The 57671-nt window shown below is 21.6% G+C and carries 51 protein-coding genes, 1 tRNA gene and 1 other RNA gene (2 of these 53 cut by a window edge); 18 read left to right on the top strand and 35 right to left on the bottom strand.

Going from position 1 to position 57671, the window contains the following annotated elements:
• Both BUCICURT3053_RS00520 and ndhC read right to left on the bottom strand, forming a co-directional pair.
• On the bottom strand, positions 1 to 77 hold the beginning of the coding sequence (locus BUCICURT3053_RS00520; protein ID WP_154061079.1) for a NuoB/complex I 20 kDa subunit family protein. The gene continues 601 nt to the left of window position 1, outside the view; only the first 77 of its 678 coding nucleotides appear in the window; its start codon is at positions 75 to 77; the stop codon falls past the left edge of the window.
• Positions 78 to 168: 91 nt separating this feature from the next.
• Entirely contained in the window at positions 169 to 540 is a 372-nt protein-coding gene (ndhC, locus tag BUCICURT3053_RS00515) for an NADH-quinone oxidoreductase subunit A (RefSeq protein ID WP_154061078.1), read from the bottom strand.
• A gap of 401 nt (positions 541 to 941) precedes the next feature.
• Between ndhC and dnaK the strand changes: the two genes are divergently transcribed.
• Together dnaK and dnaJ are read left to right on the top strand one after the other, a co-directional pair.
• A complete protein-coding gene (gene dnaK, locus BUCICURT3053_RS00510; protein ID WP_154061077.1) occupies positions 942 to 2858 on the top strand; it encodes a molecular chaperone DnaK in 1917 nt (638 codons plus the stop codon).
• A 120-nt stretch (positions 2859 to 2978) separates the two neighbouring features.
• Complete coding sequence (dnaJ, locus tag BUCICURT3053_RS00505) at positions 2979 to 4118, top strand: molecular chaperone DnaJ (protein WP_154061076.1); 1140 nt, start codon at positions 2979 to 2981, stop codon at positions 4116 to 4118.
• An 83-nt stretch (positions 4119 to 4201) separates the two neighbouring features.
• Here the strand turns inward: dnaJ and rpsT are convergent, their stop codons facing one another.
• Complete coding sequence (gene rpsT / locus BUCICURT3053_RS00500) at positions 4202 to 4462, bottom strand: 30S ribosomal protein S20 (protein WP_154061075.1); 261 nt, start codon at positions 4460 to 4462, stop codon at positions 4202 to 4204.
• Between the two features lie 391 nt (positions 4463 to 4853).
• Here rpsT and ileS point away from each other — a divergent pair, with 391 nt between their 5' ends.
• The 4 genes from ileS (at position 4854) to carB (ending at position 13268) form a co-directional block, all read left to right on the top strand.
• A complete protein-coding gene (ileS, locus tag BUCICURT3053_RS00495; RefSeq protein ID WP_154061074.1) occupies positions 4854 to 7691 on the top strand; it encodes an isoleucine--tRNA ligase in 2838 nt (945 codons plus the stop codon).
• A gap of 311 nt (positions 7692 to 8002) precedes the next feature.
• Complete coding sequence (dapB, locus tag BUCICURT3053_RS00490; protein WP_154061073.1) at positions 8003 to 8851, top strand: 4-hydroxy-tetrahydrodipicolinate reductase; 849 nt, start codon at positions 8003 to 8005, stop codon at positions 8849 to 8851.
• A gap of 66 nt (positions 8852 to 8917) precedes the next feature.
• On the top strand, positions 8918 to 10051 hold the full coding sequence (gene carA, locus BUCICURT3053_RS00485) for a glutamine-hydrolyzing carbamoyl-phosphate synthase small subunit (RefSeq protein ID WP_154061072.1): 1134 nt from the start codon (positions 8918 to 8920) through the stop codon (positions 10049 to 10051).
• Positions 10035 to 13268: a carbamoyl-phosphate synthase large subunit gene (gene carB, locus BUCICURT3053_RS00480; protein WP_154061071.1), complete on the top strand. Its 3234-nt coding sequence runs from the start codon at positions 10035 to 10037 to the stop codon at positions 13266 to 13268. Before carA ends, carB begins: the two co-directional genes overlap by 17 nt.
• A 144-nt stretch (positions 13269 to 13412) precedes the next feature.
• Here carB and rsmA read toward each other — a convergent pair whose 3' ends face one another.
• The 3 genes from rsmA to nfo form a co-directional block, all read right to left on the bottom strand.
• Entirely contained in the window at positions 13413 to 14228 is an 816-nt protein-coding gene (gene rsmA, locus BUCICURT3053_RS00475) for a 16S rRNA (adenine(1518)-N(6)/adenine(1519)-N(6))-dimethyltransferase RsmA (protein WP_154061070.1), read from the bottom strand.
• Between the two features lie 361 nt (positions 14229 to 14589).
• Positions 14590 to 14886 carry a 50S ribosomal protein L25 gene (gene rplY, locus BUCICURT3053_RS00470; protein ID WP_154061069.1) on the bottom strand — a complete coding sequence of 99 codons (297 nt, stop codon included), beginning with the start codon at positions 14884 to 14886 and terminating at the stop codon, positions 14590 to 14592.
• 137 nt (positions 14887 to 15023) lie between these two features.
• Positions 15024 to 15893 carry a deoxyribonuclease IV gene (gene nfo / locus BUCICURT3053_RS00465; RefSeq protein ID WP_154061345.1) on the bottom strand — a complete coding sequence of 290 codons (870 nt, stop codon included), beginning with the start codon at positions 15891 to 15893 and terminating at the stop codon, positions 15024 to 15026.
• Between the two features lie 305 nt (positions 15894 to 16198).
• Here nfo and BUCICURT3053_RS00460 point away from each other — a divergent pair, with 305 nt between their 5' ends.
• Both BUCICURT3053_RS00460 and glyS read left to right on the top strand, forming a co-directional pair.
• Positions 16199 to 17080, top strand: a complete 882-nt coding sequence (locus BUCICURT3053_RS00460) for a glycine--tRNA ligase subunit alpha (protein ID WP_154061068.1) — start codon at positions 16199 to 16201, stop codon at positions 17078 to 17080.
• Positions 17081 to 17083: 3 nt separating this feature from the next.
• Positions 17084 to 19165 (top strand): glycine--tRNA ligase subunit beta, encoded by a 2082-nt coding sequence (glyS, locus tag BUCICURT3053_RS00455; protein WP_154061067.1) that lies wholly within the window; start codon positions 17084 to 17086, stop codon positions 19163 to 19165.
• A 387-nt stretch (positions 19166 to 19552) separates the two neighbouring features.
• On the opposite strand, the gene BUCICURT3053_RS00450 is transcribed toward glyS, so the two are convergent.
• The 8 genes from BUCICURT3053_RS00450 to BUCICURT3053_RS00415 all read right to left on the bottom strand — a co-directional run bounded on the left by BUCICURT3053_RS00450 (position 19553) and on the right by BUCICURT3053_RS00415 (position 27681).
• Positions 19553 to 19867, bottom strand: coding sequence for an integration host factor subunit alpha (locus BUCICURT3053_RS00450; protein WP_154061066.1), 315 nt, complete (start codon positions 19865 to 19867; stop codon positions 19553 to 19555).
• A gap of 4 nt (positions 19868 to 19871) precedes the next feature.
• The gene (gene pheT, locus BUCICURT3053_RS00445; RefSeq protein ID WP_154061065.1) at positions 19872 to 22265 is read right to left on the bottom strand and encodes a phenylalanine--tRNA ligase subunit beta; all 2394 of its coding nucleotides are present in this window, start codon (positions 22263 to 22265) and stop codon (positions 19872 to 19874) included.
• A 15-nt stretch (positions 22266 to 22280) separates the two neighbouring features.
• On the bottom strand, positions 22281 to 23285 hold the full coding sequence (gene pheS / locus BUCICURT3053_RS00440) for a phenylalanine--tRNA ligase subunit alpha (protein WP_420021832.1): 1005 nt from the start codon (positions 23283 to 23285) through the stop codon (positions 22281 to 22283).
• Positions 23286 to 23401: 116 nt separating this feature from the next.
• Positions 23402 to 23761, bottom strand: coding sequence for a 50S ribosomal protein L20 (gene rplT / locus BUCICURT3053_RS00435; protein WP_154061064.1), 360 nt, complete (start codon positions 23759 to 23761; stop codon positions 23402 to 23404).
• A 51-nt stretch (positions 23762 to 23812) separates the two neighbouring features.
• Entirely contained in the window at positions 23813 to 24010 is a 198-nt protein-coding gene (gene rpmI, locus BUCICURT3053_RS00430) for a 50S ribosomal protein L35 (RefSeq protein WP_154061063.1), read from the bottom strand.
• A 64-nt stretch (positions 24011 to 24074) separates the two neighbouring features.
• Complete coding sequence (infC, locus tag BUCICURT3053_RS00425) at positions 24075 to 24611, bottom strand: translation initiation factor IF-3 (protein WP_154061062.1); 537 nt, start codon at positions 24609 to 24611, stop codon at positions 24075 to 24077.
• A gap of 3 nt (positions 24612 to 24614) precedes the next feature.
• Positions 24615 to 26549, bottom strand: coding sequence for a threonine--tRNA ligase (thrS, locus tag BUCICURT3053_RS00420; protein ID WP_154061061.1), 1935 nt, complete (start codon positions 26547 to 26549; stop codon positions 24615 to 24617).
• A gap of 82 nt (positions 26550 to 26631) precedes the next feature.
• Positions 26632 to 27681 (bottom strand): 3-deoxy-7-phosphoheptulonate synthase, encoded by a 1050-nt coding sequence (locus tag BUCICURT3053_RS00415; protein WP_154061060.1) that lies wholly within the window; start codon positions 27679 to 27681, stop codon positions 26632 to 26634.
• 750 nt (positions 27682 to 28431) lie between these two features.
• On the opposite strand from BUCICURT3053_RS00415, the gene BUCICURT3053_RS00410 reads away from it, so the two are divergent.
• Entirely contained in the window at positions 28432 to 28776 is a 345-nt protein-coding gene (locus BUCICURT3053_RS00410) for a HesB/IscA family protein (protein WP_154061059.1), read from the top strand.
• 45 nt (positions 28777 to 28821) lie between these two features.
• On the opposite strand, the gene tyrS is transcribed toward BUCICURT3053_RS00410, so the two are convergent.
• Positions 28822 to 30111: a tyrosine--tRNA ligase gene (gene tyrS / locus BUCICURT3053_RS00405; protein WP_154061058.1), complete on the bottom strand. Its 1290-nt coding sequence runs from the start codon at positions 30109 to 30111 to the stop codon at positions 28822 to 28824.
• 189 nt (positions 30112 to 30300) lie between these two features.
• On the opposite strand from tyrS, the gene BUCICURT3053_RS00400 reads away from it, so the two are divergent.
• Positions 30301 to 30373 (top strand) — tRNA-Val (locus BUCICURT3053_RS00400).
• A gap of 25 nt (positions 30374 to 30398) precedes the next feature.
• A complete protein-coding gene (gene tilS / locus BUCICURT3053_RS00395; protein ID WP_154061057.1) occupies positions 30399 to 31721 on the top strand; it encodes a tRNA lysidine(34) synthetase TilS in 1323 nt (440 codons plus the stop codon).
• Positions 31722 to 31731: 10 nt separating this feature from the next.
• On the opposite strand, the gene metG is transcribed toward tilS, so the two are convergent.
• The 11 genes from metG to smrB form a co-directional block, all read right to left on the bottom strand.
• Positions 31732 to 33366, bottom strand: coding sequence for a methionine--tRNA ligase (metG, locus tag BUCICURT3053_RS00390; protein ID WP_154061056.1), 1635 nt, complete (start codon positions 33364 to 33366; stop codon positions 31732 to 31734).
• Positions 33367 to 33581: 215 nt separating this feature from the next.
• Positions 33582 to 34991 (bottom strand): decarboxylating NADP(+)-dependent phosphogluconate dehydrogenase, encoded by a 1410-nt coding sequence (gnd, locus tag BUCICURT3053_RS00385; protein ID WP_154061055.1) that lies wholly within the window; start codon positions 34989 to 34991, stop codon positions 33582 to 33584.
• Positions 34992 to 35083: 92 nt separating this feature from the next.
• Positions 35084 to 35698 (bottom strand): bifunctional phosphoribosyl-AMP cyclohydrolase/phosphoribosyl-ATP diphosphatase HisIE, encoded by a 615-nt coding sequence (gene hisIE, locus BUCICURT3053_RS00380; protein ID WP_154061054.1) that lies wholly within the window; start codon positions 35696 to 35698, stop codon positions 35084 to 35086.
• A complete protein-coding gene (gene hisF, locus BUCICURT3053_RS00375; protein ID WP_154061053.1) occupies positions 35692 to 36468 on the bottom strand; it encodes an imidazole glycerol phosphate synthase subunit HisF in 777 nt (258 codons plus the stop codon). The genes hisIE and hisF overlap by 7 nt, the downstream gene beginning before the upstream one ends.
• Entirely contained in the window at positions 36450 to 37187 is a 738-nt protein-coding gene (locus tag BUCICURT3053_RS00370) for a 1-(5-phosphoribosyl)-5-[(5-phosphoribosylamino)methylideneamino] imidazole-4-carboxamide isomerase (RefSeq protein WP_154061052.1), read from the bottom strand. Before BUCICURT3053_RS00370 ends, hisF begins: the two co-directional genes overlap by 19 nt.
• Positions 37188 to 37191: 4 nt before the next feature.
• Positions 37192 to 37782: an imidazole glycerol phosphate synthase subunit HisH gene (gene hisH / locus BUCICURT3053_RS00365; RefSeq protein WP_154061051.1), complete on the bottom strand. Its 591-nt coding sequence runs from the start codon at positions 37780 to 37782 to the stop codon at positions 37192 to 37194.
• The gene (gene hisB, locus BUCICURT3053_RS00360) at positions 37782 to 38849 is read right to left on the bottom strand and encodes a bifunctional histidinol-phosphatase/imidazoleglycerol-phosphate dehydratase HisB (RefSeq protein WP_154061050.1); all 1068 of its coding nucleotides are present in this window, start codon (positions 38847 to 38849) and stop codon (positions 37782 to 37784) included. Before hisB ends, hisH begins: the two co-directional genes overlap by 1 nt.
• Position 38850: 1 nt before the next feature.
• Complete coding sequence (gene hisC, locus BUCICURT3053_RS00355) at positions 38851 to 39915, bottom strand: histidinol-phosphate transaminase (RefSeq protein ID WP_154061049.1); 1065 nt, start codon at positions 39913 to 39915, stop codon at positions 38851 to 38853.
• 1 nt (position 39916) lies between these two features.
• The gene (gene hisD / locus BUCICURT3053_RS00350) at positions 39917 to 41245 is read right to left on the bottom strand and encodes a histidinol dehydrogenase (protein ID WP_154061048.1); all 1329 of its coding nucleotides are present in this window, start codon (positions 41243 to 41245) and stop codon (positions 39917 to 39919) included.
• A 7-nt stretch (positions 41246 to 41252) separates the two neighbouring features.
• Positions 41253 to 42152: an ATP phosphoribosyltransferase gene (gene hisG, locus BUCICURT3053_RS00345; RefSeq protein WP_154061047.1), complete on the bottom strand. Its 900-nt coding sequence runs from the start codon at positions 42150 to 42152 to the stop codon at positions 41253 to 41255.
• 449 nt (positions 42153 to 42601) lie between these two features.
• Positions 42602 to 43141, bottom strand: a complete 540-nt coding sequence (gene smrB / locus BUCICURT3053_RS00340) for an endonuclease SmrB (RefSeq protein ID WP_154061046.1) — start codon at positions 43139 to 43141, stop codon at positions 42602 to 42604.
• A gap of 300 nt (positions 43142 to 43441) precedes the next feature.
• Here smrB and aroC point away from each other — a divergent pair, with 300 nt between their 5' ends.
• Both aroC and dapA read left to right on the top strand, forming a co-directional pair.
• Entirely contained in the window at positions 43442 to 44503 is a 1062-nt protein-coding gene (gene aroC / locus BUCICURT3053_RS00335; protein ID WP_154061045.1) for a chorismate synthase, read from the top strand.
• Positions 44504 to 44782: 279 nt separating this feature from the next.
• Positions 44783 to 45667, top strand: coding sequence for a 4-hydroxy-tetrahydrodipicolinate synthase (gene dapA / locus BUCICURT3053_RS00330; protein ID WP_154061044.1), 885 nt, complete (start codon positions 44783 to 44785; stop codon positions 45665 to 45667).
• Between the two features lie 220 nt (positions 45668 to 45887).
• On the opposite strand, the gene dapE is transcribed toward dapA, so the two are convergent.
• The 5 genes from dapE to BUCICURT3053_RS00310 all read right to left on the bottom strand — a co-directional run bounded on the left by dapE (position 45888) and on the right by BUCICURT3053_RS00310 (position 51555).
• Positions 45888 to 47018: a succinyl-diaminopimelate desuccinylase gene (gene dapE, locus BUCICURT3053_RS00325; protein ID WP_154061043.1), complete on the bottom strand. Its 1131-nt coding sequence runs from the start codon at positions 47016 to 47018 to the stop codon at positions 45888 to 45890.
• A gap of 112 nt (positions 47019 to 47130) precedes the next feature.
• On the bottom strand, positions 47131 to 49125 hold the full coding sequence (tkt, locus tag BUCICURT3053_RS00320; RefSeq protein WP_154061042.1) for a transketolase: 1995 nt from the start codon (positions 49123 to 49125) through the stop codon (positions 47131 to 47133).
• Between the two features lie 117 nt (positions 49126 to 49242).
• The gene (locus BUCICURT3053_RS02085) at positions 49243 to 49389 is read right to left on the bottom strand and encodes a hypothetical protein (protein WP_232037236.1); all 147 of its coding nucleotides are present in this window, start codon (positions 49387 to 49389) and stop codon (positions 49243 to 49245) included.
• 403 nt (positions 49390 to 49792) lie between these two features.
• Positions 49793 to 49981 (bottom strand): hypothetical protein, encoded by a 189-nt coding sequence (locus BUCICURT3053_RS02080; protein ID WP_232037259.1) that lies wholly within the window; start codon positions 49979 to 49981, stop codon positions 49793 to 49795.
• 359 nt (positions 49982 to 50340) lie between these two features.
• Positions 50341 to 51555, bottom strand: coding sequence for a beta-ketoacyl synthase N-terminal-like domain-containing protein (locus BUCICURT3053_RS00310; RefSeq protein WP_154061343.1), 1215 nt, complete (start codon positions 51553 to 51555; stop codon positions 50341 to 50343).
• A 345-nt stretch (positions 51556 to 51900) separates the two neighbouring features.
• On the opposite strand from BUCICURT3053_RS00310, the gene rsmI reads away from it, so the two are divergent.
• Positions 51901 to 52731 carry a 16S rRNA (cytidine(1402)-2'-O)-methyltransferase gene (gene rsmI, locus BUCICURT3053_RS00305; protein ID WP_154061041.1) on the top strand — a complete coding sequence of 277 codons (831 nt, stop codon included), beginning with the start codon at positions 51901 to 51903 and terminating at the stop codon, positions 52729 to 52731.
• Positions 52720 to 53098, top strand: an RNA gene (gene rnpB, locus BUCICURT3053_RS00300) — RNase P RNA component class A. The genes rsmI and rnpB overlap by 12 nt, the downstream gene beginning before the upstream one ends.
• A gap of 42 nt (positions 53099 to 53140) precedes the next feature.
• On the opposite strand, the gene BUCICURT3053_RS00295 is transcribed toward rnpB, so the two are convergent.
• Positions 53141 to 54487 carry a metallopeptidase TldD-related protein gene (locus BUCICURT3053_RS00295; RefSeq protein ID WP_154061040.1) on the bottom strand — a complete coding sequence of 449 codons (1347 nt, stop codon included), beginning with the start codon at positions 54485 to 54487 and terminating at the stop codon, positions 53141 to 53143.
• A gap of 260 nt (positions 54488 to 54747) precedes the next feature.
• Here BUCICURT3053_RS00295 and ppa point away from each other — a divergent pair, with 260 nt between their 5' ends.
• The 3 genes from ppa to rpmG all read left to right on the top strand — a co-directional run bounded on the left by ppa (position 54748) and on the right by rpmG (position 55783).
• The gene (ppa, locus tag BUCICURT3053_RS00290) at positions 54748 to 55299 is read left to right on the top strand and encodes an inorganic diphosphatase (RefSeq protein WP_154061039.1); all 552 of its coding nucleotides are present in this window, start codon (positions 54748 to 54750) and stop codon (positions 55297 to 55299) included.
• An 82-nt stretch (positions 55300 to 55381) separates the two neighbouring features.
• Positions 55382 to 55603 (top strand): 50S ribosomal protein L28, encoded by a 222-nt coding sequence (gene rpmB / locus BUCICURT3053_RS00285; RefSeq protein WP_154029120.1) that lies wholly within the window; start codon positions 55382 to 55384, stop codon positions 55601 to 55603.
• A gap of 12 nt (positions 55604 to 55615) precedes the next feature.
• A complete protein-coding gene (gene rpmG, locus BUCICURT3053_RS00280; protein ID WP_154061038.1) occupies positions 55616 to 55783 on the top strand; it encodes a 50S ribosomal protein L33 in 168 nt (55 codons plus the stop codon).
• 162 nt (positions 55784 to 55945) lie between these two features.
• Here rpmG and BUCICURT3053_RS00275 read toward each other — a convergent pair whose 3' ends face one another.
• The 3 genes from BUCICURT3053_RS00275 to fliP all read right to left on the bottom strand — a co-directional run.
• Entirely contained in the window at positions 55946 to 56674 is a 729-nt protein-coding gene (locus BUCICURT3053_RS00275; RefSeq protein WP_172598435.1) for a flagellar biosynthetic protein FliR, read from the bottom strand.
• A gap of 65 nt (positions 56675 to 56739) precedes the next feature.
• Complete coding sequence (locus BUCICURT3053_RS00270) at positions 56740 to 57006, bottom strand: flagellar biosynthetic protein FliQ (RefSeq protein ID WP_154029117.1); 267 nt, start codon at positions 57004 to 57006, stop codon at positions 56740 to 56742.
• Between the two features lie 36 nt (positions 57007 to 57042).
• Positions 57043 to 57671, bottom strand: partial view of a flagellar type III secretion system pore protein FliP gene (gene fliP, locus BUCICURT3053_RS00265; RefSeq protein ID WP_154061036.1) — the 3' portion only. It continues 103 nt past the right edge of the window; 629 of the gene's 732 nt are visible here — the last part of the coding sequence; the start codon falls outside the window, past its right edge; it ends in the stop codon at positions 57043 to 57045.

Raw genomic sequence — 57671 nt, 5'->3', positions numbered from 1 at the left:
ACTGATTCTTTAGTATTTAACGGATATTTTTCAAAAATATTATTATTTGTATTTGCGCGCGTTAAAGTATATTTCATTATTAATATCCTTAAATAATTAAAAATATTATTAAAATTTATTTAAAAAATTTTTATATATTATTTTATTAATAAAAATATATATATTCAATTATTTTGATATTATCCATTCTAATATATTATTTTTAAATAAAAAATATAGTGTTAAAAATAAAGAAAAAATAAAAAAACAAATACTAACAAAACCTATCCAACCAGATTCTCGTACACAAATAGACCAAATATATAAATATAATGCTTCTACATCAAAAATAACAAAAAAAATAGCAATTAATGAAAATTTAATAGGTATTTTTAATCTAGCATCACCAAGTGAAATAACACCAGATTCAAATGGACGAGGTATATTATAAAAATATGATTTACCTCCAAGTAAATAACCTGCTATCAACATAAAAAAACATACAAAAAAACTAAAAAGTATAAAAACTAAAAAACATAAAGATTGATAATTCATGTTCATAAATATTCAAAACTCATAAAAAGTTAATTTAACATTATAATATATAATTAATAAAAAATACTTTATATAAATAAAATAGAATATCATATATAAATATTTCATATAGATAAATATAATTAATTATAACATTTTGTAAACAAAAAAGTTATAATTTTCCTCTAAGTGATATAGTAATTAAAAAATTAATTATATTTTATATATAAATAATTAATATTTTTTTAAAATAAAAAATTATATTTTTTTTTTACCCTTGATGCTGAATAAACTGACCCCATTTAATTAATATTATCTATTTTATAAAATTTTTAATATTTTTTTAAAATATCATTTATTTAATTTAAAAAAGTATTTCAGGATTCAAATAAAATTTATCAACAATAATATATTCAAGGAATATAATAATGGGAAGAATAATTGGAATAGATTTAGGAACTACTAATTCTTGTGTAGCTATCATGGATAATAATAAAGCAAAAGTATTAGAAAATTCAGAAGGAGAACGTACAACTCCTTCTGTTATTGCTTATACTAAAGAAAACGAAATATTAGTCGGTCAGCCAGCAAAAAGACAATCAATAACAAACCCAAAAAATACACTTTTTGCTATAAAAAGACTTATGGGAAGAAAATTTCAAGACGAAGAAGTACAACGCGATATAAAGATTATGCCTTATGATATTATACAATCAAAAAATGGAGATGCTTGGTTAAAAATAAAAAAAGAAAATATTGCTCCACCGCAAATTTCTGCAGAAATTCTTAAAAAAATGAAAAAAACAGCTGAAGATTATTTAGGAGAAAAAGTTACTGAAGCTGTTATTACAGTACCAGCATATTTTAATGATGCTCAAAGACAAGCAACAAAAGATGCCGGAAAAATAGCAGGATTGCAAGTTAAAAGAATTATTAATGAACCAACTGCAGCTGCTTTAGCATATGGACTAGATAAAGGAAAGGGAAATAGAACAATAGCAGTTTATGATTTAGGTGGAGGAACATTTGATATTTCCATCATAGAAATAGATGATGTTGATAAAGAAAAAACATTTGAAGTATTGTCAACAAATGGAGACACACATTTAGGTGGAGAAGATTTTGATAATCGATTAATACATTTTCTAGTATCAGAATTTCAAAAAGAACAAGGTATTGATTTAAAAAATGATCCTTTAGCAATGCAAAGATTAAAAGAAGCCGCTGAAAAAGCAAAAATAGAATTATCCTCAGCTCAACAAACTGATGTAAATTTACCATATATTACAGCAAACTCTACAGGACCTAAACATTTAAATATTAAAGTAACACGAGCAAAATTAGAATCTTTAGTTGAAGATTTAATTATTAGATCTATAAAACCTCTAGAAATTGCATTAAAAGATGCTAAATTAAAAATATCAGATATTAATGATATCATTTTAGTAGGTGGTCAAACTCGTATGCCACTTGTACAAAAAAAAGTAGCAGATTTTTTTGGAAAAAAACCAAGAAAAGATGTAAATCCTGATGAAGCTGTAGCTATTGGAGCTGCTGTTCAAGGGGGAGTACTATCTGGAACAGTAAAAGATGTATTATTACTAGATGTAACACCGCTATCATTAGGAATTGAAACAATGGGCGGAGTTATGACTCCTTTAATCAATAAAAATACTACTATACCAACTAAACATAGTCAAACTTTTTCTACAGCAGAAGATAATCAATCTGCAGTAACTATACACATATTACAGGGAGAAAGAAAAAGAGCATTAGATAATAAATCACTCGGACAATTTAATTTAGATGGAATTCAACCAGCACCTAGAGGTATTCCACAAATAGAAGTTACTTTTGATATTGATGCAGATGGTATTTTGCATGTTTCAGCAAAAGATAAAACAACAGGAAAAGAACAAAAAATTACTATACAATCTTCATCAGGGTTAAATGAAAACGAAATTAAAAAAATGATTTCAGAAGCACAAGAAAACTCTGAAAAAGATTTACAATTTGAAGAATTAGTAAAAGTTCGAAATCAAGGCGATCAAATTTCTCATAATACAAAAAAACAAATAAGCGAATGTAAAGAAAAAATTGATCAAAATACTAAAACTGATATTGAAAAATCTCTACAAGAACTAGATTTATCTTTAAAAGGGGAAGATAAAGAAGAAATTGATAAAAATATACAAAAAGTATTACAGTTTAATTTAAAACTAACAGAATTATTAAAAAAAAGTAATGAAGAAAAAAATTACAAAAAACAAGAAAATACAGAAAAAAATAATGATGATGTAGTAGATGCAGAATTTGAAGAAATTAAAGAAAAAAATAAAAAATAAAATAAAAATATCTATTTCTTGAAATAATAATTTTAATTATTTAATCTATTTTTTAAATAAAAGGGTGTAGAAATTAAATCTACACCCATTTTTATATATCAATTCAGGATAAAGAATATTATGACACAACAAGATTACTATAAAGTTTTAAATATTTCTAATACAGCTAATGAAAGAGATATAAAAAGAGCTTATAAAAGACTTGCTGTAAAATACCACCCGGACAGAAATCCAGGAAATAAACTTGCAGAAGAAAAATTTAAAGAAATCAAAAAAGCTTATGAAATTTTAAGTGATTCAAAAAAAAGAAGTGCATATGATCAATATGGACATGCAGCATTTGAACAAAATAATAATTCAGATAATTTTCATAGTAGTTTTACTAGCTCTACATCTGATTTAAATGATATATTTGGTGATGTTTTTGGTGATATTTTTGGAAATCAACGAAAAAATAAACAAGAAAAAGGATCAGATTTACAATATAATATTAATCTTTCTCTAGAAGAAGCAGTTCAAGGAGTCACGAAAAAAATAAAAATTCCAACATTAGAAGAATGTAAATCATGTTCTGGGACAGGTTCTGCGTATGGATCTAAACCAAGTACTTGTACTCATTGTAATGGACACGGGCAAATACAAATGCGAAAAGGATTTTTTAGTGTACAACAAACATGCCCAAATTGTAATGGAGAAGGAACTATCATAAAAAATTTATGTAAAATATGTTATGGACAAGGAAGAATAAAAAAATCTAAAAGTTTATCTATTAAAATTCCATCAGGTGTTGATACCAATGATCGTATTCGTTTAAATAATGAAGGAGAAGCAGGAAAAAACGGAGCAAAATCTGGAGATTTATATATACAAATTACAGTAAAAAAACATCCTATTTTTAATAGAGAAGAAAATAACTTATATTGCGAAATACCTATAAATTTTGTTATAGCAGCTTTAGGAGGGGAAATAGAAGTACCAACCTTAAAAGGAAGAGTAAACCTTAAAATACCCTCTGAAACACAATCAGGTAAATTATTTAGAATACGAGGAAAAGGAATAAAATCAGTTAGAAAAGGATATCCTGGAGATTTATTTTGTAAAATAAAAGTAGAAACACCTGTAAATTTAAATTCATTTCAAAAAAATCTATTAACACAACTAGGAAAAAGTTTTGGTGATTTTAAAGGAAAAAATCATAGCCCTCAATCCAAAAGATTTTTTGATAGTGTAAAAAGATTTTTTGATAACCTTACACAATAAATATAAAAATAAGAGGGTATTGCTGTCTATAAATAAAAATAGAAGCAATACTTGTTAAGTTAAACAAATTTACAATATAACAATTACATACATTTAATGTTTTTTATCAATACTGATTTATGTCTAGCTGCTTTATTAATATGTAAAATACCTTTTGAACAATATCTATCAATATAAGATTGCAAAATACGAAAAGCTTGATAAGCTTTATTTTTATCTTTTATTTTAATAAAAAAATACACTTTTTTAATAAATGTTTTAATAGTTGATCGTTTACTAATATTCAATTTTCTACGTTTTTCAGATATAATTGAGTATTTTTTAGATGATTTTATATTTGCCAAAATAATTATAACTCCCAAATCAAAAATAAAAAAAATTATTTTTTAAATTTATTTAAAATATCTTATAAAAAATACTTTTTTTTATAAAAAATTAAATTATTCATGTTAATATTAAAAAATATATACTATAGGTAATAGTATCAACAATTAAAGAAAAAATATACTATATATTATATTTTTAGAGTAAATAGTATAAAAATAATTTATTTATTTAAAAAATTATTTGAATTTAAAATTATTAAATAATTTATTAATTATTACTAATTAAAATTTTAATATATACTAATTTTTATAAAAATTTTATCTATAATATAAACACATTAATTAATAATTAATATATATTTTTCCGTTTTTTTTATAAATGTATATAGTATTTTACTAAGAGTAATACATGAAAAACATTAAAAAATCTTTAAATTTACCGAAAACAACGTTTCCCATGAAAGCTAATTTAGCTATTAAAGAAGTTGAAATATTAAAAAAATGGAAAAAAGATAAACTCTATAAACATTTATCTGTAAAAAATAAAAAAAATAAATATTTTTTTTTACATGACGGACCTCCATATGCTAACGGAGATATTCATATTGGTCATGCAGTTAATAAAATCTTAAAAGATATAATTTTAAAATTTAAACGTATGTCAGGATTTTTTGCTCCATATATACCATGTTGGGACTGTCACGGATTACCTATTGAACAAAAAGTAGAAAAAATATTTGCTGAAAAAATAACTACTACTAATGTACAGCGATTTAGAGAATTATGTCATAAATACGTATTACAACAAGTTCAACAACAAAAAAAAGATTTTATTAGACTAGGAATACTGGCTGATTGGAAAAATGCAAGTCTTACTATAGACTATAAAAATCAAGCAAATACAATAAATATATTAACTAAAATTGTAAAAAAAGGATATGTATATCGAGATCTTAAACCTATCCACTGGTGTTTCAAATGTCAATCATCTTTAGCTGAAGCAGAAATAGAACATAAAATAAAAAATTCAATATCTATCTATATTTTATTTAAAATAAAAGATCATAACTTATTTGAAGAATTTTTTAAAAAAAAAATACAAAAAGAAAAAAAATTTCTTTTTAAAATTTCAGTTATCATTTTTACTACTACTCCTTGGACCTTACCTACCTGCCAAGCAATTGCTGTAAATCCAAATTTATATTATCAAATAATACAAATAGAAAAAAAATATTATATTTGTGAAAAAAAGTTAACAAAAAAAATAATAAATAAAATTAAAATAAAAAAATGGAAAGTTATTGGACTTATAAAAGGAAGAAAATTAGAAAATTTAGAATGTTTACATCCATTTTTTAACATCTATATTCCTATTATTTTATCTACACATATATCTGATACATTAGGTACAGGAGCTGTACATATGTCACCAGATCATGGTTATGAAGATTTTATAGCCTGTCAAAAATATAAAATTAAACCATTACAAATAGTGAATTCATATGGTTTTTATAAAATCCCTACTTTTAAAAAACTAAATAATATACATATTTTTAATAAAGAAAATATAATTCTTCAGTTATTAAAAAACAATAAAAAAATATTTTTTTCTGAAATAATTAATCATAGTTACCCTCATTGCTGGCGTCATAATAAACCAGTTATTTTTAGAACAACCCCACAATGGTTTATTAATACATCTGATAGATTATTAAAAAATACAATATTAAAAGAGATTAAAAAAGTTTTGTGGATACCTTTATGGGGAAAAAATAAAATGAAAAAAATGTTTAAAAATAGACCTGATTGGTGTATTTCAAGACAAAGGACATGGGGAGTTCCTATTCCATTTTTTATACATAAAAATACAGGCAAGTTACATCCAGATACTATTTTAATAATGAAAAAAGTAGAAAAAAAAATTAAAAAATACGGTTCTCAAGTATGGTGGAAAACAAAAAAGACAAAATGGTTAAAAAAAGATGCAAATATGTACAAAAAAATTAATGATGTTCTTGATGTATGGTTTGAATCAGGATCTAATCATCAACTTAAGATATATAAACATAATTTAATTAATAGATTTAATTATATAGCTGATTTATATTTAGAAGGATCAGATCAACACCGAGGTTGGTTTATGTCATCATTAATTACATCAGTAATAACAAAAAAATATGCTCCTTACTTGTCAGTTATTACTCATGGTTTTGTTATCAATAAACATGGACAAAAAATGTCAAAATCTTTAGAAAAAAATATCAAACCACAAGACATTATTCAAAAATGGGGGGCGGATATATTAAGATTATGGGTAGCATATACAAATTATACAAATGATATATCAATTTCTAATAAAACATTAGAACAAATATCAAATCATTATAGAAGAATTAGAAATACAATACGATTTTTATTTTCTAATATTTTTGATTTTAAAAGTAAAACACATATTATAAAAAATAAAAAAATGTTATTATTAGATCAATGGATATTAAGAATAACATATAAATATCAAAAAAAAATCATCAAAAATTATTCTAATTATAACTTTCATAAAGTTGTACAAATAATTATTAATTTTTGTTCTACAGAATTAGGATCCTGCTATTTAGAACTTATTAAAGATAGACAATATACTATGCATAAAAATAGTGTAGAAAGAAGAAGCAGTCAAACAACAATATTCTATATTTTACAATCTCTCATACGATGGATATCTCCTATATTATCCTTTACTGCAGAAGAATCATGGAGTCAATTAAAAGATAAAAAAGAATCATCGATTTTTACAAATACATGGTTTAAAAAAACAAAACTTCTTCCAGAAAATATTACTTATAATTCAATGTTTTGGAAAAAAATATTTACTATTAGAAATGAAGTAAATAAATTTATTGAAAAAGAAAAAAAAAATAAATATATAAATAATTCATTAGAAATACAATTACTATTGTATATAGATAAAAAACTATTTAAATTATTATTATCCTTAAACACTGAATTAAAATTCATTTTTTTAGTTTCTGAAACTCAATTACATAGATATTCTTCTGCTCCAAAATTAGCTTATTGTAGTCAAAATATTAAAAATTTAAAAATTATTATAAAAAAAAGCAATAAAATGAAATGTCCAAGATGTTGGAATTATTCAAAAAAAAATACATTAATTAATAATAATATACACTTTTGTTATAGATGTATTTCTAATATAAATCAAAAAGAAAAAAAACATATTTTTTTATAAAAAAAACAAATATATATTTTATTAATATTTTTTATATAATAAATAATTTATATAAAAGTATATTTTAAAATATATGCACATCTATTAAAAATTATTAATATAAAATTTACAAGAATATAATACTTGTTATTATAATAATTTAAAAATCATAAAACAAAAATCATTATATACATTAAAAAAATATTTATATAATCAGTATATAAAAATAAAAATTTATATTTATAAAAATATTTTTTTAAATTAAATTTTTATTTATATTCAATTTTTATATTACTGATTCTATCAAGTAATAAAATTATAAGGATTTAAAAATGAAGAAAAAAATAATTAATATAGCAATATCTGGAGCACTAGGCAGAATGGGGAAAATTCTAACAAAAGAAATCAAAAAAAAAAAAAATATTAAATTAACTCATTTATTAATTCAAAATAAAGAAAAAATTCTTATTCAAGATAAAAATCAAAATAATCATTTAAATAAAAAAAAATTATTTACTACCTTAGAAGATTTAATTAAAGAAGAAAAAAAAAAAAAATTTGATTTACTAATTGATTTTAGTACACCAAAAGCTACATTAAAAATGATAGAGTATTGTGTAAAAAATAAAAAAAAAATAATTATAGGAACAACCGGTTTTAATACAATTCAAATTAATAAAATAAAAAAAGCTTCTAAAAAAATTCCAATATTATATTCACCTAATTTTAGTATAGGTATAAATATTATGCATAAAATAATAAAATATATTTCATTAATCTTAGGTAATAATTCTGATATTGAAATTATTGAATCCCATCATAGAAATAAAATAGATGCTCCTTCAGGAACTGCGCTACAATTAGGTAAAATAATATCTAAATCAATGAATTGGAATTTTGATAAATCCGCTATATTTTCTCGATATGGAAATATAGGAATAAGAAAAAAAAATAAAATTGGTTTTTCAACTATAAGGGAAGGAAATACTATTGGTGAACATACAGTTTTATTTTCTAATAAATATGAAAAAATTTCAATTAACCATAAAGCTACACATCGTTCTATATTTGCTAAAGGAGCAATTGAGGCGGTTATATGGATAAATGAAAAAAAAAATGGTTTATTTAAAATGTCTGATTTTTTAAAAAGAAAATCTATTTATAAAAAAAATAAAATATAATTAAATTTATTAAAAATCAATAAAATATTATTTTAAATACAATAATTTGTATATAAGGAAAATATTTTGAAACAATTAGCACATTTAGTATTAGAAGACGGAACTGTTTTTCAAGGTATTACAGAAGGTGTAGAAGGCGAAACAATTGGAGAAATAGTATTTAATACAGCTATGACGGGATACCAAGAAATTTTAACTGATCCTTCTTATTCAGAACAAATAATTTTATTTACCTGTCCACATATTGGTAATATTGGAACAAATAATATAGATGAAGAATCTGATAAAATTTATGCTAATGGAATTATCATTCGATCTATTTCGCCTGAAAATAGTAATTTTTATAGTACAAAAAGTTTATCACAGTATATAAAAAATAAAAATATTGTTGCAATATCAAATGTAGATACAAGAAAAATAACACACATTTTAAGAAATAAAGGATCTCAATATGGATGTATTCAATCTGAAAAATATATGAATATAAAAAATGCTTTAAAAAAAATTAAAAAATATAAAAAAATAAAAAAAAGTAATCCTATTACTTCAGTAGGAACAAAAAATATTCAAAAATGGAATATTAAAAATTTAAAAAGTAAATATATAAAAAAAATATTTCATGTAGTTGTATTCGATTTTGGTGTAAAAAAAAGTATACTTAATATTTTAGAAAAAAAAGGGTGCAAAATTACATTAATACCTTTTAATACATCAGTAAATACTGTTTTATCACTGAAACCTTCAGGAATTTTATTATCAAATGGTCCAGGTGATCCACGATTATATAGTATTACTATACAAAATATAAAAAAGTTATTAAATTTTTTTATTCCTATTTTTGGAATTTGTTTAGGTCATCAAATATTAGCATTATCTTTAGGATCAAAAATTATCAAAATGAAATTTGGACATCACGGATCTAATCACCCTGTACAAGATATACAGACAAAACGTGTATTTATTACAACTCAAAATCATAATTTTGTTATTGATCCTAATACAATACAAAAAAATATGTTAGTTACACATATATCTTTATTTGATAAAACTATTCAAGGAATTAAATTAAAATATCATCCATCCTTTAGTTTTCAAGGCCATCCTGAATCTAACCCAGGCACTCATGATATTCAAAAATTATTTGATAATTTTATTAAAAATATAATAAATAAGGAACATTTATATGCCAAAAAGAAATGATATAAACTCTATATTAATTATAGGATCTGGACCAATTATCATTGGTCAAGCATGTGAATTTGATTATTCTGGCGTGCAAGCTTGTACAGCATTAAAAGAAGAAGGATATAAAGTAATTTTAATAAACTCTAATCCAGCTACTATTATGACTGATCCTAAAATAGCTGATATTACCTATATTGAACCTATCAATATAAATATTATAAAAAAAATTATAAAAAAAGAAAAACCTGACGCTATCTTACCAACTATGGGTGGGCAAACCGCTTTAAATTGTGCATTACAACTACATAAAAAGGGTATCCTAAAAAAATATCAGGTAGAATTAATAGGAGTTACTATTAAATCTATTCAAAAAGCAGAAAATAGATTTTTATTTGAAAAATCTATGAAAAAAATCAAGTTAAAAACAGCAAAATGTAGCATTGCTCACAGTATAAAAGAAGCAAATTCAATTATTGATTTTATTGGATTTCCATGTATTGTTCGACCTTCTTTTACAATGGGGGGTAGTGGGGGAGGTATTGCATATAACTATGAAGAGTTTCAAGATATTTGTATACATGGTTTAGAATTATCACCAATATCTGAATTATTAATTGATGAATCATTAATTGGATGGAAAGAATATGAATTAGAAGTTATTCAAGATAAATCTAAAAACTTTATAGTAGTATGTACCATTGAAAATATAGATCCAATGGGTATACACACAGGAGATTCTATTACTGTTGCTCCAGCACAAACCTTAAATGATAAAGAATATCAAAATATGCGTAATGCTGCAATTGCCATTCTAAAAGAAATAGGAGTAAATAACGGAGGAGCAAATGTACAATTTGCAATAAATCCAAAAAATGGAAAAATGGTAGTAATTGAAATGAATCCTAGAGTATCCAGATCTTCTGCATTAGCTTCTAAAGCTACTGGGTTTCCAATTGCTCGAATTTCTACAAAACTATCAATAGGTTATACTTTAGATGAACTTAATAATAATATTACCGGAAAAAATACACCAGCAGCTTTTGAACCTTCTATTGACTATGTTGTCACTAAAATACCTAGATTTGATTTCAAGAAATTTCATGGATGTAATGATAGATTAACTACACAAATGAAATCCATTGGAGAAGTTATGGCTATTGGTCGAACTTTCCAGGAATCATTACAAAAAGCAATCAGAAGTTTAGAAATCGGATCCACTGGATTTGACATTAATATTCATAAAAATAATATAAAAAATTGTTTATTAAAGAAAAAAAAAATAGAATACGAATTAAAAGAAGCCGGTTCAGATAGATTATGGTACATTGGAGAAGCATTCAGATTAAACTGGACTATAGAAACAGTAAATAAACTTACAAATATAGATAAATGGTTTTTAAAACAAATACAAAACTTAATATTAATTGAAGAACAAATAAAATTAAAAAAAATATCTAATTTAAATTATAAAAAATTAAAATATTTAAAATCTAAAGGATTTTCAGATTTAAGAATTTCTCAATTAATAAATGTAAAAGAAAATGAAGTACGTAAAAAAAGATATGAATTAAAATTACATCCAGTATATAAACGTATAGACACATGTTCAGCAGAATTTTCTACAGAAACAGCTTATATGTATTCTACTTGGGAAGATGAATGTGAATCATTACCAACAAAAAATAAAAAGAAAATTATCATACTTGGCAGCGGTCCTAATAGAATTGGACAAGGAATAGAATTTGATTATTGCTGTGTGCATGCAGCTCAAATATTAAATTTAGATAAATATGAAACAATTATGATTAACTGTAATCCTGAAACTGTATCTACAGATTATGATATTTCTCATAGATTATATTTTGAACCAATTGCATTAGAAGAAATATTAGAAATTATAAGAATAGAAAAACCAATGGGAATTGTTATTCAGTATGGAGGTCAAACACCATTAAAACTAGCTAAATATTTTCAAAAAGAAGGAATTAATATATTAGGAACTCAACCTAAATATATTGATATATCTGAAAATAGAAAAAAATTCCAAAAAATAGTTCAAAAATTAAAATTAAAACAACCTAAAAACGATACTGCAAATAATATAACTGAAGCATTAAAAAAATCTAATTTTATTGGATATCCAGTTATTATTCGCCCGTCCTATGTTTTAGGTGGTCGAGAAATGGAAATAATTTATAATGATAAAAATTTAATACAATATTTCAAAAATCGTGAAAAAAAATCAATAAATCAAACAGTTTTATTAGATCAATATTTAGATAATGCTATTGAAGTAGATGTAGATGCTATATGTGATAAAAAAAGAGTTTTTATAGGTGGAGTTATGGAACATATAGAGCAAGCTGGAATACATTCAGGAGACTCTGCTTGTTCATTACCAGTTTATACAATACATTCTAATATAGAAAAAAAAATCAAAAAACAAACAAAAATTCTAGCTATTAAATTACATGTGCTAGGTTTAATTAATATTCAGTTTGCTGTTAAAAATAATGAAATATTTGTTTTAGAAGTAAATCCAAGAGCATCTAGAACTGTTCCTTTTATTTCTAAAGCTATCGGAATTCCATTAGCTAAAATAGCTATGCGTGTAATTTGTCAGAAAAGTTTATTAGAACAAAAATATATAAGTACAATAAAACCAAAATATTATTCTATTAAAGAAGCAGTTTTACCATTTAATAAATTCCCAGAAGCAAATCTTTTTTTAGGACCTGAAATGAGATCTACAGGGGAAGTAATGGGGATAGGTAAAACATTTTCATTAGCTTTTTATAAAGCTATGTTAGGGATATCTATTAAAATTAAAAAAACAGGAACAATATTATTATCAGTAAAAAATTCAGATAAAAATTCAATAAATAACATTGCTATACAATTAAAAAAGTTAAACTTTAATATTGAAGCAACCTTAGGAACATATTTAAAACTAAGATCTATAGGAATTAATGCTAAATTAGTTAATAAAAAACACGAAGGAAGACCTAATATACAAGATTTTATTAAAAACAAAAAATATATTTATATAATAAATACATCAATAGATAATAAAATAAATAAAGAAACTCGTGAAATTCGAAAAAATGCATTAAAATATAAAATACATTATGATTCTACTTTAAATGGAGCTTTTGCTACTATTTCCACATTCCAACATATTGGAAAATATCCAATATTATGTTTACAAAAACTAAAAAATTTATCAAAATAAAATTATATAAATAATTAATATTTTAATATTAACAAGGATGTTAAAAAAAATAAAATTATTTATATTAACTATTAAATATATTTAAAATATAATTTAAATAAACATGTATTTTTAATTAAAAAAAATAAATAATATTATTATATATTAATTTTTTATTTTTAAAAATTCCTTAGCTAACAAAAAATATTGAGATACACTAATATTTTCTGCTCGAACATAAGGATTAATACCTAAAGAAAATAATTGATTTTTAGAAAATAATTTAGATAAATTTTTATTCAAAAATTTACGTCTATGCTGAAAAGCATAGCGAGTAATTAATTCTAAAGCAAAAAAATATTTTTCTATTTTATATTGAGGGTGTATTTTTCGCGGAATAAATTGTAAAAAAATAGAATCTACTTTTGGTATAGGAAAAAAATTACATTTATTAACATTTATAATTGATTTAATACAATAAAAATGTTGAGCAATTATACTTAATCTACCATATTCTTTATTTCCCGGGGATGCTAATAATCTATTAGCTACTTCTTTTTGAAACATAAAATGCATATCATAAATATTTTGAACATACCTGATAGTACTAAGAAAAAAACAAGAAGAAATATTATATGGTAAATTACCTATAAAACGATATAAAATATTTTTTTTATCAGAAAAAAAATATATGAAATTAAATTTCATGACATCAGTTAAAATAACGTTTATTTTTTTAAAAAATATACTTTTTAATAAAAAAAAAACAATATTTTCATCTATCTCTAAAACTGTCATCTTTTTTACAAAACTACAAATAGGGAATGTTAATGCGCCAAAACCAGGTCCAATTTCAATAATATTATCATTTTTAATTAAATTTATTTTTTTTATAATTTTTTCAATAATTTTTTTATTTATTAAAAAATTTTGCCCAAATTTTTTAATCGAAATATGTTTTCTATAAATTAAATCATTCATTTTTTTTCCTAAAAAGTTTTTTAAAAAAATTTATAAATTAATATAAAAATAATAAATTATAAAATATTTCTTTCTAATATTTATTAAAAAATTAATAAATTAAATACTATTGCTTTTAACAATTTTAAAAAAGATAAAATAATATTTTTTTTATTATATATAATAATATTTATTATTCCAAATAAACGGCACGAAAAATTTTTATAAAAATAATAATTAAAATTAAATTTATAAAAAATATGTGCCGATAAAAATATTTAATAAATATAAAGAAAATATAAAAAATTGTTTAAAATAAATATTTTTTATTTTTAAAAATATTTTATATAAACAAAATATTAAAAATTATTTATATGTACAACTATTTAATACATAAAAAATCTATATGTAATAATATCGGTTTATATGCATGACGCTGAATATCTTTTACAATAACAAAAAAATTTTTATTTTCTAAAGAAATTAATAATTCACTTGAATAAAAGATATCATTTTTTTGTAAATTAAAAATTATATCATGTTCTACTAAAATTAATAATTCCTTTTTTAAAAATTGTTTACCATATATTATACTCGGAATTTGATGATTTATTCTTCGCATATAACGACTATTATTTGTACCAAATTTATTACGATAAATAGCATTAAATTTTATCATATTTATATAACCTTATGAAATATTAAAATTTTTTTAAAAATTTAAATGAATATTAAACATAATTTAATTTTATAAAAATTAAAATATATAAAATTAATTTTATTAATTAAACTATCTATAATATAAATAAAAAATATTTAAACACTAAAAATACTATTTTTATGTAATAATGATTTTTTCTTTAACCAAAAAATTTCATCTTTTCTAATATCACTATTTTTTGTTTCTAAAATAATAGGAATTTTTTGAAATTCAGTAGCTTGTATAATACGAGAAAAAACATTTTTTTTTATTTTTCCAAAACCTAAATTATGATGTCGATCTAATCGACTGTTAAATTTTCCTTTAGAATCATTTATATGAATACCTAATAAATATTTAAATCCTATTAAATTATTAAATTTATTAAATGTATATAAAAAACAATCAACATTATTAAGTTGATATCCTGAAGCAAATAAATGACAAGTATCTAAACACACACCAATTCTAGACTTATCTTTAATTTTATCAATAATAAATGCTAAATGTTCAAAACAATAGCCAATACTACTTCCTTGGCCTGCTGTATTCTCTAAAACAATAATTATCTTTTTAGTTTCATTTAAAATAAAATTTATAGAATTAGAAACATTTTCTAGACACTGTTTTTCATTAATTTTATACAAATAACTACCGGGATGTATATTGATCATAGTTAAACCTAATTTATAACAAGCATTAATCTCTTGAATAAAAGATTGACATGATCTTTTTTTCATTGCTTTATTAGGATGACCTAAATTAATTAAATAACTACTATGAGGTAAAATTTGTGAAGAAGAATAATGATATTTTTTACAAGCTTTACGAAAATTATATATTGTATTTTTTTCTAAAGGTTTTTTATTCCACCTTAATGGGTTATTAATAAAAAACGAAAAAGCTGTTGCTTCTAATTTAACAGCCCTTAAAACAGATTTTTCTAATCCTCCAGCTATACTAACATGCGCCCCTATATATTTTATCACAATTAGTTAATCCTTTTAAAAACATATATTATAATAATCAAAAATAAATATAGTATACATATACTACTTTGATTATAATAATAGTTACAATAAATAAAAAAAGTAATATTACTATTAATATAAATATACTGTTAATTTATATTAATATAACTATTTTAAAATAAATACTTTAAAACTCAAAAAACAAACAAAATTATTTAAAATAAATAATTTTATTAAAATTAATATAAATACTTTAATAAATTTTAATCACATTAATATATTAAAAAATTTTTAAGAGTATTTCTAACAAAAGAAAAATAATGTCAAAAATAGAATATACATTTTATAACATGATTCAAATGCTAACAAAATTCTGGCATCAAAATAAATGTACAATTTTACAACCACTAGATATATCTATTGGAGCTGGGACATTTCATCACCATACCTTTTTTAATGTTCTTAAAAAAGAACCTATATCAATTGCTTATATACAGCCGTCAAGAAGACCCTCTGATGGAAGATATACAACTAGTCCTAATAGACTACAGCATTATTATCAATTTCAAGTTATTATGAAACCGTTTCCTGAAAATATACAAAAATTATATTTATTTTCTTTAAAAAATATTGGAATTGATATTAATAATAATGATATTAGATTTATAGAAGATAACTGGGAAAATCCTACATTAGGAGCATCCGGTCTAGGATGGGAAATATGGTTAAACGGGATGGAAATCACACAGATTACATATTTTCAACAAATAGGAGGAATAAATTGTAATCAACCTACAATTGAAATAACATATGGATTAGAAAGAATTGCTATGCATATACAAGATGTAAATAATATATATGATATATTATGGGACAGTAATTCAGAAAAAAAAATAAAATATTCTGATATATTTTTATATAATGAACGCGAAAACTCTTCTTATAATTTTGAATTTTCTAACACTAATCATTTATTAAAATTATTTAAATTGCATATCCAAGAATCAGATAGACTAATTAAACTACCTAATCCACTATCTATTCCTGCATATGAACAAATGCTATATGCAATTCATTACTTTAATTTATTAGATTGTAAAAAAATATTATCTACTACTGATCGAACAGACTATATTTTAAAAATAAGAAAAAAAATCAAAAAAATTGCTATACAGTATATATGTATTTATAATAAAGGATAAATTATGAATCAAAAAATATTATTAATAGAAATACAAACAGAAGATTTACCTAGCAAAGAACTTAAAAATATAGCAGAATATTTTTATAGTTCTTTTAAAAAAGAATTAAACAAAAATAAAATAAAATATAAATCAATTATTTTATTTTATACTTCTAAAAAAATAGCTTTAAAAATTTTTTCTTTATCCTATTTTAATAAATTAAAATATATTAGAAAAATAGGACCAATAATAAATAAATCTTTTGATAAAAATAATAAAATAACAGAAATAGCTAAAAAATGGTTAGAATTAAATAAAATTTCTATTAAAAAAACTGAAGAAATTCATATTAATAAAAAGAAACATCTTTCTTATATTGGCATAAATAAACGTATATCTTTAAGAAAAATATTAAAAAAAATTATACCTAATACTATAAAAAAAATACCATCAAAAAAATCTATGTTATGGAAAGAGAATTCTATTAGATTTTCTAGACCTATACATAATATAATGGTTTTATTAGACGATAAAATTATTCAATTAAATATACCAGGTATTAATTCTAAAAATATTTCCTATGGGCATTTTCTAATGTCTCCAAAAAAAATAATATTTAATCATGCAAATCAATATACCACTGAATTATTTAAAAAAAAATATATACTTATTAGTTATGAAGAAAGAAAAAAAAAAATACTTGATCAAATAATAAATTTATCCAAAAAAATTAATAAATTAGTTTCAATTAATAATAAGTTACTAGAAGAAATAACCGCATCTACAGAATGGCCGATAGCTCATATAGGTCAATTTAAAAAAAAATATTTAAAAATTCCTATAGAAATACTAGTATATACTATGGAATGTAATCAAAAATATTTTCCATTATATAATATTAAAACAAAAAAAATTACTAATTATTTTATCTTTATAAGTAATATAAATACAAAAAACTCCAAAAAAATAATAAAAGAAAATGAACAAGTTTTATACTCTAAACTAAGTAATATTGATTTTTTTATAAAAAAAGATCAAGAAATAAAATTTTCTGAAAGATTAATTTTACTAAAAAATATTTCTTTTCAAAAAAAACTTGGATCGATGTATGAAAAAACATTAAGAATAAAAAAATTAAGCCAATATATTGCAAAAATTGTAAATTCTAATTTAGATTTAACAAAAAAAGCTGCTATTTTATCTAAATGTGATCTAACAACAAATATAATAACAGAATGCACAGCTCTTCAAGGCATTATTGGAATGCATTATGCTTTACAAAATAAAGAAAAAAAAGATGTAGCTGTATCAATTAAAGAACATTATTTACCTAAATTTTCTCAATCAATCTTACCTACTACAAAAATATCATGCGCAATAAGTATTGCAGATAAAATTGATAGTATAACTGGAATTTTTAGTATTGGAAAATCTCCCAAAAATAATCAAGATCCATTTGCATTACGTAGAGCTGCAATAGGAATTATAAAAATAATAATAAAAAAAAAAATAAATATTAATTTAAAAAAATTAATTAAAAAATCAATTAATTTATATAATCATATAAAACAAAAAAAAATAATACAAAAATCAATTTTGCAATTTATATATTCTAAATATATGTCTTTATATATAAAAAAATATAATAAAAATATTATTCTTTCTGTTTTATCTTTAAAATTAGTAAATCTTGTTGAAATAGATATACGTATAAATACATTAACAAAATTTAAAAAAAACAATAATATAGAAAATATTTTAAATATATATAAAAGAATTAATAATATTCTATCTAAAAAAAAAGATAAAATGAAAGTAATTAAAGTTAATCCATTAACCTTAAAATGTACAGAAAAGTTTACAAAATATGAAAACAAACTTATTCGATTAATTAAATTTATTCAAAAAAAATTTAATACAAAAGAACAAATAAATTATTTACTTTTATTAAAAAATATTCAAAAGTTATGTCAACCTATAGAAGAATTTTTTAAAAATTCTTTTGTATACGACAAAAATATTAAAATACGATCATATCGAATATTTATATTAAAAAAAATAAAAAAAATATTTTTATATATAACTAATTTTTCTTATTTATAAATCAAAAATTTATTAATATATTTAAAAGCATATATATTTAAATATAAAAATATAAAATTTATATAATTAAATATTATACTGTATTAATAATTTTTATTATATTTATTTTAGTAAACGTATTAATTTATTTATTTTTTAAATAATATAAATCTTTTTAATAAATAATATTTAAAATAATTAAACTAAATAATTTTATTAATTTATAGAAAATTATTAAATAAATACAGTATAATTATTATTTATAATTTATAAAATATTTTATATTTTTTAAAAAAAATATTAAACATTAATTATATATTAGTTATTAATATAACTTTAAAAATCTAATTAATATTAAATAAAAGTTTTAATAAATTTAAAAAAATCTATTTTGTATAAAAAATAGATTTAAGTAATATTATTTTTTATTTTTATATATTTTAATGATTCTACTCTATTTCGTAATTTTTGACCTGGTTTAAAAACTACTACTCTTCGAGCTGAAATAGACACATTTTCACCGGTTTTAGGGTTTCTCCCGGGTCTTTGTTTTTTATCTCTTAGATAAAAATTACCAAAACCTGATAATTTGACCTCTTCTCCAATTTCAAGTGATTTACGTACTTCTTCAAAAAAAATTTCTACTAAATTTTTTATATCTTGTTTACTTAATTCTAATTTATTAAATAAATAATCTGAAATTTCTGCTTTAGTTAATACCATAAATTTATTCTCTTAAAGTTGCTCCTAATTTATTTTTTAAGGCCGTAATACATTGAAAAATATTTAAATTAATATCAGATTCTTTTAATGTATTTTTAATACTATTAAAAACAAAACAAATAGATACACTCTTTTTTTTAGGAGGTATATTTAATCCAAAATATACATCATATATATGTATATTAGTGTTTTTTATACTAATATTTTTGTAACATATATCAAGAATATTTTTAGTCAAAATATTTTTTGAAACAACTATAGAAATATCTCTTTTACTACTCGGTAAAATAGATATATATTTTACATGAATAGGATTTCTACTACAAATTTTTTTCCACATAATTTCAAACAAAATAATAGGATCTTTTAAATTAAAAATATCATGAAAAGTAATATCTAATACTCCAATTCGACCAATTAATTCACCATATAAGTAAATACCGGCACTCTTATCAGCACATAAACCAATAAAATTTTCTGAAACAAATTCTACATAATTTAATTTTCCACAAATATTCAAAATAGATTCAAGATCACCTTTTAAATCATAAAAATCAAATTTTCTACTTTTTAAATACCATTCACGACGACTAATAACTCCACTAATTGCCGCAGATAAATATTCATTTTGAACAATTTTATTATTATCTTTTTTTATAAGATAAAAACATGATCCAGTTTCAAAAACACGAATAGATTCTTGTTGACGTTTTTGATTATAAGAAACACAACTTATTAAACCAATCCATAAAGATAATCTCATTTCAGACATATCTTTAGAAATAGGATTTTGAATTTTTAATACATTAAATTTTGATAAAAAATGTTTTTGTATCATAGGATTTACAAAACTATAAGAAATAATTTCAAAATATCCACGATCTGAAAGAAATAATTTAATTCGTGATAATGATACTTTTTCTTTTTTATCTAAAAAATTATTTATATATTCTTTAGGTGGTACTGATTTAATATTCTTATAATCATAAATACGAATAATTTCACTAATTAAATCTTCAATAATAATAATATCAGAACGCCAGTATGGAATAGTAACAAAAAAAACATCATTTTTTTCATAAAATGAAAAATAACCATTATCTAAAATAGATATTACATCTTTTTTAGTAAAAATAACTCCAGAAATTTTATTTAATTTATTAATTGTCAATAACAATAAATTTGAAATAAAACTATTATTATTCATATTATATTTTTTACATTGTGTAGTAGTCCCACTACATATATCAATTATTAATTTTTGAGTATATTCAAAAATATTTTTTTGTATATTAGGATATATATTATATTTTGAACAATCTAACTGTCTATTTATTACAGGAATTAATATATTTCTCTTTTGTAAAAATTGATAATCAAAACAAATAGATCCCAAAAATAAATTTTTAGTAGAAAAATCTATATTTGCATAGTTAGAATATTCCATATCTTCGAAAGATAAAATATTTTTATTATCTGATAAAATAATAGTACCTTCTGACAAAGAAAAATCTTTATTATATATATCTTTAATTATTTCTTTTTTTTCTAAATATTTTATAAATAAATTTTTATTTAATTTATTCAAATCAAAAACATGAAACCAATATCCAGTTTCAATAAATATATAATTCAGAATATTTTTTATAATATTATTAGTTAACATACAAGACCTTCTTAATCGATCTTGTATCCAAAAAGGTAAAACTGATTTTAATTTTATTGAATATAATTCACAAAAAATATATTGAATATTATTAATTTGAATATTAATATTAAAATTACATGAAAAAAGTTTCTTTTGATCTAAAGAAGATTTATATTCTAATCTAGGTAAAGGTAAATTATTTAATATTGCAATTTCTCTAGATATACCCCAAATAGAACGTAAATCTATACGATTAAAAGGAATAAATAATTTAATTATACAGGTATTTTTATAAAAATAATCATTAAAATCTGATCCTATTTTAGCTTTATCTTCAAGAATAATAATATCATGATTATCTTTTTCTATATTTAATTTACTATAAGAGCCTAAAATACTATTTGAAATATCTTCATTAAAATCAAAAAGAAATTTATCAATATTTTTTTTTAAAAATTTTTTAGATAAAATAACTGGAATTTTAGTTCCAATCAATAAATACTTAGTTTCTTTATATATAATAAGAATATTTTTATTTTTATAAATACATACTGTGTATACAATTAATTTTTTATCTACATTAAATATTTTTTTTGAAATAATTTGACCTACAACTGTATTACAAAAAAGAATCTTATCTTCTTTAATGCACTCTGCCTCACAACCAAAATTTGTTAATTGTCTACATATATTTTTACTTGAAATAGACGGATTAATCCATTTATGTAACCATTCTTCGCCAAACTTCATTTATAATAATCTCTATTAAACAAACTGTTTTAAAAATCGTATATCGTTTTCAAAAAAATAACGAATATCAGATACTGAATATTTTAACATAGCAATTCTTTCTATACCAATACCAAAAGCACAAGCTGAATAAATATTATGATCAATCTTACAGTTTTTTAAAACATTAGGATGAACCATCCCACAACCTAAAATCTCTAACCAATTTCCATATTTATCTTGAATATCCATTTCTGCTGAAGGACAAGTAAAAGGAAAATATGAACTACGAAAGCGCACTTTAACATTTTTTTTCAAAATTTGTGTAATAAAATTTTCTAAAATCCATTTTAAATTTGAAAAAGAAATTGATTTATCTACTATTAAACCTTCAATTTGATGAAACATAGGAGTATGTGTATGATCGTAATCACGACGATATACCTTTCCGGGAAAAATAGCTCTTATTGGATGAGAATATTTTTCTAAAATTCTCACTTGCATACTAGATGTTTGTGTACGTAAAACATAATCGGAATTAAACCAAAAAGTATCATTTATACTTCTTGATGGATGATTATTAGGTATATTTAAAGAATCAAAATTATAATATACATTTTCTAATTCTGGACCATAATATATTAAAAAACCTAAGTGATTAAAAATTTTTTTCATTTCATTAATAATCATAGTAATAGGATGTAAACTGCCACGTTCAAGTTTTCTACCAGGTAAAGAATAATCAAAAAAAGATTTATTTTTTTTTTCTTTTAATATATTTCTACATATTTTTTTTTTTTTATTATTAATTTTATTTTTAATATTTTTTTTAAAATCATTCAAAATGATACTACATTGTATACGCTCAGAAATATTTAATTTAATTAATTTACTAAAATAAGAAGATATAATACTATTTTTTCCCAAATACTTAGATTGAAAATTATTTAATGAATTAATATTATCTATTTCTTTCATTTCTAGAATTGCTAATCTAAAAATTTTCTTTAAAGATTGATGAATTTCTTTTTTTAATTTCACGTTTATACCAATATACTAAAATTATAATATAAATATATTTTTAATAAATATTTTCCATATACATAGGGAGATTGGTTACTCCCTCTAATAAAGTTTATAAAAATTTTATTAATTTATTAATTAGTTAAAGCTTTTTTTGAATAATTTATTAATAAACCAAATGTTTCTTTATCGAAAACTGCCGTTTCTGCTAATATTTTTCGATTAATATTAATTGATAATATTTTTAAACCGTGTATAAATTGACTATATGATAAATTATAATTTTGAGCAGCCGCATTAATTCTTATAATCCATAATTTTCTAAAATTCCTTTTTTTATTACGTCTATCTCTATAAGCATACTGGCCCGCTTTAATAACAGCTTGATTTGCAACACGATATACTCTAGAACGGGCCCCATAATAACCTTTTGCTAATTTAATTACTTTTTTATGACGAGCGTGTGCTGTAACACCTCTTTTTACACGTGCCATTAAAAATCTCCTTTATAAGTTATATCAAAGTATATAAAATTTTATTAAAAATTAAATATAAGGAAGAAAAAAAGAAATTTTACTTCGATCGGATGATGAAACAATAACTTTTTTACGAAGATTACGTTTATAATTGGTATTTTTTTTAGTTAAAATATGACGCAAATTTGCTTGTTTTCGCTTAAATTGACCAGAAGCAGTTTTTTTAAATCTTTTTGCAGCACTGCGTAAAGTTTTAATTTTAGGCATAAATATTCCAAAATAAAAAAATATCTTATATTAAAAATCAAATAAATAAATTATATAAATAAATTTATTTCTTCGGAGATAAAATCATTACCATTTGCCTACCTTCGATTCTTCTTGGAAATGATTCAACATTTGCCAAAATAGATAAATCATTTTTTAATCGATTTAACATGTTTACTCCAATACTTTGATGGGCCATTTCCCGACCTCTAAATCTAAGAGTAATTTTTACCTTATGACTATCTTTTAAAAATCGTATCAAACTTCTCAATTTAACTTCATAATCTCCTTTATCTGTACTTGGTCTGAATTTTACTTCTTTCATTTGAGCTATTTTTTGTCTCTTTTTTTGCTTTTTAAGAGCTTTACTTTTTTCATACAAAAATTTACCATAATTCATAATACGACATACCGGGGGTACAGAATTAGGACTAATTTCAACTAAATCAAATCCATGTATTTTAGCTTGTTCTAATGCTTTATAAAAACTAGTAACTCCTAACTGTTCACCGTCTAAACCCATTAATCTTACTTTAGAAGAAATAATTTCTTTATTAATACGATGGGGACGGGATAATTGATTTTTTTTTCCGACTTTTATACTCTAGCCCTCCATATTGATATCATTTATACTATAATTTTTAATATTATTAATAATATTTTTAATAAAAATATTAATATTTTGTTGATATGGTTTATTAGAAAACCGATTTCTTATTGTTATATCATTATTTTTTATTTCTCTATCTCCACATATTAAAATATATGGTATTTTTTTATTAATATAATTACGAATTTTAAAACTAATGCTATTAGAAGTAATATCTGAAATAATTCTTATTTTATAAGACAACAATAATTTCATTATTTTTTCTACATAAGAAACATGTATAGTAGAAATACTTATTATAACTACTTGAATTGGACACAACCATATAGGTAAATTTCCATTATATTCTTCAATTAAAATACCTATAAATCTTTCTATAGAACCTAAAAAAGCTCTATGAATAATAATAGGATGTTTTTTAAAATTATTTCTATCAATATAGAAAGCATTTAATTTTTTAGATAAATAAAAATCTAATTGAATCGTTCCACATTGCCATATTCTCTGTAAAGAATCCTCTAATGCAATTTCAATTTTAGGACCATAAAATGCTCCTTCGCCTAATTGATATTGAAAAGGCAATCCGTAATCTTTTAAAACAGATTCTAAATCATTTTCTGCTTGATCCCAAAGATCATCACTTCCAATTCTTTCTTCTGGACGAGTTGAAAACTTTATAGTAATTTTTTTAAAACCAAATGTGTTATACAAATCAAATAATAAATTAATACAATTATTTAATTCTAATTTAATTTGTTCTTTCGTACAAAAAATATGCGCATCATCTTGAGTAAAACCACGCACACGCATTAATCCATGTAAAGAACCTGAAGATTCTTTTCTATGACAACTACCAAACTCAGACATACGTATTGGTAAATCTTTATAAGATTTTAAACCATATTTAAAAATTTGAACATGAGCTGGACAATTCATAGGTTTTATACAATATTCTCTATTTTCAGATTTTGTAACAAAAATAGATGAATTATAATATTTCCAATGACCACTTTTTTTCCAAAGTGTTTTATCTAAAATAACAGGACTCTTTACTTCTATATAATTATTTTTAAGTAACTTATTACGAATAAAATCTTCTAATTGTTTGAAAATAATATATCCATTTTCATGCCAAAATATCATACCAGGAGACTCTTTTTGAATATGATATAAATTCAAAAACTTTGCAATTTTACGATGATCACGTTTTTCTAATTCTTTTTCTTTCGAAATAAAATCTATTAATCTTCTTTTTGAAACTTGGACAATAACATGAATCCTTTGTAACATTTTATTTTCTTTTTTATTATTCCAATATGCTCCTGAAATATCTTTTAATAAAAAATATTTACAAAACTTAATATTAAATACTTGAGGTTGTTTAGAAAATTCACAATAATCTTCATGATAGCAAATATTAATATTACTTTCATTAACTGATTGTTTATTAATAATGCTGATTTGATAAATCTCATTTTTTTTTTTTAATAATTCTAAAAAATCTTTTTTAAAAACAGTTTTTGTATATATTTCATATGAATTAGAAACTTTTTCTAACATATTTATAGAAATACTATTTAAATCTTGTTTTGTTAAAATATATAACATATCTATATCACAATAAAAACCAGATTCAGTTATACATCCACCTGCTATTTTTACATTTGGCCACATAGATTTTAATATACGATTTAACAATTGCATACAAGAACGTTTTACCATTTGTAAAAACATTTTATTGTTTTCATCAATCATTATAATTGATGAATCACGATATACTAATGTATTTAAATCAACTAATTTATTATCTATAAATCCAGCAATAAAATGTAATAAATGTTTTGGATATATATCTTTAAAAATTTTTTTTAAAGTAACAGGACTTTTATATATCTTTTTAATTCCATTGCATGTTGTAACAACCTGCATATTTAATCCTTAAAAAAAATTATATTAAATAAAACTCATATTTTAATATAAGAATAAATATTCTTTATATTTATAAAAAAATTTAAAAACGAATTTTAATAGATTCAGATAATTGTTCTAATATAGAAACACTTTCTTCCCAACCTAAACAAGGATCAGTAATAGATTGACCAAATACTAATTTTTTTATATTACATACTTTTTGTGAACCTTCTTTTAAGAAACTTTCAATCATAACCCCAGAAATAGAAGTAGATTTGTTATAAATTTGATTCGCAATTGATTTAGCAACATTCAACTGTCTTTTATGGTTTTTTAGCGAATTAGCATGACTAAAATCAACTATTAAATTATCAGGTAAATCAAATATTTTTAATTGCTGAACCGCAAAATCAATATCTGATTTATGATAATTAGGTAATTTTCCACCACGCATTATAATATGTGCATAATGATTTCCTTTTGTGTGGTGAATTACAGTTCTTCCGTATTTATCTGGAGATAAAAATAAATGACTTGCTTTTGCAGAACGAATTGCATCAATTGCAATTGAAATATTACCATCAGTTCCATTTTTAAAACCTATAGGACATGGTAAATAAGAAGCAAGTTCTCTATGTACTTGACTTTCAGTAGTACGAGCTCCGATTGCCCCCCAACTAATTAAATCAAAAATAAATTGACTTACTGTAGAATCTAAAAATTCTGTCGCTGTTGGAACGCCTAGTTTATTAATTTTTAATAATAATTTTCTTGCTATTGCTAATCCATCATTTACATTAAAACTACCATCTAAATATGGATCAGATATTAAACCTGTCCAACCTAGTACTGTGCGAGGTTTTTCAAAATATGTTCTCATAACAATTTCTAAATAAGAAGAATATTTATTACGCAATGTCTTTATTCTTTTAGCATATTCTATTGCTGCTATAGGATCATGTATAGAACACGGACCTATAATAACTAGTAATCTTTTATCTTGACCTGATAAGATTTTCTGTATATTATCACGTGTCAATTGAATTAAATTATATACTGCAGTAGTTATTTTATAACGATCAAATAAAATTTTTGGGGTTATTAATAAACTATTTTTTTTAAAACTAACTGATTCATCAATTTTTTTCATTTTATTCTCTATATAATTTTATAAAAATGTAAATATAAACTATCTCACGATAAACTATAAAAAATAAATATATATAAATACAAAAATATTATATTAGATAGTATAACTAAAAATAAAATTTTTTTTTAAAAAAATCTATATATAAAATTAATATATTTATTTCATATAAAATATAATAACATATTCAAATACAGTAATTGAAATTTAATAAAATTAAATAATATTATATATTATTATTTTTATAAAAAATAAATTATATATAAAATAAAAAAAATAAGATTTTTTTAAATATTTTATGTATATAAAAATATTTATAAATCATTAAACTCATGATATCAAAATATTTTTCTATTAAAATACTTAAAATAACATAAAAATCATTACTTTTATACAAAATTATTTTTTAAAAATAAAAACAGTAAATTAAAATTTAAAATATATAATTATTAAATTTTTTATATAAAAAATTAATAAATAAATTAACTAATTTAATTTTACTACAAAAAAATAATGATTTTATGATATAAAAAAGATATAATTCTAATTAATAAAAGTTAATTCATTTTTATTTTTATATTCACATAATAGTTAATGTATTTATAAAAATTATACAATAAATTTAAATAATTTTAATAATAAATTTATTTAATAAAGTAATCATCTAGATACACATAAAAATAATATAATTAATAATTTTAAAAAAAATATTATTAATAATCTTTAAATATATTTATTTATATAAAAAAAATTATGAAAAAAAGCACAAAAAAAGTACCAATTAAAATAACTAAAGAAGCAATAAAACAAATTTTATTTTTATTAAATCAAGCAAAAAAAAGTAAAGGAATCAAAATAAAAATAAAAAAATCTGGATGCGCTGGATTTAAATATATATTAAAATTAGTATATAATATTTACAATTCTGATAATATTTTTATAATAAAAAATATCAAATTTATTATTCCAAAAAATATAATATCAAAATTAGAAACAACTATTATAGATTTTTCTAAAACAGGATTAAATTATTCATTTACATTTAAAAATAAAAATCATATTTCTACTTGCGGTTGTGGAGAAAGTTTCAATATATAAAAATATTGAAACTTAAGATATCTCAAAAAAAAATAAAATATATAATTAAATTTTCCAAAAAACAAGAATATAATTTTTTTTTCCTTTACGTAACAATGTATATTTATTATGCAGCAAATCTAATGAAGAAAAAAAATAATTTTTTTGATTTTGTACTACACCATTTATATATATAGCTCCAGAAACTATCATATTTCTAGCTTGAGTCAAAGAAGCAGATAATGATGACTGTACTAATAAATGTGGTAAATCTAAAAAATTTTTACAAGTAATTGATGGAATTCCATCTTGAAGTAATTGAATAAAATCTTCTTCTTTAATATTATTAACAGATCCACCCTTAAATAAAAAATTTATAATTCGTTTAACAGAAGTTAAAGAATTTTGACCGTGTACAAATTGAGTTAGGAATTCTGCTAGAAAGATTTTTTTATTTATAATATTTGTTTTATAATTAGTATCACAAAATTTAATATCTATCATATTTATATCAATAGTAGTAAATAATGTAATAAAATTATTAATATCTTGATCTGAAATATTAATCCAAAATTGATAAAATTTATAAGGACTGGTTAATTTAGGGTCTAACCATATAGTAGTACTTTCTTCAGTTTTACCAAATTTTTTTCCGTTTGTATCTGTTAATAATGAATTAGTAGCACCGAATACTTCGTCATTATATAATTTCTTAATTAAATGTATACCAGATAAAATATTACCCCATTGATCGGATCCTCCAATCTGTAATTTAACTCCATATCGTTTATATAAAAAAGAAAAATCATATGCTTGCATTAAGCTATATGAAAATTCTGTGAACGACATACCTGTTTTTTCTTTTATTAATCTTTTTTTAACTGATTTTTTATGAATCATATAATTTATAGAAAAATGTATTCCAATTTTTCTTAAAAAGGATAATATCGAAATATCTTGAAACCAAGAATAATTATTTAATATTAATGCTTTATTAGTAAGATACTTATTGTCATCAAAAAAAAATAATAATTGTTTTTCTAAACAAATTTGATTATATCTTAAAAAATCTAATGAATTCTTTTTCCTTTCTTTATCCTTAAAACTAGGATCTCCAACTATACTTGTTGCTCCACCAATTAAAATAATTGGAGTATGACCAAAATTTTGAAAATATTTTAAACATAAAATCGGCAATAAATGACCAATATGTAAACTACTATTCGTAGGATCAAAACCACAGTACAAAAAAATTCTATTATTTTGTACATATTTATATAAATCTAATTTATTAAAAATTTGAGAAAAAAAATTTTTTTTTTCTAAAAAATCCATAATACTAATTTTATTAACCATTCTAATAACCTATTAAATTTTAAAATTAACAAGAATAAACTATTATAAATACTAAATATAATTTAATTATTATATAATTATTTTTAAAAAAAATTATTATTTATATTTCAATACTAAATTAAAATAATATAAAAATATATATTTTTAATTGATAAATTATTCATTATATAGTAGAATATTATAATAAATACGTTCGTAACTCAATGGTTAGAGTGCTACTATGACATGGTAGAAGCTGGTGGTTCAAATCCACCCGAACGTAAAAAATCATATGTAATTTATTAATCATGTTTATAAAAAAATTATTTTTAAAATATCCCAAACAAAAAAAATTTTTATTAGCTTTAAGTGGAGGTGTTGATTCCATTGTATTATTACACCAATTACTTATCTATAAAAAAAAAATTAATATAAAAATTCGAGTAATACATATAAATCATAACTTATATTCACACTCTATAACTGCACAAAAATATTGTGAGTATATTTGTAAAAAATACAATATAGAAATTATTATTGATAATATACATATTCCAAAAAAAAATAAATATGGAATAGAAGGTTATGCTCGATTAAAAAGACTTAAAATTTTTGAAAAACATTTACTTCCAACAGAAATATTATTACAAGCGCACAATCTTAACGATCAATGTGAAAATTTATTTTTAAAATTAAAAAGAAAAAGCGGAATTAATGGATTATCAGGAATAAAATTTAGTTCAAAATATAATAATATTCAGATAGTACGTCCATTAATATCTATACAAAAAAAAAAAATTATATCTTGGGCTAAAAAAAACAAAATAAAATGGATAGAAGATGAATCTAATAAATTAATTCAATATGATAGAAATTTCTTGAGAAATAAAATTTTATTAAAAATGTACAAAAGATGGCCAGAATTTTTAAAAAATTGTACAAAAAGTATAAAAATACTTGAAAGAGATCAAAAAGCATTAAACTATTTTGTTAAAATTTTTTTAAAAAAAAATACATTTTTAGACGGATCATTATCATTAATAAATTTTTCTAATCTAAAATTAGAAGCAAAATATTCCGTATTAAAAGAATGGTTAAAAAATAAATGTAATAGTATTCCAACTTATAAAGTTTTAAATAGAATATATAAAGAAATTATTTTAAACAAGAATTATCATAATAAAAAAATAATTTTTCATAATGGAGAAATCAGAAAATTTAAAGAAAAAATATACTATATCATTCCAAATGATAATATTAAAAATATAATTATATATTGGAATAATATTTTTATACCTTTAAAATTACCAGAAAATTTAGGATTTTTAATATCTAAAAAATTTTTTTTTCAAGAAAAAAAAAATTACAAAATCCCATTCCCTTCAAAAAATACATTAATTAATATTCGTTTTTATATTAAAAAAGAATATATACACAATAATATAAAAAAAAAAAAAAATATAAAAAAAATATTTCAAAAAAACAACATACCACCATGGATAAGAAACACAATACCATTATTATTTTATAATGAAAAATTAATAACTGGTATTGGTATATTCAATAAAAATTATATTAAAAAAACAGATAATGAATATATAAAAATTTTATGGATAAATTTAATAAATTAAAATATTTCATTTATTTTAAAAATCTATCAATAAGACTAATTTCAATTCGTGTATATAAACATGAAAAATCATTAATTTTATGATTTAATAATGGTTCATGAATTTTATCCCAAGAAAACAAGGTATTTAAAAATAATTCAGATTTATATACTAATTTTGGCATAATAGGCTTTAAAAAAATCATTAATATTCGAAATAAATTTATTCCTAAAGAACAAATATCATGAACTTTATTTCGATTATCTATATTTTTTATTAATAACCAAGGTTTTTCTTCATCAATATACTTATTCGCAAGATTAGATAAATATCTAATTTTCTGTATTATTAATGAAAATTTTCTTTTTTCAAATAAATCTTGAATATATACAGTCATATTAGTAAACTTTTGATATAAATTTAATTCTTTAATATCATTTGATAATGTATTAAAAAAATATTTTTTTAAAAAAGAACTATTTCTTGCAGCCAAATTAATTATATTATTTACAATATCTGAATTAATCTTATATGCGTAATCATATAAATTTATATCTATATCTTCAATAGTATGTGATAATTTTGAAGCAAAATAATATCTTAAAGAATCAGAATCAAAATAAGATAACCATTTATTTGCTGAAATTACTAATCCTTTTGATTTAGATAATTTTAATCCTTTAAAAGTAACATAACCATGAGTAAATATTTTAGTAGGTTTTCTATAATTAATTGCTTCTAATATAGAAGGCCAAAATAAACTATGAAAATAAATAATATCTTTACCAATGAAATGATATAATTTATTTTTTGAATTTATAGACCAAAATTCATTAAAATTAATATTTTTTTTAATATTACATAATTCTTTAAAACAACTAATATAACCAATAGGAGCATCTAACCAAACATAAAAAAACTTATTGGAAAAACCTGGAATCTTAAAACCAAAATATGGTTTATCTCTAGATATATTCCAAGAACGCAAACCTATAGATAACCATTCATTTATTTTATTTAACACAGATTTTTGAATAACTCCAGAATTAATCCATTTTTTTAAAAATTGTGAAAAATAAGATAATTTAAAAAATAAATGTTTAGAATTCCTAATATCAGGGGATGAACCTGATAATTCTGAAATAGGATTCAATAATTCTATAGCATTATAATTTGCCCCACAAAAATCACAATTATCACCATACTGATTAATAGATTTACATTTTGGACAAATACCTTTTATAAATCTATCTGATAAAAACATATTCAATTTTTTATCATATAACTGATCTATATTTTTTTCTTTAATTAATTTTTTTTTTTTTATTATATGATATATATTTTCACATAAATTTTTATTAATTTTACTATCTGTAGATGAATAATGATCATGAATAATAGAAAATTGTAAAAAATTATTTTTATGTTTTTTTTGCATACATTCAATTAATTTTTTTGGACTAATTTTCATTTTTTTTGCTTTTAACATAATAGCAGTTCCATGTGTGTCATCTGAACAAATAAAAATAACAGAACGACCCCTCATTCGATGATATCGAATCCAAATATCTGCTTGAATTTGTTCTAATAAGTGTCCTAAATGTATATCACCATTAGAATATGGAAAAGCACATGTTACTAAAATAGTATTAGTAAAATTTTTCATAAAATAAACCATAAAATAATAAAAAAATAAAAATATCACAAACATAATCTAATTAATTTTTATTTTTATAAAACAAATATTTTTCTCTTTTATAGATAAAATTATTTATTAAAATAAATATTATAAAAATAGAAAATTTTAATATTATATTATCAAAATATTCCATCACGTAAAATAATTTACAAATTATATTTTATATTTTAAAAAAAATACAATTATTCTAACCAATTAGTATGAAAAGAACCTGATTGATCAATTCTATTATAAGTATGAGATCCAAAATAATCTCTTTGAGCTTGTATTAAATTAGCGGATGAATTAACAGTACGATATGCGTCGTAGTATGACAAAATATTAGAAAAAACAGGAACAGAAATTCCATTATTTATAGCTTCAGTAACAACGGTACGTAAAGAAAGTTGATACAAATTAATAATATCTTGAAAAATTGGAGTAAATAGTAAATCAATTAAATTATTATTTTCTGAAAATGCTGTCACAATATCATTTAAAAAATTTGCTCGAATAATACATCCAGAACGAAAAATTTTAGCAATATCCGAAAACTGTAAATTCCAAACATAATGTTCAGAAGCTTTTTTCATTAAAAAAAAACCTTGAGCATATGAAATAATTTTACTTAAATATAACGCTTTACGAATATCTTCAATAAATATTTCTTTATTAAAATTACTATTTAAAGATACTTTAGGACCTGACAATATTGTAGAAGCAATCATTCTATTAGCTTTTAAAACAGATAAGTATCTTGAAAAAACAGACTCTGTTACGATAGAACAAGGAATTTGGAGTTTTAAAGCACTATTTGCTGTCCAAGCACCAGTACCTTTTCCTGAAGCCATATCTAAAATAGAATCAATAATAAAATTTCCATCCGTATCTTTTTTACATAAAATATTTCCAGTAATTTCTATTAAATAACTACATAACTCTCCTTCATTCCATTTTTTAAAAGTATATGATAAATCAATATTATTCATTCCAACTAAATTTTTTAGTAAAGAATAAGTTTCTGCAATTAATTGCATATCACTATACTCAATACCATTATGAACCATCTTTACATAATGCCCAGATCCATTCGGACCAATATATTTTACACAATCTTCCTGGTCATATTTAGCTGAAATCTTTTTAAAAATCGGAGCAATTAATTTATAAGATTCTATATTACCTCCAGGCATAATAGAAGGTCCTTGTAATGCACCGAGTTCTCCTCCTGATATTCCAACTCCAAGAAATTGAATAGATTTTTTTTGTAAAAAATTAAACCGTTTAATTGTATCTTTATAAAAAGAATTTCCTCCATCAATAATTAAATCGCCAGAATCTAAATAAGATAAAAGAATATTAATTATTTTATCAACCGGGGAACCTGATTGAATCATTAATAAAATACAACGTGGTTTATTTAAAGAATTAATAAACTTTTCTAAATCAGAAAACGGAAATAACAAATCAATAGAGTTTTTAAACAAAAATTTCATTGTTTCATTATGAGATCTATTAAAAACTGATACAGAATATCCATTTCTAGCAATATTAAAAGCTAAATTTTTTCCCATAACACCCATTCCTATAATTCCTATATCATTATTCAACATAAACACCCTCACCAAAATAGATATTATTAATATGCACATAAATACATATATTTTATTTTAAAAAAATATTAATTAAATTTTAAAAAAATATCTTATTTATAAGAACGATCTTTTAAATTTAAAATAATTGATTTAAAATCTATATTAACAAACTGTAATAAAATTAATAAATGAAATAATAAATCAGATGATTCATTAATTATATTAATCGAATTATTTTCTAAAAAAGCTATAATAACTTCTATAGACTCTTCCCCTACTTTTTGTGCAATTCTATTTTTACCTAAAGAAAAAAGATTACTAATATAAGATTTTTTAGAATATTCTTTTTTTCTTGATTTAATTACACTTTGTAATTTTAATAAAAAAGAATAAATTGGTTTAGAAGATTTAAAACAACTAAATCTATTTAAATGACATGTATTTCCAGATGGTTTTACCTTAACTAGGATAACATCATAATCACAATCAGTTGTAATTTTTTTTACATATAAAAAATTTTTAGAAAATTCTCCTTTTACCCATAATCTATTTTTTTTACGAGAAAACAAGGTAAATAATCTTTTTTTAATTGTATTATTCAATGCTTCTTGATTCATATATCCAAACATTAATATTTCTCCTGAAATATAATGTTGAGCAATAGCCGGAATCATATTATCTAATTTTTTCCAATTTAAATGTTTTATGTTTTTACTAGTTAACATTGTCTAATTATCACCCCTTTATTAAATAAAAATTTTTTTAAGTCAATAACAGAAATAAATTTATTATGAAATATAGAAGCTGCTAAAGCACCATCTACTTTAGCTATTAAAAAAACATCTAAAAAATCATGCATGCAACCAGCTCCACCTGAAGCAATTAAAGAAACTGAACAAATTTCACGAATTTTTTTTAATTGTTTAATATCATAGCCACTTTTAGTTCCATCAGTATTCATAGTATTTAAAACAATTTCACCGGCACCTAATTTTTGTACTTTTCTTACCCAATCAAAAGTATCCCAGTATGTAAGATGAGATTTATTTTCATTTCCAGTATATTGAAAAACTTGATATTTTTTTTTTATTTTATCGTACCATGAATCTATACCTACTACAACACATTGAACTCCAAAACGATCCGCTAATTTACTAATTAATAAAGGATTATGTAAAGCTGGAGAATTAATAGATATCTTATCAGCACCTAATGATAAAATCTGTTTAGCATCTTCTACAGAAGAAATACCGCCAGCAACTGAAAAGGGTATGTTAATTAATTCAGCAATTCTAGTAATCCACTTCATATCTAATAATTTTTTTTCAGGAGAAGCTGAAATATCATAAAAAACTAATTCATCAATGCCTGATACAGAATAATGTTCTGCTAATTCAATTATTTTTCCAACAATAGTATGATTACAAAATTTAACTCCTTTTACAACCATACCATTTTTAACATCTAAACATGCTATTATTCTTTTTGCCAACATTTTTGAGCCTCCAAAAAAGTGAATTTTTTTTCTAAAAAGGCACGACCTATAATAACATGTTCTATATTATTTTTTTTTAAATTATATAAATCAGAAATAGAACTAATCCCACCTGAAGATTGTAATATAATTTTAGGAAATTTTTTTTTTAAACTTTTATATAAATTTATATTAGGACCTAAAAAAGTTCCATCTCTTGAAATATCAGTACATAAAATATTTTTTAATCCATATGAAATAAAATCATTTATTACACTTTCTAAATTAATTTTTGTGATATTTTTCCAACCATTAACTGCAACCTTATTTTCATTATTATTATTTGTTTTTATATCTACAGCTAATATAAAATTATCACAACCATATTTATCTAACCATAATTTAAAATCATCTGGATATAAAATAGCAGACGTTCCTATTACTATTTTTGAGACACCAGAATTAAACAAATCTTTAATATCTTTTTCAGAACGAATTCCGCCACCTATCTGAAAATCAATTTCACTATAATGAGAAACAATTTTTAAAATATGTTTTTGATGATTCGTTGGATTTATACATCTATCTAAATCAACTAAATGTATATGTGTTGCCCCTTGTTGTATATAATGATCTATTTGTTGAAAAATATCCATTTTATAATGAATTTTATTGTTATAATTACCTTGATATAAGCGAACAATTTTACCATTAATAAAATCTAGTGATGGAATGATCATATTTTTATATCTCTAAAAAATTTTTAATAAATTGCTCTCCTGGTTTTCCTGATTTTTCTGGATGAAATTGAACTCCAAAAAAATTTTTTATTACCATTGCAGAACAAAATTGAATACCATGTACAGAAGAAGCAATAGTATATTGATTAACTTTCATATAAAAACTATGTAAAAAATAAAAACGAGTATTATTATCAATGTTTTTAAATAAATCATGATTTATAGTATAATTTACAGTATTCCAACCAATATGCGGGACTGAACAATTTATATTTGGTAATTTTTTTATTAAACAAGATACTTTATTTAATAAAATAGATTTTTTTCCTTCATAACTATATTTTCCTAATAACTGCATACCTAAACAAATACCTAAAATTGGTTGCTGTGTATGCTTTATAAAAGATAATAAATTTTTTTCTTTTAAAATATTTATTACAGAAGAAGAAGTACCGATACCAGGTAAAAATATTTTTTTAGCCTTTTTAATTTCATAAACTGAATCAGTAACACATGATAAATATCCTAATCGACGTATAGAACATTGAATAGAATACAAGTTTGAACATCCCGTATTAATAATGACAATTGACATTATAATAAACCTTTTGATGTAGGTAAATCATGACCATCTAAATAAATAGCTTGTCTTAAAGAACGACCGAATGCTTTAAATAAACTTTCAGCACAATGATGATCATTTTTTCCAAAAGCATGTAAATGAATAGTAATCTTCATAGATTGACTTAAAGAATAAAAAAAATGTTCTATCATACATACATTTAAATCACCAACATATTTATTTTTAAAAATAGCATAAAAAGATAAAAAAGAACGTCCTGATATATCAAGTAAACACGAACAAATACTTTCATCCATAGGTAAAGTAAAACCATATCTTGATAATCCTATTTTATTTCCAAGAGCACGTTTTAATGCAGACCCTAAAGTTATTCCAATATCTTCTACTGTATGATGATCGTCAATATACAAATCTCCTATAACATTAATATACATAAAAATACCACTATGTATTCTAATTTGATGTAGCATGTGATCTAAAAAACTAATTCCAGTATTAATATAATTTTTTATAGGAAAATCTAAACTAACCTTAATAAATATTTTTGTTTCTAAAGTGTTTCTGGAAATTTCTGATACCCTATTAGGGTATGTTAATTGTGCAACAATTTTTTTCCAGGAAAAAAATTTTGAATGATATAAAAAACTTTTAATTCCCATATTATGTGCTAACTGAATATCTGTATTTCTATCTCCAATTACATAACTATTTTTTTTATCTAATCCAATATTATTAATCCAATATGAAACTAATGAAGTATTTGGTTTTCTGCAATTACATTTTTCGTGCATAAAATGAGGGCAAATTAAAATACTTTTAAAAAAAATTTTTTGTGAAGAAAAAATATTTAACATTAAATTATGTATTTTACTAAATTTTATTATAGGAAAAGAACTACTACCTAAACCATCTTGATTAGTAATCATAACTAACTGATAATCTAAATCAATAAGTTTTAATAAAGAATAGATTACATCCTTTTCTAAATAAAATTTACTAATAGAATCGATTTGATACGTTTTTTTTGGTTCTCTAATTAAAGTACCATCACGATCAATAAATAAAAATTTTTTTTTCATCTTATATTTTATTTCCTTCAAACATAGATAAAATATTAATTAAATCTTTACATTCATTAATTGTGCCTATTGATATTCTTAAGCAATTTTCTAAACCTAATTTATAAGATTGATCGCGAATTATAATTCCTTTTGATATTAAATATTGAAATACTTTTTTAGATTGATAAAATTTTATAAGAATAAAATTAGTTTGACTCAAAAAAATATTTTGTACACATAAAAAAGATTTTATTTTATTAATTAAAAAAATTTTATTTTTTAAAATTTGTAAAATATTTTTCTTTACTATTGTAATGTTTTTTGATTGTAATGATTTTATAGCAATATTAGATACTGGAGTAGGAATAGGATATGGAGCCAATACCTTTTTAAGAATATTAATAATATTTATATTCGATAATATAAAACCACATCTAATTCCAGATAAACCAAATGCTTTCGACAAAGTTCGTAAAATTACCAGATTATTAAATCTACTTAATTCAGAAATAAAACTATCTTGAATAGAATAATCAATATAAGCTTCATCAATAATTAACAAAGTGGTTTTAGGAATAATAGTAAGAATATTCATAATATCTTTTCGAAAAAACAAATTCCCAGTAGGATTATTTGGATTACATAAATAAATTAATTTAACATTATTAATTTTTTTTTTAATATTTTTTATATCTAATTGAAAATCTGATAAAATTGGCACTGTTATTTTTTTAATATTAAAAATATCAGCTACCACAGAATACATATCATATGTAGGTGGAAAAAACATAATATTATCATTTCCAGATATACAAAAAGCACGAACTAATAATTCAATTCCTTCATCAGCTCCTCTAGTAATTAAAATTTGATTATTAGGTATATAAGAATATTGAGAATATTTTTTTAATAATTCACTTGATTGAAATTCCGGGTATCGATTTAAATTATTATGTTCATATTTAACAGTATTAATCCATGGAGATTCATTTGCATTTAAGTAAACATGACCCTTTAAATCAATACTACGAGCTGATTCATAAGGTTTTAAAATATGTATATGATGCGGAGTTAATTTTTTCATTTTATTTTAACTCATTCATAACTTGTTTATCTTTTAATGCATTTATTCTAATCCTTACTGATTTATTATGAGCGTCCATTCCTTCTGTTAAAGATAATACTGAAATACTTTTTGATAAATTTTTTAAAGATTTTTTTGTCATTTTTTGAACTGTAATAGTTTTCTGAAAATCAGAAATACGTAAAGTAGAATAAGTTTTAGAATATCCATATGTAGGTAAAACATGGTTTGCTCCAGTAATATAATCACCTGCAGATCCAGGAGTCCACTTTCCTAAAAATACTGATCCAGCATTTTTAACATATGATAAAAAATTTCTTGAATTTTTTATATGTAAAATTAAATGTTCAGGAGAATATAAATTTGATATCTCAAAACATTCAAGCAAAGAATTGGAAATAATAATTCTACTATTTTTTAATGAATTTAAGATAATATTTTTCTTAGACAAACATAACAATTGTTTTTTAATTTCCACTACAACTTTTTTTGCAAATTCTAAACTTGTACTTAATAAAATTACCTGTGAATTACTACCATGTTCAGATTGTGCTAATAAATCAGAAGCAACAAACGATGAATTAGAATATTTATCAGAAATAATTAATATTTCCGAAGGACCTGCGGGCATATCTATTGATACACCAGGAATATCACGACTAATTTGTAATTTAGTCTCTGTAACAAAAATATTTCCTGGTCCAAAAATTTTATCTACTGATTTTATAGTTTCAGTTCCTAGAGCAAGAGAAGCAATGGCATGTGCTCCACCTAGTTGAAGAACTTGATTAATTCCACATATTTTAGCAATATATAATATTTCATTACTAATAGGTGGAGGAGAACACAACACAATATTTGGACATTTTGCTAATTTAGCTGGTATAGATAACATTAAAGCAGTAGAAACTAATGGTAATTTACCTTTAGGAACATATAAACCTACTGAATTTATAGGTTTTATAATATGTTGACAACATATTCCCGGAAATGTTTCAACTTCTAAATTAGATAAAATTTGTTTAGAATGAAAAATTTTAATATTACTTTTTGCAACTAATACAGAATCTTTAAAAGATTTAGAAACGAATTTATCTGATAAATCTATTTTTTCTTGAGAAACATAAAAACAATCTAATTTAATTTTATCAAACTTTAAATTATAGGAATGTACAGCAATATCTCCATGTTTTTTAATAGTGCTAATAATTTTTTTAATAGATTTTTTAGTTTTTTTATCAATAATAGTACAAGGTCTTAATAATAAAGATTTTTTTTCTTCTTTTTTTAAATCATTCCAATTAAAAATGTTTTTATATATATTTAACATAATTCTTTTATTCCATCATTTTTTCTATTGATAAAACTAAAATAGAGCTAGCTCCTAACAATTTTAATTGCTCCATAGTTTCCCAAAAAATAGTTTCACTGCTAACCATATGTAAAGCTACTTTATTTTTATTACCAAATAATTCTAAAATAGTTGGTTGCTCTACTCCTTTTAATAAATCAGTTACTTTGCTTAATTGATCTTTTTCAATATGTAACATAATATATTTAGACTCTCGTGCTTTAATAACACCTTGAATTCGATTTAATAATTTCTTAATAAATCTTCTTTTTTCAGGAACCATATATTTCTCTTCACGAGAAATTAAACAAGCACGAGAATTATAAATAGTTTCTACTTCTCTTAATCCATTAGCATCTAGTGTAGCTCCTGTAGAAACTAAGTCACATATAACGTCTGCTAAACCAGAATTATAAGCTACTTCTACAGAACCATTTAAAACAAACGGTTTAAAAGGAATATTTTTTTTATCAAAATATCGTTTTAATAAATTCGGATATGATGTTGCAATACGGCAATTTTTTAAACAAGATATATCCGAATATTCCATATCTAAAGGAACAGAAATCGATAAACGACAAACACCAAAATCAAGATTTTGTAAAATAGTATATGAAACCGATTCCTTTGATAATAATCTAGTTAAACATTTTTCTTCTAAAACATTAGATCCTATAATTCCTAATTCTACTACACCGTCCATAATTAGACCTGGAATATCATCATCTCTAACTAAAATAACATCTATTGGCATATTTTCTGCAAATGCAATAAGACTAGATTTTTGTAAATTAATTTTAAGACCACAATTTTTTAATAAATTTTGTGAATCATTACTTAACCTGCCTGATTTTTGTATAGCTAAACGTACACGATTTTTATTCAATTGTATAACCTTATTTTATCAATATTAAATATAATAAAAATATAAACATATATTTTCATAAAAAATATTTAAAATAATAAATATTTACTAAAACAAGTAATATATTTAAATATATAATAACTTAATTAATTTTTTATATTTTTTTTTAAATAAAATTAACATTAAATTAATTTATATTTATCTAAACTATATTTAGATATAATTAAAAAAATTATTTTCAATATCAATATTTAAAATATAAATTATTAATTATTTTTTAAAAAAATCAAAATTATTATTAACTTAATAATTATTTATTATTTATAAAAAATATTATATTAAAATAAATAATATAATTTTTATAATAATTTAATAAATAAAAAAAATTTATTTTAATACAATATTAAAAATAATTTTATAAATTTATTTTATAATAATTAATCTTTAATAGATATAAAAATACTATATTATTATATATAATTATTTTGTATAAAAACTAATATAGCTGCATCATGACCAAATATTTTTGGGGCTTGATGAAAAGCTAATATATCAGGATGTTGAGATAGCCAAAATGGAATTTGTTTTTTTAATATTTTTTTACCATATCCATGAAGAATATTAGCACAAAAGAATTTCTCTTTATGGCAAATCATAATTAATTTTCCCAATTCTTTTTTAACTTGACGTAAATTCATTCCATGTAAATCTAAAGTAATTTCTGGTATATATTCTCCTCTTTTCAATTTTTTTAAATCCAAATTATAACGCATATTTCTAACAAAACAAATAGGATTATTAGTTAATAAAAATGAATTTTCATTTACAATATCTCTAAAATAATAACTATGTGCTTCTTGTGTTAAAATATCTTTATTATATAATCGATATTTATTATTATTTTTAATATTAATATGACAAATTTTATCTTGTATAATTTTTTTAACTCCTTTCATATAATATAAAAATGTTTCTTTTTCATTTAAATTAATCATATTATTTTTTTTCATATCAAAATTTTCCAAATGTTTAAGTTTCTAATATTTTATAATTAAATTTTATATTTATAAAAATAAAAATAATATTTAGCAAGATATACGATCTTAAAAAATATATTTATTAATTCATAATAAAAATATGTAATATTTTATAGAAAATAAAAAATAATTTTTATTTTAAAATAAAATATCTATATTTACATATATTAATATAATTAATTATGTATTTATTTTAAATAAATAAAACATTATAATAAAATAATAATTATATATTAAAATATCTATTTAATTATTTTTAATACTGAGGTTGATATGTCAGGTAATACTATTGGAAAAATATTTAAAGTAACAACATGTGGAGAATCACATGGACTTATGTTAGCTGGAATCATTGATGGAGTACCTCCTGGTTTTTCTATAAAAAACAGTGATATACAAAAGGAACTAAATAGAAGAAGACCGGGTTTTTCTCCTTTTACTACACAAAGAAGAGAAGAAGATATAGTTGAAATATTTTCAGGTATTTTTAAAGGAAAAACTACCGGAACCAGCATCGGAATAAAAATAAAAAATAAAGATATTCGATCACAAGATTATTCAAATATTAAAAATATATATAGACCTAATCATGCAGATTTTACATACGATAAAAAATATGGTATTAGAGATTATAGAGGGGGGGGTCGATCATCTGCAAGAGAAACTGCAATTAGAGTAGCCGCAGGAGCAATTGCAAAAAAATATTTAAAATTAAAATACAATATAAAAATTAAAGGATATTTATCACAATTAGGACCAATTCATTGTCCATTTCAATCCTGGAAAGAAGTAAAAAATAATCCATTTTTTTGTAGTAATCCTGAAAAAATTAATCAAATAACTCAATTTATTAAAAAACTTAAAAAATCTGGAAATTCTATTGGAGCTAAAATTGTAATTATTGCAAAAAATGTTCCCATTGGTTTAGGAGAACCTGTATTTGATCGATTAGATGCAGAAATTGCTCACTCAATTATGAGTATCAATGCAGCTAAATCTGTTGAAATAGGAGATGGAATTAATGTAGTAGAACAAACTGGAGATATGCATCGAGATGAAATTCTACCTAATGGATTTTCAAGTAATCATTCAGGAGGAATTTTAGGTGGAATTAGTAATGGAGATAAAATTATAGTACAAGCAGCTTTTAAACCCACATCTAGCATTAAAATACCCGGAAAAACAATAAACAAATTTGGAAAAGAAACCTCTATAATCACAAAAGGTAGACATGATCCTTGTGTAGGAATACGAGCAATTCCAATTGCAGAAGCTATGTTAGCAATAACATTGATGGATCATACTTTACGCTTTCGCGCTCAATGCGGAAAATAATTTAAATCTTATAAAAACTATATTTAAAATAATGTTTTTATAATTAAAAAATTTAAGAATTCTACTATATCTTTATATATAACATATATTTTTAAAATAAAAGATATAATATTCAAAAAGAAAATACTTATTTAATAAATATTTAAAGTATTCATTAATAAATATAACAATATTTTAAAAAATAAATGTCTATTAATTTAAAAATAATATTTTTAATTATTCATAAATAATAATCTCATTAAAATAAATATATTATTTTTTTTATAAGGAATTATTAAAATGTTTAAAGGAAGTATTGTTGCCTTAATTACACCTATGGATGATAAAGGAAATCTTTGCAAAAAAAGTTTAAAAAAAATAATTCAGTATCATATTAAAAATAAAACTAATGCAATAGTTTCGGTAGGAACAACAGGAGAATCAGCTACATTAAATCAAAATGAACATACTAATGTAATTATGAATACATTAGAATTTGCAGATGAAAAAATACCTATAATTGCAGGAACTGGATCAAATGCAACCTCAGAAAGTATTATATTAACACAAAAACTAGAAAAATCAGGAGTTTCTGGATGTTTAAGTGTCACACCTTACTATAATCGACCTACACAAAAAGGATTATATCTTCATTTTCAATCTATTGCAGAAAGTACTGATTTGCCACAAATATTATATAATGTACCAAATCGTACAGGATGTAGTCTATCACCAAAAACAATTGCTAAATTGTCACAATTTAAAAATATAATCGGCTTAAAAGATGCTTCAGGAGATTTATCAAGAGTGAATCAAATTAAACAAATTGTAAAAAATGACTTTATTTTAATGAGTGGGGATGATACAACTGCTTTAGATTTTATTCAACTAGGAGGAAATGGAGTTATTTCTGTTACAGCAAATATTGCTGCTTATCATATGGTAAAAATGTGTAATTTAGCTTTAAAAGGAAATTTTATAAAAGCAAGAATAATAAATAAAGAATTAAGTATTCTACATCATCTTTTATTTAAAGAAACAAATCCTATACCCATAAAATGGGCTGCAAAATACATTAATTTAATAAAAAGTGACACTTTAAGATTACCAATGACACCATTATTAAGTAAAAATAAAAAAATTCTTAAAAAAGCAATTAATTCAACAAAATTATATATAAATTAAATTTGATATATAAAAAAAATATTAAATTATATTTAAAATTATAAAAAATATCTTAAAATAATATTTATTTTATAATAAAATTATATTTATTAAATTAAATTAAATAAACTAATATATATCTTATGCAATGATAAAATTTATATTATCATTGCATAAATACTATATGAAAATTTTTTATAAAAAATAATATATATTATAATATTAAAAATATATATATAATTTATAAAAATAATTTATTTAAAATATTAAAATAAATATTTTTTAATTTTAATAAATCAATTAAATTTACACATTCATTAACTTTATGAATTGTAGAATTTAATAAACCAAATTCCGCTGTTTCATCAGATAAGTGAAAAATAAATCTTCCATCAGAAGTACCACCATTTGTTTTAAAAGTAGGAATAATATGAGTACACTCATATATGCAGTTAGAAAGAATATTACAAAAAGTACTAGGTAAAGAAATAAAAGGTTTAGCATGACAAATCCAAGAAATAGAATATCTTATTGAATACTTATTAAGTAAACATTTTATACTATTTATAATCATTTTTTTAGTAATTAAAGAACTAAATCTAATATTAAAAAATACTTTTAATTCTCCTGGAATCATATTAGTAGTATAATTATTTCCTGAAAATATCTTTGATATCTGAATTATAGTAGGATCAAAAAAATTATTGCCTTTATCTAAAGATAAATTAGATAATTCTACTAAAAATGGAGCTGATAAATGAATTGGATTAGAAGCTAAATTAGGATAAGCAACATGACCCTGAACACCATATATTGTTAAATCAACTGAAAGAGAACCTCTACGACCATTTTTTATACAATCACCTAAGATATTTTCACAAGTTGGTTCTCCAATAAGACAATAATTAAATTTTTCCCCCCTCTTTTCTAATATTGAAACTACCTTTTTAGTTCCATATTTACCTGTAGATTCTTCATCTGAAGTAATTAAAAATGATATTCGACCCTTGTGATTAGGATTATTTTTAATAAAATTTTCTACAGCTACTAACATTGCAGCTATTGAACCTTTCATATCTACCGAACCTCTACCATACAGAATACCATTAGATATGGTAGATATAAACGGAGGAGTTTTCCAAGAAAAAATATCACCTTCGGGAACTACATCTGTATGTCCTAAAAAAGTAATAGTTTTACCATATCCTCTCCAAGCCCAAAAATTATTTGTATTTTTAAAATTCATTCTTTCTATATTAAAATCTAATAATTTTAATCTTTTTATTAAAATTTCTTGACAACCTAAATCTTTGGGACTTATTGATGGTATATCAATTAATTTTTTTGTCAAATTTAAAACTTCAGTATACATATCAGATCCTGATATTTTTTATATAATTTAAATATTTTATCATTTTAAACAAAAAATTATTAATTAAATATATAAAATAATATCATATATAAAAAAATATCATCAAATAAAATTAAAGAAAAAAATGATTTTTAATTTGAGTAACAATTTTTTCTACTGAAAAACCAAAAATTTTAAATAAACTTTCTCCAGGACCTGATTCTCCAAATGTATCAATTCCGATTCGAATACCGTTTATACCCACATACTTATACCAATATTCACTACTTCCTGCTTCAATAGATATTCTATTTGAAATTTCTTTAGGCAAAACTAACTCACGATATTTATTATCTTGACTATCAAAACAATCAGCAGATACCATTGATACTACTCTAATATGATAACCCAGTTTATACAATTTTCTTGCAACATTTACTGCTAAAGATACTTCTGAACCAGTAGCAATAATAATATAGTTAATATTAAAACCATAATCTCTTAAAATATATCCACCTTTAAAAATATTTTTAATTTGATCTTCTGTTCTTAAAAATTGTTTTACATTTTGACGAGATAATATTAAAGCTGTAGGTCCTGATTTTCTATTAATCCCATAAAACCAAGCAATTGCTGTTTCGATAGAATCACAAGGTCTCCATACACTTAAATTTGGTATATATCTTAAAGTAGAAATATGCTCAATAGGTTGATGAGTAGGACCATCTTCTCCTAATCCAATAGAATCATGAGTATAAACAAAAATATGTCGAGTTTTCATTAATGCAGCCATACGTATAGCATTACGAGCATAATCTGAAAATACTAAAAAAGTAGCTGTATAGGGAATAAAACATCCGTGATGAAAAATTCCATTAGCAATAGATGTCATTCCAAATTCTCTCACACCATAATGAATATAATTACCTATAATACATTTTTTTATAGATTTAGATCCAGACCAAATAGTTAAATTACTAGGAGCTAAATCAGCAGATCCGCCAATTAATTCAGGTAATAAATTTCCAAATTTTTCTAATGTATTTTTTGAAGCTTCACGTGTTGAAATATTTGTTAATGAAGTATTTAATTCTAATAGAAAATCATATAAGATAGTTTGTAATTTATTAGGCAATTTTTCTTTCATTCTACGAATGAATTCTTTAGATAATTCTGGATATTTTATAGAATACTCTTTAAATAAATTATTCCAAGATAATTCTATTTCTTCTCCCCTTTTTTTAGCATTCCAAGCAGAATAGATGGATTTAGGAATATAAAAAGGTGGATAATTCCAATTTAACTGTTTACGAGTTAATAATACCTCATTTTCACCTAAAGGTGCTCCATGAGAAATTGATTTACCTGACTTATTAGGAGAACCAAATCCAATTACTGTATTACATATAATAAGTGATGGCTTAAGAATATTTTTTTTAGCTATTTTAATAGAACAAATAATTTCTTCTGAATCATGACCATCAATTTCAATTACATGCCAATTATAAGATAAAAAACGTTTTTTTGTATCATCAGTAAACCAATCAGATACTTCACCATCAATAGAAATACCGTTTTTATCATAAAAAACAATTAACTTACCTAACTCTAACGTTCCAGCTAAAGAACAAACTTCATGAGAAATTCCTTCCATTAAACATCCATCTCCAGAAAAAACCCATGTGTAATGATTTACAATATTAAAATTTTTTTTATTAAAATATTGTGATAATAACTTTTCAGCAATGGCCATTCCCACACCAGAAGCTAAACCCTGACCTAACGGACCTGTAGTAATTTCTACTCCAGGAGTACAATGTACTTCAGGATGACCTGGTGTTTTAGAAAAACACTGTCTAAAATTTTTTATATCTTCTATAGATATTTTATATCCTGAAAGATGTAAAACACTATATAATAACATAGAAGCATGACCATTAGATAAGATGAATCTATCACGATCAAACCACAAAGGATTGTTTGGATTATGTTTAAAAAAATCACGCCATAACACTTCAGCAATATCTGCCATACCCATAGGAGCTCCGGGATGACCTGATTGTGCTTTTTGAATAGCATCTATACTTAAAATTCGTATTGCATTTGATAAATCTCTTCTAGATAACATATCTCTTTCCTTTATAAAATAAATTTTTTAAAAATTAAAAATATTTTTTAATATTTTTAAAAATTATAATTTATTTAGTAAAAATTTTTCTAATCATATTTGATTAGAACTAAATTATCAAATACCTTCAGATAATTTTTCAACAGTCACGGTATCTTGATTATGTAAAAATATAAATTCAGAATCTGATAAAGAATTTAGTTTAATTAATACTGTATCAATCTTATTAACATCTAATTGTTTTAAAAACTTACCTTTTTTCATTTTTAACTGATCTAATAAATCCGATCATATATAAATAGTACTAACATTTGTTTTAATTTACAAAAACTTGTACTTATAATAATAGTTTTATATCTAAATTTTTTATAATAAAAAAAAATTTTTTTCAATACTGTCACGCCTAGATCTAATTCAGAAAATATTTAAAATTGATAAAAGATTTTTAATGCCAATTACATAAATTCAATTAATAAAAGGAGAAACTAAAAATACACCTAATTCTGTGCGAGCACAATCTTGAGAAAAAGAACATAAAAAAATATTAAACTATATTTAATACCTATTTTTTTAATTCTCTTTCTGCTTGAATATATTTCTAAATAGCGGCTAATTTTATTAATACTCTAGATACATCAATTCCATAATTTTTATATAATTATATTATCTATACAAACTTTTGAATACATTTTTTAACATCAAAAGACAAACATGCATCATTTTCAATTAATATATATACTGGAATATTTTTTAAAATTTCTAGACTAAATTCTATAGATATCATATTACTTGCATAATTTACTTGATTATTTATAGAACCGCTAATACTTTTTTCATATTTTATAGAATTATCAATAATATATTCATATTTTTTAGATAAAAAACTTTTTAAAATTAACGTTGGATTAGTAATTTAATCACTAGAAGAGTATTTTTTATATACTCTATATTACTACTATCTACTACTATAATAGAATACTTTTTTAAATAATCTAATTGATTTACACATACACTTATATAACATTAAAAAATTAATAAATAAAATTTATATTTATAACATATTAATAATAAAATACATGAAAAATAATTTTTATTATCATGTCAAAAAAATAGTACTTACAATAAGTAAATTATATCGTTTTTAATATAAAAATGAAGTAATATAAAAAATTTAAAATAAATATTAAATAATATTTAAAAAAATATTCTTTATTATTAACTATATTTTTTTATTACTAAACTAACATTAGTTCCACCAAAACCAAAACTATTTGACATAGCTATATTAATAATCTTATTTATAGGTTTTTGAACAATATTCATATTTCGAGCTGAAAAATCTAAATTATTTATATTAATACTAGGAGCAATAAAATTGTACTTTAACATTAACATAGTATAAATAATTTCTTGTACCCCAGCAGCTCCTAAAGAATGACCTGTAATAGATTTAGTAGATGATATATAAGGAATACCGCTTTTTTTAAAAACCTTTTTTATAGCATTTAATTCTTTAATATCACCTATTTTAGTAGATGTTCCATGAGCATTAATATAATCAATAGAACTATCAATATATTTTATTGCATTGTTCATACAACGTATAAAACCTTCTCCAGAAGGATATATTATACTATTTCCATCACAGGTAGTTCCATAACCAATAACTTCAGCATAAATATTAGCTTTTCTTGATAAAGCAAAATTTAATTCTTCTAAAACTATTATACCGCTGCCACCAGAAATAACAAATCCATCACGATTTTTATCAAAAGCTCTAGAAGAAAATTCTGGTATTTTATTAAAATTCACAGATAAAATTCTCATGGCATCAAATTGAGAAGCTAACTCCACGCTCAACTCTTCCCCCCCTCCTGCAAAAATAATATCTTGCTCCCCGGAAGAAATTAAATTATAAGCATGTCCGATACAATTTGCAGAAGTTGAACAGGCTGAACTAATGGCATAATTAATACCATAAATTTTAAAAAAAGATCCTAAACAAGCTGAAATAGAAGAAGACATATTTTTAATAGCAGAATATGGACTAATTTTATTAATACGATTATTCTGAATTTGAAAAATTGACCTATAAAATTGAGCAGCTCCACTTCCTGACCCTATAATCATACCTACTCTAGGATTTTTCATATATATGTCAGGATATAAATTGCTATCTTGAATAGCATCTTTCATAGAAAGATATGAATACATAGATGCAAGATTCATAAATCGCAAAAATCTTTTAGGTATTTCTTTAATTCTTTTTATAGATATTTTACCCCAAACTTTACTATATAAACCATATTCTTTCATTTTCTGAGAAAATACTATTCCTGAAATACCATTTTTTAACGATCTAACAATTTTTTTTTCTAAACTTCCAATACTAGAAATAATTCCAAAACCTGTAATTACTGTTCTTTTCAATATTTCTTCTCCCTTAATAACACTTACTAAATAAATAATATTAAATAAAATTTTTCTTTGCATAAATAGAATCACTAATAAAATTTTTACATTTAACTAAAAATAGTTTAATATTCATAAATATAAAAATATTATTAATTAATTAAAAAAATAATATATTAATTAAATATATGATATAATAAAAACATTAATATAACGAATTATAAATAAAAGATTAATAATATTAAATCATTTATTAAAAATAAAAATTAAGAAAAATTAATTCTATTATAATTAACTATAATAAATAAAATTGGATAAATTAAATATTATGTATAAAAAAAAAATAATGTTGGTTTTCTATATATTGTCCCTACCCCTATTGGGAACTTATTAGATATAACATATAGATCGATTAATGTTTTAAAAAAAGTTGATTATATTATTTCTGAAAATATAAGACATACATCTATTTTATTAAAACATTTTTCTATTAAAAATAAATTATTAACATTAAATATATTTAACGAAAAAAAAAAAAAAAATAAATATATTATAATGTTAAATAATGGTAAAAATATTGCAATTGTTTCAAATGCAGGGACTCCTATTATTAACGATCCAGGCTATTTATTAGTTAAATATGCGTACGACAATAATATTAGAGTTGTTCCTTTACCTGGAGCTTGCGCAGCAATCACTGCTCTTAGCGCTTCAGGTTTAAAAACTAATAAATTTTGTTATGAAGGATTTCTACCAAAAAAAAAAAAATTATGTGAAAAAAAAATACATTCTTTATGTAACGAAATACGTACAATTATTTTATATGAATCACCAAAAAGATTAATCTATACAATAAAATTAATAAAAAAAATAATGGGTTCAAAAAGAAAAATAGTCGTTGCAAAAGAATTAACAAAAAAATGGGAAAATATAAAAAAAGGAACTGTAGAAGAAATACTTAATATTGTAGAAAATAATATCTATTGGAAAAAAGGAGAAATAACAATCTTAATTAATGGAAAAAAAAAAAATAAAAATAATATTATATCTTCTAAAATATTAAATATTTTTAATATCTTAAAAAAGGAAATGAAAAAAAGTACAGCTATAAAAATGACTGCAAAAATATGTGATTTCAATAAAAATATACTATATAATAATATAGTTAAAAAAAAATATAATGAAGTTGATTGAACAGTCGCTGTAATAATTAAAATTATTAAACAGAGGAAAGTCCGGGCTCCATAGGGTATAGTGCCAGGTAACACCTGGGAAGAGAAATCTTACGAAGAGTACAACAGAAAATAAACTACCAAAATAAAATATTTATTACAAATAAATAAAAAATATTTTAATAGGAAAAGGTGAAATGGTGCGGTAAAAGCGCACCGCAAAATTTGGTAACAAATTTGGCATGGTAAACTCCACTAGGAGCAAGGTCAAGCAGGAGAATGTACCCGCATAAAAATCTCCGGGTAGACTGCTAAGAATTAATAAGTAATTATTAATCTAGATAAATGACTGTTTTTAACAGAACCCGGCTTATAGATCAACTTCATTATTATAAAATATACTAAATATATAAATTTATTTACATGAAATATTAATATCCAGAAATTTGTATTTTATCAATTAATACTGAAGCACATTGAATATTATTTTTTTTATTAATATCATTAGCCATTAATATAATATTATTCCATGTTTTAATTAGATTACCAGATATAGTAATTCCATGAATAGGATGTTTTATTGTTCCATTTTCAATCCAAAAACCACAAATTCCAAATGAATAATTACCAGTAATTATATTTATACTATCACCCAATAATTCTGTTATTAAAACACCTTGATTCATGATATGTAAAACATTATCAAATGATTGAATTAATTGAGTACTAGATACTATCCAGTTATATGTCCCTCCAGAATGTCCTGTATTTTCTATATTTAATTTATTTGATGAATAAGTATCTAATAACCATGTTTTTAAAATACCGTTTTCTATAATTTTTCTCTTTTTTGTTGCTACACCTTCATTATCAAATAAACGAGATGATAAACCTTTGTTTATAAAAGGATCTTCAAAAATATTTAGCCAGAAGGGAAATATTTTTTTATTTAAATAACCTAATAAAAAAGATGATTTTTTATATATAGAATATCCGCTAATGGCATCAATTAAATAAGAAAATAATTCATTTGCAATATCAGAAATAAATATAACAGGAGAAATCTGCGTAGATATCTTCTTTGAATTTAATCTTGCAATACTTTTTTTTGCACTATCTTGACCTATTTTTTCAGGATTATCTAAATCATTAAAATCTCTTGCTACTGAATAACTAAAATCTCTTTCCATGCAGTTTTTATAACTTGCCATAACACAACTAGATAAATAATTACATGTAGATAAATAAGAATCTATCCACCCTAAACTATTTCCTAAAATATTTATATCAATTGAATATTCAAAAACTGATCCTTCTATATTAATGATTTTAGAATCAAAATTTAAAGCTGCAGAATTAGTTAAATCTACTAAATTCTTTATTTCATCTAAACTAAATAATCTAGGAAAAAATAAATTTATTTTTTTTTTATGATCAAATAATAAATTTATATTAGGTAATCCAAAACATTTATCTATTTCTGTATATTTAGATATACTGATAGATCTATCAATAGATTTACAGATTTCTAAAAAAGAAATTTTATTAGAAATAACAGAGGATTGACGAAAATTATTATACGTTGTTACAAAACTACTAATATAATTAAATGATTCAATATTATCTATAATACCATATCTACTAGAAATAATTAAACAATATGTTTTTTTTATTATAATCATTCCACTTAAAACATTTTTCTTTAAATATAATAATGCTTGTTGTATATTACTAGTTAAAATATTTAAATCTTGTTGTATATTATAGTAAGGTAACATTACAAATCCTTAATCAAATATATGTAAATAAAAAATAAAAAAATATAAATATATATTTTTTTAAATAAATTTTATTATACATTATAATATATAATTTATTTTTCATTTTTAATAAATATTTACATATATACATACTATTGTTATAAATTTCTACAAATAAAATTAAATAATCAACATATATCTTAAAAAATTTTTATAACCAAAAATTTATTATTCTAAAAAATAAATTTTTATATTCAAAAAATATTACATTCAAAAATATGAAAAATTTTAATCAAATACCAGCAGGAAAAAATATTCCTGATGACATATATGGAATTATTGAAATTCCAGCTTATTCTAGTCCAGTTAAATATGAATTACATAAATCTTATTTTATGTTATATGTAGACAGATTTATACCTACAGCTATGTTTTACCCTTGTAACTATGGATTTATTAATAAAACTCTTTCTCTTGATGGAGATCCACTAGATATATTAATACCTACTCCTTATCCTCTCCAACCAAAATCAATAATTCGATGTAATCCAATAGGATTATTAAATATGGAAGATGAATCAGGAGAAGACCAAAAAATTATAGCTGTTCCACATAAAAAAATTACACAAGAATATATAAATATTCATGATATAGATCAATTATCTATATTATTAAAAAAACAAATTATTCATTTTTTTAAAAATTATAAAAAATTAGAAAAACACAAAACAGTAAAAATAAAAGGATGGAAAAAAGCAAAAGAAGCAAAATTAGAAATTAAAAATTCAATTGATAGATACAAAAAAAATAAGTTTCAGAAAAAATATTAAAATTTAAAAAAATGATATTTTAATAAATAAATATTTGACTTTAATTTATATTAATTTTTTAAAAAAATATGAGATGATAAATATGTCAAAAATATGTCAAATTACTAAAAAAAAATCAATGTTAGGACAAAATCGTTCACATTCTATGAATGCTACTAAAAAAAAATTTTCTTTAAATATACAGTATCATAAATTTTGGATTCCTGAAGAAAAAAAATCAGTCAGAATAAGAATATCAGCGAAAGGATTAAGAATGATAAATAAATTTGGAATTTCAGAAATATATAAAAAATATATTATATAAAAAGAGAAAAAAATGGCTAAAAGTAATAGAATTAAAATAAAATTAATTTCTACAAGCGGAAGTAAACATTATTACACTACTACTAAAAACAAAAGAAATCAAGTTAATAAATTAAAACTAAAAAAATATGATCCAATATTAAAAAGACATTATTTGTATGAAGAAAAGAAAATAAAATAATTAAAAAATAGAATCAAATACTTATAATTTTATTTTTTTACTGGAGATCTATCTCAGGTCTCCAGAAATGATATTTTATAAATATTTCATTTTACAATACAAAAAATATTATTTATATGAATGAATTAAAATTTTCAAAATATTTATATATAAAAAATATAATTAATTAGAAAGGTATTGTATGATGTAATCCTTTAAATAATTAAATAAGTGTTTAATAATAAACTTACCTAAAAAGTATAAATGACAAATAGAATATTTTAATAAAATTAAACCACAAATAAAAATAATGATTACAAAAGAAGAAAACAATGATGAATTAGGTGATAAACGATCAAACATCATAAACGCTATATAGAAAATTAAAAAAAAAAATAAGATAGGTAAAATACTTTTTATCCCGCTAATAAAAATATTACCAAAAAATTTTATAATAGAAAAAAAAATATTTTGATCAACAAATTTCTCATGTAAAGGAAATACATAAAAACTTTTTACTAAAAAAACAACTAAATTCAAATGAGCGTTATATATAAAAAACAAAAATAAAAAAAAAATATTTAATATACGTGATATAACAATAGAATAAAATCCACGACCTAAATCAAAAAAAACAGAAAAAGATAAACCCATTTGAGAACTAATAATTTCTCCAATAAAAATCATGCAAGCAGACAAAAACTGAAGTAATAAACCAATCATAATTCCTATTAATACTTGATAAAATAAAACAACAAAAAAATCTATAGTATAAATACTATACTGAAAATTAGAGATAAACGGAGTTAATAAATTGCTAATTAAATAAACTAAAATAATTTTTGTAGTTATATTAACATGCATGTTATTAAATATTTTAGAATAATTTAATGCTGAAAAAATTCGAGTCATTATTAATACGATCTTACTTGTAACTACAGGAATAAAGTGGTAAAATAAATTGTTTATCATTGTTGTTAATTAATAAGTGATATTATATGAAAAATATTTTTTATATAATTAAGGGTTAATTGTAACATCCAAGGTCCAAATACTATAAAAGAAAAAAATACTGATATAATTTTTGGTATAAAAGAAAATGTTGGTTCATTAATTTGTACAGATGATTGAAAAATACTAATCAAAACACCGCTTAATAGCGCAGATAGCAAGCACGGTGAAGATAATAATAAAGCAAATTTAATAGAATCCTGAAATAATGTAATTAAAAATTCTTGGTTCATAATATTCATCCATAATAATTAATAATCTAAAAAATTTTATATAAAAAAACTTTTTGAAAGAGATAATATTAATAATTTCCAACCATCTGACAAAACAAATAATATTAATTTTAATGGTAAAGAAACAGTAGAAGGCGGTACCATCATCATTCCTAAAGACATTAAAATACTCGCAACAACAAGATCAATAATTAAAAATGGTAAAAAAATCATAAAACCAATTTGAAAAGCAGTTTTTAATTCACTAATTATAAATGCAGGCAATAAAACTTGAATAGGAATATTGTCTTTATTACTAGATAAAGAAATTTTAGCTAAATTTAAAAATACAGAAATATCAGATTTTCTTGTTTGTTTTAACATAAACTGACATAAAGGTTTTGTAATATTATCTATAGCAGTATCAATATTAATCTCATTTTTATATAAAGGAATAATTGCTTTATTATAAATTTTATCTAACACTGGAAACATAATAAAAAGTGTTAAAAATAAAGTTAATCCAATCAATACTTGATTAGGAGGAGAATACGGTGTTCCTATAGCACTCCTCAATAAGCTAAAAACAATAATAATACGAGTAAAACATGTTGTCATTAATAAAATAGCAGGAAAAAAACTAAGAAAGGTTAATATTAATGAAGATTGAATAGATAAATTTAATA

This window comes from Buchnera aphidicola (Cinara curtihirsuta) (assembly GCF_900698895.1).
Classification (GTDB): Bacteria; Pseudomonadota; Gammaproteobacteria; order Enterobacterales; family Enterobacteriaceae; genus Buchnera_F; species Buchnera_F aphidicola_AX.
This window is presented reverse-complemented; position numbering and strand designations above follow the sequence as displayed.

Excerpts from the sequence above, each read along its gene's own strand:
- smrB (WP_154061046.1), bottom strand. The coding sequence starts at position 43,141 with ATGAAAAAAAATAATATGATTAATTTAAATGAAAAAGAAACATTTTTA.
- hisD (WP_154061048.1), bottom strand. The coding sequence starts at position 41,245 with ATGTTAAATATATATAAAAACATTTTTAATTGGAATGATTTAAAAAAA.
- hisC (WP_154061049.1), bottom strand. The coding sequence starts at position 39,915 with ATGAAAAAATTAACTCCGCATCATATACATATTTTAAAACCTTATGAA.
- rpmG (WP_154061038.1), top strand. The coding sequence starts at position 55,616 with ATGGCTAAAAGTAATAGAATTAAAATAAAATTAATTTCTACAAGCGGA.
- pheT (WP_154061065.1), bottom strand. The coding sequence starts at position 22,265 with ATGAAGTTTGGCGAAGAATGGTTACATAAATGGATTAATCCGTCTATT.
- hisB (WP_154061050.1), bottom strand. The coding sequence starts at position 38,849 with ATGAAAAAAAAATTTTTATTTATTGATCGTGATGGTACTTTAATTAGA.
- BUCICURT3053_RS00410 (WP_154061059.1), top strand. The coding sequence starts at position 28,432 with ATGAAAAAAAGCACAAAAAAAGTACCAATTAAAATAACTAAAGAAGCA.
- tyrS (WP_154061058.1), bottom strand. The coding sequence starts at position 30,111 with ATGGTTAATAAAATTAGTATTATGGATTTTTTAGAAAAAAAAAATTTT.
- ndhC (WP_154061078.1), bottom strand. The coding sequence starts at position 540 with ATGAACATGAATTATCAATCTTTATGTTTTTTAGTTTTTATACTTTTT.
- dnaK (WP_154061077.1), top strand. The coding sequence starts at position 942 with ATGGGAAGAATAATTGGAATAGATTTAGGAACTACTAATTCTTGTGTA.
- BUCICURT3053_RS00415 (WP_154061060.1), bottom strand. The coding sequence starts at position 27,681 with ATGAAAAAAATTGATGAATCAGTTAGTTTTAAAAAAAATAGTTTATTA.
- tkt (WP_154061042.1), bottom strand. The coding sequence starts at position 49,125 with ATGTTATCTAGAAGAGATTTATCAAATGCAATACGAATTTTAAGTATA.
- BUCICURT3053_RS00275 (WP_172598435.1), bottom strand. The coding sequence starts at position 56,674 with ATGACTCGAATTTTTTCAGCATTAAATTATTCTAAAATATTTAATAAC.
- rplY (WP_154061069.1), bottom strand. The coding sequence starts at position 14,886 with ATGATAAAATTTAATGCTATTTATCGTAATAAATTTGGTACAAATAAT.
- dnaJ (WP_154061076.1), top strand. The coding sequence starts at position 2,979 with ATGACACAACAAGATTACTATAAAGTTTTAAATATTTCTAATACAGCT.
- ppa (WP_154061039.1), top strand. The coding sequence starts at position 54,748 with ATGAAAAATTTTAATCAAATACCAGCAGGAAAAAATATTCCTGATGAC.
- BUCICURT3053_RS02085 (WP_232037236.1), bottom strand. The coding sequence starts at position 49,389 with ATGAAAAAAGGTAAGTTTTTAAAACAATTAGATGTTAATAAGATTGAT.
- hisF (WP_154061053.1), bottom strand. The coding sequence starts at position 36,468 with ATGTTGGCAAAAAGAATAATAGCATGTTTAGATGTTAAAAATGGTATG.
- thrS (WP_154061061.1), bottom strand. The coding sequence starts at position 26,549 with ATGCAGGTTGTTACAACATGCAATGGAATTAAAAAGATATATAAAAGT.
- BUCICURT3053_RS00295 (WP_154061040.1), bottom strand. The coding sequence starts at position 54,487 with ATGTTACCTTACTATAATATACAACAAGATTTAAATATTTTAACTAGT.
- ileS (WP_154061074.1), top strand. The coding sequence starts at position 4,854 with ATGAAAAACATTAAAAAATCTTTAAATTTACCGAAAACAACGTTTCCC.
- BUCICURT3053_RS00270 (WP_154029117.1), bottom strand. The coding sequence starts at position 57,006 with ATGAACCAAGAATTTTTAATTACATTATTTCAGGATTCTATTAAATTT.
- rpmB (WP_154029120.1), top strand. The coding sequence starts at position 55,382 with ATGTCAAAAATATGTCAAATTACTAAAAAAAAATCAATGTTAGGACAA.
- hisIE (WP_154061054.1), bottom strand. The coding sequence starts at position 35,698 with ATGTTAACTAGTAAAAACATAAAACATTTAAATTGGAAAAAATTAGAT.
- gnd (WP_154061055.1), bottom strand. The coding sequence starts at position 34,991 with ATGTTGAATAATGATATAGGAATTATAGGAATGGGTGTTATGGGAAAA.
- hisH (WP_154061051.1), bottom strand. The coding sequence starts at position 37,782 with ATGTCAATTGTCATTATTAATACGGGATGTTCAAACTTGTATTCTATT.
- rsmA (WP_154061070.1), bottom strand. The coding sequence starts at position 14,228 with ATGAATGATTTAATTTATAGAAAACATATTTCGATTAAAAAATTTGGG.
- dapA (WP_154061044.1), top strand. The coding sequence starts at position 44,783 with ATGTTTAAAGGAAGTATTGTTGCCTTAATTACACCTATGGATGATAAA.
- metG (WP_154061056.1), bottom strand. The coding sequence starts at position 33,366 with ATGAAAAATTTTACTAATACTATTTTAGTAACATGTGCTTTTCCATAT.
- BUCICURT3053_RS00450 (WP_154061066.1), bottom strand. The coding sequence starts at position 19,867 with ATGGTATTAACTAAAGCAGAAATTTCAGATTATTTATTTAATAAATTA.
- rpmI (WP_154061063.1), bottom strand. The coding sequence starts at position 24,010 with ATGCCTAAAATTAAAACTTTACGCAGTGCTGCAAAAAGATTTAAAAAA.
- dapB (WP_154061073.1), top strand. The coding sequence starts at position 8,003 with ATGAAGAAAAAAATAATTAATATAGCAATATCTGGAGCACTAGGCAGA.
- BUCICURT3053_RS00370 (WP_154061052.1), bottom strand. The coding sequence starts at position 37,187 with ATGATCATTCCATCACTAGATTTTATTAATGGTAAAATTGTTCGCTTA.
- glyS (WP_154061067.1), top strand. The coding sequence starts at position 17,084 with ATGAATCAAAAAATATTATTAATAGAAATACAAACAGAAGATTTACCT.
- carB (WP_154061071.1), top strand. The coding sequence starts at position 10,035 with ATGCCAAAAAGAAATGATATAAACTCTATATTAATTATAGGATCTGGA.
- rplT (WP_154061064.1), bottom strand. The coding sequence starts at position 23,761 with ATGGCACGTGTAAAAAGAGGTGTTACAGCACACGCTCGTCATAAAAAA.
- aroC (WP_154061045.1), top strand. The coding sequence starts at position 43,442 with ATGTCAGGTAATACTATTGGAAAAATATTTAAAGTAACAACATGTGGA.
- BUCICURT3053_RS00460 (WP_154061068.1), top strand. The coding sequence starts at position 16,199 with ATGTCAAAAATAGAATATACATTTTATAACATGATTCAAATGCTAACA.
- dapE (WP_154061043.1), bottom strand. The coding sequence starts at position 47,018 with ATGTATACTGAAGTTTTAAATTTGACAAAAAAATTAATTGATATACCA.
- tilS (WP_154061057.1), top strand. The coding sequence starts at position 30,399 with ATGTTTATAAAAAAATTATTTTTAAAATATCCCAAACAAAAAAAATTT.